The sequence below is a fragment of the Methylobacter tundripaludum genome (assembly GCF_002934365.1).
In the GTDB taxonomy this organism is placed as follows: Bacteria; Pseudomonadota; Gammaproteobacteria; order Methylococcales; family Methylomonadaceae; genus Methylobacter_A; species Methylobacter_A tundripaludum_A.
The window spans coordinates 1-57,671 of sequence record NZ_PTIY01000010.1 but is presented as its reverse complement, the minus strand read 5'-3'; the positions used below and the strand labels follow the sequence as shown (position 1 = coordinate 57,671).

The window sequence follows — 57,671 nt, the reverse complement described above, 5'->3', positions numbered from 1 at the left end:
AGGCCGAAGCCAATATCAACCAGACATTAGCCCTTTTGAGCCAAGTTCTGGGCCATTACCGCGATGATGCCTGCGCGCTTAGAAACCATGCCGAGCAAATTCGCGGCGAGATCAATAATGTCCTGGTGGCCTTGCAGTTTCAGGATCGCGTCAGCCAGATATTAACGCAAGTCGAAAACAACTTGCTGAATCTACAAAAAACCATCGAAAGAATTCAACAGCAGGGCAGTAATCGCGACGGCGATATGCTTGAAGTCGATAAAGCCGTAGAGCATATAGAAGAAAACTACAAGTCGGTCAGTTCCCGGGCTAAGCATTCGCCGGACGACTCAGACGATGATTTAACTTTTTTTTGATGCGAATCAAGAACGTATTTTTTAATTCAACACTGGGCTTTAACTTATGGCAAAAACAATTATGATCGTGGACGACTCGGCCTCAATGCGGCAGGTTGTCAGCATTGCCCTAAAAGGTGCGGGTTATGAGGTGATCGAAGCGTGCGACGGCAAAGACGCGTTAAGCAAACTGACTGGGGTGAAAATCCATCTTATCGTCAGCGATATTAATATGCCGGTTATGGACGGCATTACCTTTGTTAAAGCCGTTAAACAACTCGACCATTACAAATTCACCCCCATCATTATGCTGACTACTGAAATGGAAGACGATAAGAAACGGGCCGCCAAAGAGGCCGGTGCTAAAGCCTGGGTGACCAAACCTTTCCAACCGCCTATCCTGCTCGCAGCCATTGCCAAATTAGTGCTGCCGTAACCTTATCCGAGAGATGCCATGACTGCAAAAGCTAAGAAAAATGACGGGACAGTTCAATTGGCCATTAAGGATGACATGACTATCTACAATGCCGAATCGCTCAAGGAAACCTTGTTGGGGTATTTTCATCCGGGTACAAGGGAGTTGCAGCTTGATTTGTCGGCCGTCACTGAAATAGACAGCGCGGGTTTGCAATTGCTGTTGTTACTGAAGGCCGAAGCGCAAAAACGAGGGTTTACGCTGCGATTGTTGCGGCACAGCGAAGCGGTGATTGAGGTTTTTGAGCTGCTCAAACTCGGTATGTATTTTGGCGATCCCATTGTTATCCCCGCTAATTGGAAAAAATCATGAGCGATATGAACCCCGCCTTAGAAACCTTTTCCCAGGAAGTCGACGAATTACTGACGGCAATGGAAGAAGCCTTGTTAGGCTTGGAAGGCGCGCCCGACGACGCTGATTGCATCAACAGTATTTTTCGCGCGATGCACACCATTAAAGGGTCTTCGGGATTGTTTGGGTTCGACGATGTTGTCGCTTTCACCCATGAGGCCGAAACCGTGTTGGACCGGGTTAGAAACGGCGAGCGTTTGATTGATGCAGAACTCATCTCGGTTTTGCTGGCCTGTAAAGACCACACGGCGCAGCTGATTCAGCACGTTCTTTTCAATGAGGGCGAACCGCTGCCGGAAGCGTTGCAGCAGCAAAATCAGGCGCTGATTGTCCGGTTAACCGGAGCACCCGCCGCCGGAGGCATGCCCTCGACCCAAGAGGAAAAAGCCGATCATTTTGAAGTCGATCCCAATACGTCTAACAGCAGCGATAATTGGGTTATCAGCCTGGCTTTTAAAAAGGACGCCCTCCGAAACGGCATGGATCCGCTGTCGTTTATCCGTTATCTGCAAACGCTTGGAAAAATAATCGAAGTGATTATTACCATGCCGGCGCTTCCGCGCATTGAGGATATGGTTCCCGAGGATTGTTACCTCAATTTTAAAATAGCTTTTAACAGCAGCGCCGATAAAAAAACGATAGAAGACGTGTTCGAGTTTGCCGAGGACGATTGCGATATTCATATCTTGCCGCCGAATTCCAGGCAGGAACACTACGTGCAGTTGCTGGCGAATTTACCGGAAGATCAAGTCAAGCGCTTAGGCGAAATGCTGGTCGAGATCGGCGCCTTGACTGAAAAAGAAGTTGCAAACACGCTTCACGAGCAGCGCGAAGATGATGATGCCGAGGCGAAACCGCTCGGCGAAAGGCTGGTGGAAAAAAATATATTGCAGCAACCGGTCATAGAGCAGGCGCTTAAAAAGCAGGAAGCAGTCAAACAAAAGATTAACAAGGAGTCCAATTACATCCGGGTAGACGCCGCCAAGCTGGGTTATCTTATCAATCTGGTCGGGGAATTGGTTATTTCGGGCGCCGCGATGCGGCTGATGGTCGATAAGCACGGCTTGTCCGATGTCGACGACGTCGCCTCGACCATGAGTCATCTGGTGGAAGATATACGCGATACCGCATTGCAATTACGCATGGTGCAGATCGGCGAAACGTTTACGCGCTTCCAGAGAGTCGTGCATGACGTCAGCAAGGAATTGGGCAAGCAAATTCAATTGCAAATAACCGGCGGCGAATCCGAACTGGATAAAACCGTAGTGGAAAAAATCAACGATCCGCTGACCCACCTGGTGCGCAATTCGCTTGATCATGGCATTGAATCCCCCGAAGTGCGCGTGCGGGCGGGAAAACCCGAAAAAGGCACTATACAGTTGAACGCCTATCATGACTCGGGACGCATCGTGATCCAGATCAGTGACGACGGCAAAGGCCTGGACCCGGAAAGAATCGTCGCCAAAGCGATAGCCAAAGGGCTGATTAAGCCGGATCAAGTCCTCAGCAAGAGTGAAATTTACAGCCTTATTTTTGAACCCGGCTTGAGCACTAAAGAGGAGGCGAGCAACCTGTCCGGTCGCGGCGTCGGTATGGATGTGGTCAAGCGCAATATCGAGGCATTGCGCGGCAGTGTTTCCGTAGACAGCGAGTTGGGGCAAGGCACTTCGGTAACAATCCATTTGCCGCTAACGCTGGCGATTATCGATGGGTTTATGGTGGAAGCGCAACAGGAACGCTATATCATACCGTTGAGTATGGTCGAAGAATGCGTCGAGATGAACAGCGACGAATGGCAAATTGACGACGTTCAACATTACGTCAATCTGCGCGGGCAGGTTTTGCCGTATTTGCGTTTGGGCGATTTCTTCCACAACAATAAAAAACACACGCGCACTCAACGGGAAAGCTTGGTTGTCGTGCGTTTCGGCGAGGCCAAGGCGGGTTTTGTTGTCGATGAGTTGCATGGCGAAAATCAAACCGTAATCAAACCGCTCGGCAAGCTGTTTGAGAATCTCGACGGTATTGGCGGAGCAACTGTGCTGGGTAGTGGTGATGTGGCATTAATTCTCGACGTGCAAGGGCTTATTCATCACGCAAAAAAGCGGGCGAATCCTGCTTTGGCGTTGTTGTCGGGTGTTTAAAAAGCCAGCGCAGCAGGCTGTGGCTGAATTTTTAACAGAACGACAATCCAATTATCAATATTGGGGTTCCCAAATTGAGCTTCAATCTAAAAACAGGCCAGGTACTCTATGAATAGTAACGACTTAATAATGAAAATATGCATATACACGGGAGTCTTGCCATGCTGAAGAACCTCACTATCAAAGCCCGGCTGATTTTGGTTGTAGGACTAATGTCAGTGCTTGCTATTGCGTTAGGGGCTCTCGGTTTGAACGGGATGAAAAAAGCCAATCAAGGTTTGCTAACCGTTTATGTCGACCGTACTGTGCCTATGGGGCAGTTGGGCGAAATTAATGCAAAATTACTGGCTAATCGGCTGGCAATTACCAATACCTTGGTGTTCAAGGAAGAAAGTCAAAAAAATATCGATCTCGTCAGACAGAATATTATCGATATTAACAAGATATGGGATCAGTACATGTCAACCTATCTAACGGTGGAAGAGAAAAAACTGGCCGATAAATTTGCAATCGATCGTAAGCGATTTGTGGTTGAAGGCTTAAATCCCATCATGGAATACCTGCTTGCCGGCAATGCCGAAGCTGTGGAGAAGACCGTCAGGGAGTCAGTGCGCCCATTATTCGTACCTGTTGCAGAAGGTATCAATGCGTTGATGCAATTACAGCTGGATGTCGCCAAACAAGAATACGATCTGGCTCAAACCCGTTATGAAGAAAGCCGTTTTATTTCGATCGTTCTTCTGACAGTGGGTTTGTTATTGTCGGTATTCATCGGTTTTATGTTGATTCGAGGTATTTCACGCTCTTTATTTGCGATGCAACAGTTTTCCGAGTCTTTAGCCCAAGGCGACCTGACCGTTCGTATCGACCTTGAACAAAATGACGAAATCGGCATGTTGGCTAAATCAATGACAAGTATGCGTGACCAGCTCAGCAGCGTTGTGCAGCAAGTGCGCACCAATTCCGACGCCTTGGGCAGCGCCTCGCAGGAAATCAGCGCGACCGCCCAATCCATCAGTCAAAGCGCTACCGAACAGGCAGCGGGCGTTGAGGAGACCACGGCTTCCATCGAAGAGTTGAGCGCATCGGTTAAACAAAACGCCGATAACGCTAAATTAACCAACGGCATGGCGACAACGGCTGCGGAAGAGGCCGCCAATGGCGGGCAGGCGGTGAAACGCACCGTAGACGCGATGAAGGAAATCGCTGAAAAAATCAGCCTGATTGAGGACATCGCCTATAAAACCAATCTGTTGTCGCTCAATGCCGCGATTGAAGCAGCCTTGGCCGGCGAACACGGCAAAGGTTTTACCGTTGTCGCAGCCGAAGTCAGGAAGCTGGCGGAAAACAGCCGGATAACCGCGCAAGAAATCAATACGCTGGCCAAAAACAGCGTCAAGATTGCCGAAGACGCGGGTAACCTGTTAGCGCAAATGGTACCCAATATTCAGAAAACAGCCGATCTGGTCGAAGAAATTACCGCGTCTTCAGAAGAGCAGGCGCAAGGCATAGGCCAGATCAGCGATGCGGTCGGCCAGTTGGATAAAGCGGCGCAACAAAACGCATCGGGTTCGGAACAGCTTGCCGCCACGGCGGAAGAGTTGAGCGGCCAAGCCATGCAGCTGCAACAGGTTATGGCGTTCTTTAAAGTGGATGCGAACCAAAGTCGCACCGCTAAAGGCCAAACGAGACAATCCATCCTTCCCGGCAAACAGACGGGCGCCAACAAAAAAACCGCTCCTCATTTTACTTCGGCCGGACCTTCTCCGGTAACACCGACGCCCATGCCGGTCAGCAAGGCGGGAGGAACCAAACCTGAATTTAATGAACATGATTTTGAACGATTTTGACAGGTAGATGAACCATGAACCAGTTAATACATAAGCAAGAAAACAAAACCGAGTTAGCGGCTCAGGATCAACTACGCCAGTACCTGACTTTTCGGGCAGGCAATGAAAATCTGGCTATCAGCATTTTGGACGTCAAAGAAATTATCGAAATCAACACGATTACCGACGTGCCGATGACGCCCGAGTATATACGCGGCGTCATTAATCTGCGCGGTAACGTCGTTCCGGTCATCGATTTGTCGGCGCGCCTGGGTCGGCAAAGCAGCGAAATAACCAAACGCAGCTGTATCGTGCTGGTGCAGGTTGAATACAACGAGGATGCCCAGTTACTGGGGATGTTGGTCGACGCCGTCGATGAAATTCTGGAAATACCCGAGGCGAATATCATGCCGCCGCCCGATTTTGGCGCCGATATTCGAACCGATTTTATTCAGTCGATGGGACGGGTGGGTGACGAATTTATTATTTTGCTGAATATTAACCGCGTGCTTTCGATAAAAGAATTATCTCAGCTCAAACAAGTTGCCGAATACGAAGGCGGCAACACAAACAAAGAAACCAGCTTCACCGCACTGAACTGATAATCCACACAAGGACTCATTTTTATGAACATAAAAGACTTAAGTATAAAAACCAAGATATTAACCGGTGCGTTGCTGTTGGTATTGATTACCTGCGGATTCGGAATGCTGTCAAAGCTCTATATTGGCAAAGTGTCCGATTCGCTGTTCGGCATTACCGATAACAACGGCAAGGCGGTTGAATACGCAACCGGGGTCGAACGGATGGCGCTGTCGACCATTATGGAAGAAAAAAACTACTTGTTGCAGGAAAAGGACGAAGTTCACCAGCGCGCCGAACAGAACGTCAAGGAACTGATGGGTTTCCTGGATAAAGTGGATACCGTAGCTAAGCAATACAAGAACACTGAGCTGTTGGAGCAGTCGAAAACGGCAAGGGAAGGCACTGCGCAATACGCCGATAAATACCGGGCGGGAGTTGCCGCACTGAAAGCGAACAAACAATCCGTTGCCGAGATGGTGGAAAACGGCAATACCGTAGCGAATGCGGCCGATATCATGCTTAAAAAGCAGGTAAACAATTATAGCGAAGCGATGAAAAAAGGATTAAGCGCACAGGAGCTTGATCAGTTCGTCCAGCGTTATATCATCACGACCAATATCTATATCAAAGCGATGCAAATCATGCGCGCTGAAAAGGAAGAAGTTAATTACAAGGATCGCGTGGCCTGGAAAAAAATGGAAGTTTTATTGCCGGAGCTAATGGACTTATACGACGATCTGCAAAAAATTGTCGTGAAAGAAGACGAAATCAAATTGATTACAGACGCCCGTAACGGAACGCGGAATTACACCGAATCAGCCAAAAGCTGGATAGAAAACGACAATAAACTGAAAGCTATTTTGGCCGATATGGCAAGTCTGGGCAGTAATGTGATCAAGCAGGCGCAAGACGCCGAAGCCGCCGGTTACGCACAGTTGGGCAATGCGCGTACCGAAGCCGAGCAATTGGTCAGTGACGCCAACAAAATCATCATCGGCACGATCATTCTGGCGATAGTGTTGGGCGTTATCATTGCGTTGTTTTTGGCTTCGATGATCACCAAACCGATTATTCTGGGGGTTAAATTCGCCGAGTCCCTGTCGGAAGGGGATTTGACCGCACAGATCGATATTGACCAGAAAGACGAGATCGGCGTTCTGGCCAATGCGCTGCAAACCATGCGCGACCAGCTCAGCAGTGTTGTACAGCAAGTGCGCACCAATTCCGACGCCTTGGGCAGCGCCTCGCAGGAAATCAGCGCGACCGCCCAATCCATCAGTCAAAGCGCCACCGAGCAGGCATCGGGCGTTGAAGAGACCACTGCTTCCATCGAAGAGTTGAGTGCGTCGGTTAAACAGAATGCCGATAACGCCAAAGTGACCAACAGTATGGCGACAACGGCTGCGGAAGAGGCCGCCAATGGCGGGCAGGCGGTGAAACGTACCGTAGAGGCGATGAAAGAAATCGCCGATAAAATCGGATTGATTGAAGATATTGCTTACAAAACCAATCTATTGTCACTCAATGCCGCGATTGAAGCGGCGCGTGCCGGCGAACACGGCAAAGGCTTTACCGTCGTCGCCGCCGAAGTCAGGAAGCTGGCGGAAAACAGCCGGGTAACCGCCCAGGAAATCAACAGCTTGGCAAAAAACAGCGTCAAGATTGCCGAGGACGCAGGCATCCTGCTGGAAAAAATGGTGCCTAATATTCAGAAGACCGCCGATCTAGTCGAAGAAATTACCGCGTCTTCGGAAGAGCAGGCGCAAGGCATAGGCCAGATCAGCGATGCGGTCGGTCAGCTGGATAAAGCGGCGCAACAAAACGCATCGGGTTCGGAACAGCTTGCCGCCACGGCGGAAGAGCTGAGCGGCCAAGCCATGCAGCTGCAACAGGTTATGGCGTTCTTTAAAGTGGGCGACCGTTAATCCGGTTGCCGGTTGGCTTCGTTCCCATACTCTCGAGGATATGGACGAGTTAAGGAGTACAAACCAGGTTTGTGCTCCTTACTCAATCAATTATTTCACGCTCTCCTACGTGAGAACGCATTAACGAGGTGATTTTATTTGGGAGGTATGTTCTGAGTTTTTGCTTAGAATGTAAAAAACAAAATGTTAATCGAGTCGGGTGCGTCGTGCGAGCCAAGGGATGGCGGTTTTTTTCAACCATCGGGAAAAGCGCGCCGGCGCACCCTACAGCAACGGGAACGTTGTTCAACTTTCACAATAGAAAACACATTGTTTTTAACAGCGCTTCCTTAACTTAAGGGCATTAATGCTCAGCGAGTGGGAACAAGAAAAATAGCGACGTTCAAAATTCGTTTTGCAACATCAAAAAGTATTTAAATTATCCAACTTCCAAGAAAAAACACCCCATGAAAATTAACTTGCCGATCACCAATGTGGAGCGCGCGCTTACAGAGACTGATTCCATTGTTACCAAGACCGACTTAGAGGGGATGATTACCTACGCAAATGAAGATTTTATTCGGATTTGCGGGTTTACTAGAGAAGAGCTGATTGGCGTCCCGCACAATATAATCCGTCATCCTGACATGCCGGTAGAAGTCTTTGCCGATTTGTGGCAGTCGATGAAATCGGGCCGTCCATGGACCGGCGTGATCAAGAATCGTTGCAAAAACGGCGACTTTTACTGGGTTCAGGCCAATGTTACGCCCTACTATGAGAATGATAAGCTGGCCGGTTATATGTCGGTACGCAGCAAACCCAGCCCAAAGCAGGTTGCAGAGGCCGCCGAGGCTTACCGGAAGTTTCGCGAAGGCAAGGCGGGCAATACCCAAATACAGCATGGAAAAATCGTCAAAAAGACATTGCGGGGAAGATTTCCGTCGCTGGAAAACATCAGCATCAAAGCTCGTTTATTGATGGTTATCGCTATCATGTCAATCCTGCTGTGCATTGTCGGCGCCCTGGGGCTTTTCGGTATGAGCAAGGACAGCGAAGGATTGCTTAACGTTCATGACCATCATATGTTGCCTTTGAACCGGATTTCCCAGATACAGAAATTGATGTTGATTAACCGGCTGAGTATTTCCTCCAGTCTGTTCAACCCGGCTCCCGAATCGATTCAGAAAAATACCGCCGAAGTCGAACGCAACATCGCCGTTATCGCCAAGATTTTGGAGGCATACCTTGAAAGCCCGCTTAATGCGAGTGAAAAAAACCAGGCGAATCAATTCAAAAATGACGAAAGTCGTTTTGTGACCGAAGGTTTGCAACCGGCTATTTCAGCATTGCGCAGTAATAACGTCGCACTTGCCAGTAAGATTATCGAGGATAAGGTCGCTCCGCTTTACGAATCGGTCAATGAGGAAGCTCAGAATTTATTGCAATTACAGATAGACGATACCAAGAATGAATTCGAGGCGAGTTTGTCTCGTTATTACAGTACCCGCGACAGCGCCGGTATCTTGATCGCTTCGGGTATTTTGCTGGCGTTGTGGCTAAGTTTCTCTTTGCTGCGTTCCATCGCCAGCCCGCTGAACGCTACGATCAGGCATTTTGGACAAATAGCCCAGGGTAATTACAATCACCCGATTGAAATAGGCAGTATGGACGAGGTTGGCAAGGTGACGGCGGCGCTCAAGGCGATGCAGATCAAGCTCGGCTTTGATGTCGCGGAAGCCAAGCGCATTGCCGATGAGCATCTGCGCATTAAGATTGCATTGGATAACGTCAGTACCGGCGTAATGATTGCCGACAATGACCGTAACATCATTTATGTCAATAAAGCGGCAGCCGGTATGTTCGGCAAAGCCGAAGCAAGTATCCGCGAGCTGTTGCCGGATTTTTCCGTTGATAATCTGGTCGGCGCTAATATTGACGTCTTTCACAAGAATCCGTCGCATCAGGCACAGTTACTGGCTAATGCCGCCGGCAGTTTAAGCCCAGTCAATATTGCTTTGGGAGAGCGCTATTGGGTGGTGACCGCCAGTCCGGTCATCAACCCGCAAGGCAGGCGTATGGGGACGGTCGCGGAATGGCTGGACCGCACTGCGGAAGTCATGGTGGAAAAAGAGGTGGCCGTTATTCTGGTGGCTGCTGTGATGGGTGATTTTACCCAACGCATTGTTATGCAGGGTAAGACAGGTTTCTACCGTGAGTTGAGTGAATCGATCAACCAGTTGATGCAAACCAGCGAAAGCGGCCTTAATGAAGCGGTGCGTGTGTTCAATGCCTTGTCCCACGGAAATCTGACTGAAAAAATCATTAATTACTATTCAGGCACCTTCGGGCAACTCAAGGACGACGCCAATTCCACGGTGGACGATCTTAATGATATTCTCGGTCAAGTTAAGGAGGTCGCGGAATCGATTCATATTGCCGCAAAAGAAATCGCGCACGGCAACACATCGTTGTCTCACCGCACCGAAGTGCAGGCAACCAGCTTGGATCAAACGGCGACCAGTATGCAAAAGCTGACCTCGGCGGTACAGCAAAATACTGAAAACGCCAAGCACGCCAGTGAACTTGCCGTTAGTGCTTCAAGTACCGCGGCTAAGGGCGTTACTGTGATCGGTCAAGTTGTAAAAATGATGGAAGGCATCAATGAATCTTCGCGCAAGGTTGTCGAAATTATCTCTGTGATAGACAGCATCGCCTTTCAGACTAATATACTCGCACTCAATGCCGCAGTTGAGGCGGCCCGTGCCGGGGAGCAGGGCCGCGGCTTTGCGGTAGTGGCCGGAGAGGTGCGGAGTCTCTCACAACGCGCTGCATCCGCCGCCGGGGAGATCAAAAACCTGATTGGCGATTCGGTTGAGAAAGTTGAGGACGGCAGTAAACTGGTTTCTCAAGCCGGAAAGACTATGGAAGACATCGTTAACTCTATCCGTGGCGTTACGGCCATCATGTCCGAGATCAGCGCGGCTTCTGTCGAGCAAACTGCGGGTATCGAGCAAGTGAATATGGCCATTTGCCAGATGGACGACGTAACCCAGCAAAATGCCGCTTTGGTTGAGCAAGCCACAGCCTCGGCGGAGTCGCTGGAAGAGCAGACGCAACAGCTGACGGTTACGGTAGCGCACTTTAAAATGGAAGGCGATGCGGATTCTTATCTTGCCGAACCGGCTGAAAACGAAACTGAAGCCGACCATGTTCCTGTGGGTCACATCGTTAAACTGGATCCGCAATCGGCAGATAGCGGCGGATGGGAAGAGTTTTAGCGTTGAGGAAGATTGGGATTGTTGTTGTAATGCCGGTCAGTACCAGAATCCGCCTAAATGCCAGCGGGGTTTTCTGATCGATTTACGATAGTGGGCGGGGATGTAAAACTTCTCGTGGATTGAATATTGCAGAGTTTGCCGGGAAGGCTTCTTTAGGCTTAACAGCTGTTTTATTCTTTCTTCGGTTTCAGGATGGGTTCTGAGGATTGATGGAATCGATGCGCCATGACCGCTGCGGCCAAACAGCATATCGAAAACCGATGATTCGTAGAGTTCTAGTTTTCTTAACGCCATTGCCAGACCTTCGGGGTCGCCTGTTAATAAAACGGCGTGGCGGTCGGCGTCAAATTCCTTCATTCGGGATAATGAAAGTTGCAGCGAACTCATAATCGTAGGCGCCATAACGAGCACGCCCAATGCAGACCAGGAAATGGTAACCAGGCCCATGAAATACAGCGGTAAATTGAAAAAAATCAATAGAAAACCCGTTAAAGACAAGGCGCTGGTGACTCTGCTGATGATGTCGGCATAAGTCATTACCCGCACATCATTATGCCGGATATGACTGATTTCATGCGCCAGCACGGCAATAATCTCCCGTTCGCTCAACGAATTTAGCAGGGCGTCGCTGAGGCCGATGGCCGAGTTTTCGGACGTGCCTACGGAAAAAGCATTCATGATTTGGCTGGGCAGGTAGTAAATCGCGGGCAGCGACGGCAAATCGGCGCGGGCGGCCAGTTCCCGTATTATCTGATAAAGGCGGGGCGCATCGTTTTCCGACAGCAGCTTTCCCTTATACATGGAAAAGATAAAAGACGGCGATATGTTCGGGCTAATAACAAGTATCATCACGCCCAGAGCTGCCGCCCATAAAATACCCGTGGCCCCGGCCAAAATAAAACCCAGCAGCGACAAAATAGCGCCCATGCAAAGAAAGAGCGCCAAGGTATGAATGAAGTTTTTTAGATTGTGGCTGACCGTCATGAGGAACCTTTTGCAGCAAGCGCTTCAATATTACGTTTGGCCAGTGCATCGATCACGGCGCTTAATGAGCCTTTCTTTTGTATTTCTTCGCTAAAACTCGAACGGTAATTAGTCACCAGGCTCACACCGTCAATCATAATGTCGTAGACTTTCCATTCGCCTTTACTCAGGAACATCCGGTAATTTACATCGACAGGCTGACGGCCGGGTTGCAGAACTTCCGTTTTGACGATGACTTTTGTGGCCTCATCCGCCATTTCAACCGGCATGTAACGTATCGACCAGTCGTTATATTCCACAAACGCCCTGGAATAGGTTCTGACTATCAGCGTTTGAAATTCATGTTTAAAACGCTCTTGCTCCCCGCTTGTTGCTGTTTTCCAGTATTTTCCCAAAACTAACGGTGCGATTTTGTCGAAATCCGTATGCGGGTCAATGACGTTGTGAACATACTGCGCAACTTGAGCAAAATTCTTGGTAAAGGATTTATCCCGCAGTTTTTGCTGTAGTTGTGTCGAAACATTTTGTATGACCTGCTGCGGGGGCTGCAAATTATCGGCCATTGCTTTGGTAGCCGGCATTAGAACGAGCAGTATCGTAAAAAATAAACCGACTGCGGCATATCGTTTAGTTGTATTTCTCATAATTAATTGATGTTACACGGTTCTTATCTGTTGCAGAAAGGTGTCGCTGACGCGACGGTTATTTGGATCGGGTTCTCGCGCCCGAAAGCGAGTTACTTTCTTTTACGTCGCCTAAAGCGCGTACTGTTGGTGCTCTCGGCAATTGCTCCGTGCATTTCTGTCTCCTGCATAATCCAGAACTCGTGGGTTATGCAGCAGAAATCGACGAAAACTGCGTGTCTTTTTGCGGTAAAAAGCGCCAATCCCGGTGGATTGCGTGTTGACGACTATAAGTCTGAATGAGGGGAGTGTCAATTAGCGATAAAATGCTTGATTCATAAAGTTTCTCCGATCATTGAACAATTGAAATAAAACCCCGCTAGTATTTGCGGATTGCCTAACGTCGTTCTGGCTTACAGGGTAGAATAGGCAAAGTGTCCGCATCTTGCCGGGTGTGGATGATTTAGTTTGAACACACAGTCCGATTGGGCGATTGCAAGTTACCTCGGCAATAAATCTGAACCGCAACCATTGAGTTAAGCGCATATGAAACACCACGATATGACCACTCCACCGGATTTGACATTGAGTACCGGCACTGGCCCGCAGCAACGGCGCATGCCTGTTTACGAAAACTACCTGCCGCCTTGCAATAATGCCTGTCCGGCCGGTGAAAACATCCAGGTTTGGCTGGATTTAGCTCAGGCCGGACGCTATCAGGAAGCCTGGAATAGCTTACTGGAAAATAACCCGATGCCCGCCGTGCATGGCCGCGTCTGTTACCATCCTTGCGAATCGGCCTGCAATCGGGTGGCGGTCGACGGAGCGGTCAGCATTCATGCGGTTGAACGCTTTCTTGGCGACATGGCCTTCGAACAGGGCTGGACGCCGCAGATCGTCGGCGAAAAATCCAATAAACGGGTGCTGGTGGTCGGGGCGGGACCCAGCGGCTTGTCGGCGGCTTATCATCTTGCCCGTTTGGGCCATGACGTTGAAATCAGGGACGCGCAACCGATAGCGGGCGGCATGATGCACTTCGGCATTCCGTCTTACCGCTTGCCGCGCGAAGTGTTGGCAGCCGAGGTCAAGCGTATCGAGGACATGGGCGTAAAGATCACGCTGAACCGGAAAATTGAAGATTTAAAAGCGGAAAAAGAAGCCGGGAATTTTGATGCGGTTTTTGTCGCCGTCGGAGCGCATATAGGACGCTCGATTGATATACCCTTATACCGCGAAAGCGACACTAGGGATGCGGTCACTTTCCTACACAACATCGGTTTGGGCAAACCGTCCAAGATCGGCAAACGGGTCGCCGTCTACGGCGGCGGCAATACCGCGATGGATGCGGCGCGGACCGCCAAGCGGTTGGGTGCGGAAACTATGGTCATTTACCGGCGCGACCGCAAAAACATGCCCGCGCATGATTTTGAAGCCTCCGAAGCGATCGAAGAAGGCGTGGCGTTTCACTGGCTACGCACCATCGTAGGCATTGACGGCAGCCGCATTCAGGTTGAAATCATGGCCCTGGACGACAAAGGCCGGCCGCAAGCCACCGGCGAGTTTGAAATCATCGAAGCCGATACGTTGATCTTGGCGCTGGGGCAAAATATCGATTCCGAGTTATTAAAAACCTTTCCTGAGATTGAAGCGCAAAGCGACGGCGTGGTTCCCGTTAACGACAACATGATGACCGCCGCAGCAGGCGTTTTTGCCGGAGGCGACATGGTACCCAGCTTGCGCACCGTGACCATTGCGACCGGACACGGCAAAAAAGCCGCCAGAAATATCGACGCTTACCTGCGCGGCACTCAATATCAGCATCCCGGCAAGAAGCACATCGTCCTGCATGAAGAACTCAATCTTTGGTACAGCACCGATGCCGACCAGTCGGAACAACCCACGATGTCGCCGCTAGTGCGGAATAAAAACTTCGACGAAGTGTTGGGCGGGCTGACCTTGGAGGAGGCGACTTACGAAGCCAGCCGCTGTTATTCCTGCGGCAACTGTTTCGAATGCGACGGCTGTTACGGCGCTTGTCCGGAAGGGGCCATTATCAAGCTCGGCAAAGGCAAATTCTACGACGTGAATTACAACCTTTGCACAGGCTGTACCGCCTGCACCTTGCAGTGCCCGACTGCTGCAATCCACATGATTGATAAATAGCGGAACACGGATGGCACGGATTTGACGGATTAGCACTGATAAAATGGGGATATTGAAAGGCGAAAGGCAAAGGGCAAAGGGCAAAGAAACCACCTTTCGCCCTTTGCCTTTTACCTTTTGCTAATTAAATCCGTCGTGCAACCTCATCCGCGTTCCATTATTGAATAGTTACAAATAAACTTTAGTTGCCAGGAAATCCACCATGACCAAACAAGTTACTATCGACGGCGGCGAAGCGGCCGCCTACGTTGCGTACAGAACCAATGAAGTCTGCGCAATTTACCCGATCACCCCGTCTTCATCGATGGCCGAGTTTTGCGACCAATGGACGACGGAACATAAAACCAATCTTTGGGGCGGCATTCCGACTATTGCCGAAATGCAAAGCGAAGGCGGCGCCGCCGGAGCTTTGCACGGCGCATTGCAAACCGGCGCTTTAGCCACAACGTTCACCGCATCCCAGGGATTGTTATTGATGATCCCCAATATGTACAAAATTGCCGGTGAGCTGACCTCGACCGTCATCCATGTCGCCGCACGTTCGTTGGCGACGCAGGGGCTGTCGATTTTCGGCGACCATCAGGACGTGATGAGCGTGCGCATGACCGGCTTTGCGCTGCTGGCTTCCTGCAATGTCCAGGAAGCCCACGATATGGCGCTGGTCGCCCAGGCCACTACCTTGAAATCGCGGATTCCGTTTTTGCATTTCTTCGACGGTTTCAGGACTTCGCACGAAATCAACAAGATCACCTTGCTCGAAGACGATCAAATCAGGGCCATGATCGACGATGTGTTGGTGTTTGCACACCGGGATCGGGCGTTAAATCCCGACAAGCCGATGATGCGGGGAACGGCGCAAAACCCGGACACTTATTTCCAATCCCGCGAAAGCTCGAATATCTATTACGAGCGCACAGTCGACGTGTTCGATGAGGTGTTAAAACAGTTCGAGCAGGTCACAGGCCGAAGCTATAAAGCCTTTGAATATTTCGGTTCCGAAAATGCCGAGCGCATTATCATCATGATGGGCTCCGGCGTTGAAACAGCCGTTACCACAGCGGAAAAACTCAATCAGAAAGGCGGGAACGTCGGCGTGCTGAACGTGCGCCTTTATCGCCCGTTCAGCGCCAAGAACTTCCTGGCGGCGCTGCCTGAATCGGTGCGGCACATTGCGGTATTGGACAGAACCAAAGAGCCAGGCAGCAGCGGCGAACCGCTGTACAAAGACGTTATCACCGAGTTAAGCCAGGCTTTCGCCCACGGCCAGCTTCTTACCATGCCGCGCGTGATCGGCGGCCGTTACGGCCTGTCCAGCAAGGAATTTACGCCATCGATGGTGGCCAGGATTTATCAGGAACTGCAAGCCGAACAGCCGAAAAACGGTTTTACGATCGGCATCATTGACGACGTGACCTTTACCAGTCTCGCGGTTACGGAACATTTGGATATAGAGTCGGACAACGTCGTGCGGGCGATGTTTTACGGGCTGGGTTCCGACGGTACTGTCGGCGCCAATAAAAACAGCATTAAAATCATCGGTAGCGAACCCCAGTATTTTGCGCAAGGGTATTTTGTTTACGATTCGAAAAAAGCCGGATCGCAAACCGTATCGCATTTGCGTTTCGGCCCCGAGCCGATCAAAGCGCCTTACCTGATTGAATCGGCCAACTTTATCGCCTGTCACGACTTCAACTTTATCGAAACCACCGATATGCTGGAGCGGGCCAAACAGGGCGCAACCTTCCTGCTAAACAGCCCGTTTGATGCCGGGCAAATTTGGGGGCAATTGCCTGCGCGCGTGCAAAAGCAATTGCTGGATAAAAATATCCAGTTTTATGTGATCGATGCGGTCAAAGTCGCAAGGCAAACCGGCATGGGCAGACGCATCAACACGGTCATGCAAACCTGTTTCTTTGCGTTGTCCGGCGTCATGCCGAAAGATGAAGCGATCAAAAAAATCAAGCAATATGCCGAGAAAACCTACGCCCGTAAAGGGCCTGAAGTCGTACAACAGAACTTTGAGGCGATAGACCAGTCCCTGGCGCATTTGGAAAAGGTAACCTTGCCTGCAACAGTCACGGCGCTTGCCGACACTGGCCTTGGAAAATTCGCCGATGCGCCGCGCTTTGTGCAGGATGTGACCGCGCAAATGATCGCAGGCAAGGGCGACTGGATTCCGATCAGTTTCCTGCCTGTCGACGGCACTTATCCGACCGGCACCACGCAATGGGAAAAACGCAATATCGCCCAGGATATTCCTATCTGGGAATCCGACCTGTGCATTCAATGCGGCAACTGCTCGGCCGTTTGCCCGCATGCGGCCATTCGCGCCAAGTTCTACACAAAAGACCTTTTGGAGCAAGCGCCGGAAGGCTTTAAAACAGCGAATGTCACTTCGCGCGGCTTCCCCGACACCCGCTACACCTTGCAGGTGTTCCCGGAAGATTGCACCGGCTGTAATTTGTGCGTAAAAGCCTGCCCGGCCGTGTCGGAAAAAGACGTAAGCATCAAAGCCATTAACATGACACCCAAAGCCGAACACCTTGAAGTCGAGAAAAGGTCCGTGGCTTTCTTTGAAAGTTTGCCTTACAACGACCGCGCCCGCGTCGATTTCTCAAATATTCGCGGTGTGCAATTTCTGGAGCCGCTGTTCGAGTTCTCAAGCGCTTGTTCAGGTTGCGGCGAAACCCCGTACTTGAAAATGATCAGCCAGTTGTTCGGCGACCGCATCCTGGCGGCCAATGCCACCGGTTGCTCGTCCATATACGGAGGCAACCTGCCCACAACACCCTGGTCGAAAAATGCGGAAGGAAAAGGCCCGGCCTGGTCCAACTCGTTGTTTGAAGATAATGCGGAATTCGGCTACGGCTACAGGCTGACGACCGATCAACATGTCGCGATGGCGCATCGGCTGCTAACCGAGTTAAAAGATGAAGTGGATGCCAAGCTGGCTGGCGAAATACTCGCAGCGCCTCAAAGCGAAGAAAGCGATATTCGCAAACAGCGCGCACGGGTAGTGCAATTACGCGAGCAATTGGAAAAGCTCGGTACTCACAAGGCCGGAGAATTGTTGTCGATTATCGATCATTTCGTGCGCCGCAGCATCTGGATTATCGGCGGTGACGGCTGGGCCTATGATATAGACTACGGCGGCATCGACCAAGTGCTGGCGACCGGATCGGACGTCAACATCCTGGTTATGGATACCGAAGTTTATTCCAATACCGGCGGCCAGGCTTCCAAGTCCACGCCTATCGGTGCTGTCGCCAAGTTTGCCTCGGGCGGTAAAGTCACGGCGAAAAAAGACCTGGCGCTGCAAGCCATAGCCTACGGCAATGTGTATGTCGCCAGAATTGCGTTGGGCGCCAGTCCGCAGCAGGCGCTACAAGCCTTCCGCGAAGCCGAAGCCTACAACGGCCCTTCGCTGATTATCGCCTACAGCCCCTGCATAGCTCACGGTATCAATCTGGAAAACGGCCTGGAACAACAGGAAATGGCCGTAAAATCAGGCTACTGGCCGCTGTACCGCTACAACCCGACCTTGCGCGGACAAGCCAAAAACCCGTTTATTCTGGACTCGCTACGCCCGACTATTCCGTTGAGAGACTATGCCTATAACGAAACCCGTTACAGCAGCTTAAGACGCAGTAATCTGGAACAAGCCGACAAGCTGATGGATTATGCGCAGAAAGTGGTTGACCAGAAATGGGCGTTGTATGAGGAAATGGCGACGCGGGATGAGCATGAGTTTTTGCCGGATACGCGGATTGCTAGGAAACTATAAAGAGGATAGGTCGGGCGACGGCTTTTCGTTGCCCGACCTTTCGAGAACTGGTAATAGAGTGGATGCCATAGATTTATGTATAAGAATGTCGGGCATAAAAAGCATGCTCAATCTACAGGATTGCGGAAAAGAAGTTATCTCAGCAGCAGGAATCAGGAGATTAATAGTGTCTAGTGTGAATTCTGTCGAACAAGATGAACTCTTTGAAAATGAGTTAAAAGGTAGAAGGCATAAAAAGAAGCAAGATAGCTTATTTTCGCCCGTTTATGAGCACCCAAATGGAACTCTCTACGAAGGCGATTCAATCGAGTGGCTGAAAAGTCTTGAGTCAGAATCAATAGACCTTATTTTTGCTGATCCTCCATATAACATTAACAAGGCAGACTGGGACAAGTTTGAAACGCAAGAAAAATATATCGATTGGTCAATGCAGTGGATATCTGAGGCGCATAGAGTTCTAAAAAAAGAAGGAACTCTGTATGTGTGTGGCTTTTCGGAAATACTAGCTGACATTAAACATCCGTCAATGAAATACTTTAAGGCCTGCCGATGGCTTATATGGCATTACAAAAATAAAGCCAACTTAGGTAATGATTGGGGGCGCTCACATGAGAGCATCCTTCATCTTAGAAAATCAAAAAAGCAAATTTTTAATGTGGATGACGTAAGAGTTCCTTATGGCGGACACACTTTAAAATACCCATCCCATCCCCAGGCTGAAACAAGCCAATATGGAAATGGAGGCAAGCGGAAGGACGTTTGGACTCCGCATCCTAGAGGCGCAAAACCGAGAGATGTTATCGAAGTTCCAACTACTTGCAACGGAATGGGTGAAACAACCAAACATCCCACACAAAAGCCAGAAGAGTTGGTGCGTAAGTTTATTTTGGCTTCTTCAAATGAGGGAGATCTTGTAATTGATCCCTTTTCCGGTTCAGGTACAACCGTAGTAGTTGCAGAACAACTAGGCAGGCGTTGGGCTGGTTGTGAGATTGAGAGCGAATATAATGAGTGGGCGATGGACAGGCTTGATAGCGTAATATACAGAACTAAAGATGATTGGATTGATTTTGATCGAGAAAACGATAAAAGAAGGAATTCTATTAGATGAAATTAAGTGAATTGGTAGGCCAAGCACTAAACAAAGATAATTTTTTGACAGTTGATGATTACTTGGAATTTCCTAAGCATTATCTTGAGTTCATCAAGAACAACTTGCAGGCCGTAATTGTTTCAAAAAACGAAAATCACTATCAGTTTTTTCAGTACAAAAAAGATGGAACATTCAATGTGACTCGACCGATTAACTCGAATCTTTTTTATTCGTTAGAAGATTTTGAAATTTTGTCAAAAAAATTTAACGAGTTAATTGATAGCATAAAAGAAAAAGGATTCGATACCGTCGAGAATAGAGAGTTAATTAATCGGATAATATATTCTGCTCAGCAGTCAATTGGAGCTTGTCTTGATGCTCTTCCGGCAAATCAGTCAAACACCGCTCGGAAGATAAACGGCGACTTATTTGAAAGATTTATTCGTCTAATTATTGAGCGATGCGGTCTTGAAGTAACCGAAGGTACGATTCGGGTTCCAGTAAAAGTGGAAGGTCAAGAAGCATTTAAAATGAACTACCAGCATGACTTGAATTTGATAAAAAATGGCGAAGTTATGGCTATTGGGTCAGTAAAGACATCCAGCAAAGATCGCCTTGATAAAGTTTTTATTGACAAGTTCTTGTACAACCGTCTCACCGAGAAGTCCACACCGCATTTTGCAATTTTTTTAAATGATGTTCAAAGAAAGGGGCAAGAAGGAAAGTATGGTATTAGCGCCACTTTTCTTCCTGGTCACTTCAAAGGTTACACCGTAAAGTTGAACCCTTTGGATGGTGTCTACTATTGTGATATTCGCCCAAATATGGTTTCTGAACCTATCTTAAAAGATCATATAAAAACATTTGATCATTTTGTATTTTCAGATATGTGGGACTTCGTGAAGTAAACGCTATAAGGTGGATTCGCTCGCTCGCTCGCACGCGTCGCCTGGGCACGAAGTAAAATTCTATCGAAGATTAGGTTCTGTTGACGTTTCACTAATCCGGTGGAATCGATCATTTTGAGTAGAATGAACCGGATAAATCTAAGTGATGAAGAATGGCTGCGAATATTGGCAAACTTAAAGATATATCCTTACAGGCGACAGGGAGCTGAATGCAAGCAAGCCGATACCCTTGCTTGAAAACGTTAAAGTCTCTGCCGTTTTAGCGGACAAGGCTTACGACATAAACATTGCGCGATTAAAGGCGTTTCATGAAGCCGGGCGAGAGCGTTAGATCGTCAAAACGTCTACGCCTTATCGTCAAACAGCTTTTTTCCGGTCAGTTGATGAGGATGCGCGGGTTGCGGTTTTTGAGCTCCGTCTAGCGCGTCCATGTGCCCCGTTTTTAATCCCGATTCTTCAAGCTGGTTTTTCAAATAATCAAGGTTGTGTTTGATGAGCTCAGTCGTTTGAATGGCCGGGCTCTTAAAGAAGGTATTGATAACATCGTTTTGGTAGGAAACCAGGCAATGAATCGTACCCAATCCCGGTGGTGTAATCGTGATGTTGACCGACCAGTCGTGGCTGCCGGATTGTTGGTTGTTTTCCTTGTCCCGCTGCACTTCAATCCTGACCGATTCCGCCTGCTGCCTGTCAATAAAAGGAATGTCGATAATCCATAGCTGCTTCGGGTTGTCGTCCTTGGGCAGGGAGGTCAATTGGTCCAGCACTATCTTGGCGACGGTGTTTTCGGTTTTATGTTGCAGGTTTTTGAGCAGGTCAAGATCGACTTGATTTGATAGCTGCTCGCCTTGATGCACAATTTCCTGCTTTAAGGCTTGGATAAATTTAAGCAAGTTGCCTTTGAAGTCATCGGTAATGAGTCCGGCAGTGCTTTTCGGCGTCTCTATCGGGGGGCTTGCCGGGTTTGGCTTTAACGGCGCAGATTCGGCTTCCGCAATAGGCTTTGAAGCAGGAACTCCAGGGCTGTTAAGCAAGGGCTCTTTTTGCGTCAGGTTCTGCAATATTTCCGCGGCGATACGTTGCAGCGACTGGGGGACGCTGGCATTTTTTATCAGTTGGGGGAGCTCATTAAGTAATTCGGCCTGAGTCATTGAGGACGGCAATTTGGCTTCAAGAAACAGCCCTGAATTGACTATCGATTGCTTGAGGCCCTGGCTGGTGATCAGCTGCTCTTTAGGCGGCAGGTTCTGGATTATTTTTGCGGCAATATCCTTCAGAGCTTGAGGCACGCTGTCGTTTTTCATCAGTTGCGGCAAATCTTTTATCAACTGATTTAACATGATCGGTGAAGCTTCATGCCGCGGCAGAAACTGTTTTACAAATTCGGTTATTTTGGCTTCGGGAATGTTGGCGGAGGCAGGAACAATCTTAAATGTGGGCGTGGGGCCTGTTTTAACGATTTCCAGATTAAGGCTTTGTCCTGGTTTTAGATCCGGCGGCGCATTGGTCAATTGCGCTCGATCAATAGTGATAAGGCCGGTTTGTTTGTTGCCTGCATCCGCAGTCGATGAAACCTGCAATTGGATTTTATTTCCGGCGATACTGATTATTTTCGCGTCCAGCGGCTGTGTCGGCAGAAATGAGGCGGGAGCGCCGCCTTGTTTTTCATCGGCAACCGGCCTGCCGATTGAGGCGCTTCCGGCATTAGCGACAGTCGTCCGCGTCGCGCTTGCGGTATTTCCGCCATCAGTCGCAGCCGGCCGCATCGGTTCCTTACCGATTGCAGCACTTCCACCATCCCTGGCGTTCGGTCGCATCGGTTCCCTACCGCTTGCGACACTTCCACCATCCCTGGCGGTCGCAATTAACCTCAAACGCAATTCGGCGGCTTGGGTTTTTAGTTCGGGTAATGAATCGAGCACTTTAAATTCTACGACAGGGGCGACCTGGGTAACCTGGATTTTTAAATCCTGCCCGGGTTTTGGCGTAATCGGCTGGTTGCTTTGCACGGTGACATTCTTGTCGCCGAGGCTTAAGGTAATGGCGTTTTTTGCCGCTTGTATGTCCGCGGCGATTACCTTTACGTCGAGCTGTTGTCCAACCTTCAGGTTTAACGGGTTTTCCGCCAACCTGCTGGAAGCTAACAGGCTTTGGGTGTTGATCGGCGAGTTAATGTCCATTGCAGGATAGATTCGATTTCATTTTTGGCGGTATCCACTCTATTCATGCCGTCATTCGCATTTAAATGGGCAGGTCGTTGATTTATCGATACTGGCCGATTATTGTCATTACGAAACTAATTGTCGGCATGGATCTACATATCTTTAAAATCGCCGGGAAATCTTCGCCGGCGAATAATTTGCAATTTCTTTACGGCAGCTGCAAATGCAGGATCGGGATAAGTCAATATGGGTTCGATGCCGAAGTCTGTTTTAACCAAACTTACGGGGCGGTATTGCTGAGCTTGTTATTGGTTTTGCCCAGGTTGCGTTTCTTTAATATTCAAACAAGCCCGCAAAGTTTAGTTTAAAATCTACCGTTTAGTCGAACCGTATTGCATCTATCTTAGCGATGAAAACAACGCCATCTGAAGTTTTAACAACCTTATCCACCATCCGCGATTATATCCGCTGGGCCGCCAGCCGGTTTACTGAGGCCGGGGTGTGTTTCGGCCACGGCACTGAAACCGCGCTGGATGAAGCGGCGGCGCTGGTTTTACATACCGTCCGCCAACCCTATAACTTGGCCGACGCCTATCTGCAAAGCGTTTTAACGCTGACTGAGCGCCAGGCTGTGATCGATATGGTCGACAGGCGCATTAACGAGCGCATACCGGCCGCCTATCTGACGCATGAAGCCATTTTTGCAGGCCTGTCGTTTTATGTCGACCAGCGGGTGCTGGTGCCGAGATCGCCTATCGCCGAATTGATTGAACAGCGTTTTGCGCCTTGGGTCGATGAAGAACAGGTCGAACGTATCCTGGATTTATGTACCGGCAGCGCCTGCATCGCGATAGCCTGCGCTTATGCCTTTCCCGCCGCCGACGTCGATGCGGTGGATTTATCGGCGGATGCGCTGGCGGTCGCAAAAATCAATGTCGCCAAGCATGATCTGGATGATGCGGTAAGCCTTTACCAGTCGGACTTGTTTAAAGAACTGCCCGATGTCCGCTATGACATCATCGTCAGCAATCCGCCTTATGTGAGCCATGAAGAATGGGAACAATTGCCCGCAGAGTTTCGCGCCGAGCCCGATATGGGGTTTAAGGGCGGATACACGGGATTGGACATCGTCTTGCGTATTTTGGTCGACGCCGACCGTTATCTGGCGGAGCAGGGGATTTTGATCGTGGAAGTGGGCAGCAGCGCCGAAACATTGCAGAACGCATTTCCCGATGTGCCTTTTTACTGGCTGGACTTTGAACGCGGCGGCGACGGCGTGTTTTTGCTGACGGCCGAGCAAGTCAGTCAATATAACGAATTATTTTTAGCGGCTTTATAACTATGTCTGGAAACACAATAGGAAAATTATTCACCGTCACCTCGTTCGGCGAAAGCCACGGCCCCGCGATAGGCTGTATCGTCGATGGCTGCCCTCCGGGCATGGCCTTGACCGAAGCCGATTTGCAGGAAGACCTGGATCGCAGGAAACCCGGCACCTCACGTCACACCACCCAACGCCGCGAAGCCGATGAAGTCAGGATTTTGTCCGGCGTGTTTGAAGGCAAAACCACCGGCACGCCTATCGGATTGCTGATTGAAAACACCGATCAGCGCTCCAAAGATTATTCGAAAATCGCCGATACCTTCAGGCCCGGCCATGCCGACTACAGCTACCAGCACAAATACGGAATCAGGGATTACCGGGGCGGCGGACGCTCGTCGGCTCGCGAAACCGCCATGCGGGTTGCGGCGGGCGGCATCGCCAAAAAATACCTGAAAGAACAGGCAGGCATAGACATACGCGGTTATTTGTCGCAGCTGGGGCCGATAAAAATCGAAAAAGTCGATTGGTCTATTATCGACAGCAATCCGTTTTTCTGCCCCGATGCGGATAAAGTCGCGGACATGGAAGCCTATATGGATGCGTTGCGCAAAGAAGGCGAGTCCATCGGCGCAAGAATTGAAGTCGTGGCAACCAACGTGCCGCCGGGTTTGGGCGAGCCTATTTTCGACCGGCTCGATGCGGATTTAGCCCATGCCTTGATGAGCATCAATGCGGTCAAAGGCGTGGAAATCGGTGACGGTTTTGCCTGCATCGACAGCAAAGGCACCCAGTTTCGCGATGAAATCACCCCGGACGGCTTTTTAAGCAATCATGCCGGCGGCATTTTGGGCGGCATTTCCAGCGGCCAGAATGTAACGGCCAGTATCGCTTTGAAGCCGACCTCCAGCTTGCGGCTGCCGGGCAGAAGCATCAACCTGCAAGGCGAGGCGATTGAAGTGGTTACCGAAGGCCGCCACGATCCTTGCGTCGGCATACGGGCAACGCCGATTGCCGAGGCGATGATGGCGATAGTGATTATGGATCATCTGTTGCGGCATCGGGCGCAAAACTTGAACGTTCAATCGGGACTGCCTGTTTTAAGATAAGAGACAGTTACCCTCATTTCCACATGCGACGTTACTACTATTTAGTAAAGGATTAAACTGGTTAAGCTGGTTCCCAAGCTCCCGCTTGGGAAGCTAGAGCTTCCTGCACTGAATTCCCAAGCTGGAGCTTGGGAACTAGCGCTTACTAAAATCCAACTTAATGGCACTGACGCGTGCGTGGGATCGACTGAAGATGAGCAATTCAATGTCAATTCCATACTGGCGCCTGTCAGGCTTTTACTTCTTTTATTTCGCCACGGTAGGGACTTTTCTCCCTTACTGGAGCCTCTATTTAAAAGAAAGCGGCTTTAATCCGGTTCAAATCGGCGAGCTTTTTGCGCTGCTGGGCGGCACAAGAATTATCGCTCCGATGTTATGCGGCTGGATTGCCGATCATACCGGGAAAAATTTACGCATTATCCGCATAAGCTCTTTTTTAACCGCTTTACTGTTCGCCGGTTTTTTGATTATTGACGGTTATTCCTGGTTCGCCTGGGTAACGGTCGCCTTCGGCATTTTTTGGAACTCCACGTTGCCGCAATTCGAGGCGGTAACCTTATACCATTTAAAAGACCAAGCGCATCGCTACAGCCGGATAAGGCTGTGGGGATCTATCGGTTTTATTGTTTCGGTGCTGGGCGTAGGCCGGTTATTGGATGTCCTGCCGTCCGACATAATCCCGGCAGCGGTTACTTCATGGATGGCGATGATCTGGCTGGTCAGCTTGATGACGCCGCCGGCTCAGGCGACCCATCACGAGACTGCCGCTATCGGCATCCTGCAAATCATAAAAAGACCGGAAGTGCTGGCGTTTCTGCTGGCGAGTATGTTGTTACAGTTCGCCCATGCGCCGTATTACGTTTTTTATTCGATTTACCTGAAACACTACCAGTACTCGGCAAGCCTGACCGGATTTCTTTGGGCGCTGGGTGTTTTTGCCGAGATTGTTTTATTTATTTACATGCGCCGGGTGTTGAAGCGGTTTTCCCTGCGGGCGATTTTATTGGCCAGCAGCCTGCTGTCGATAATGCGCTGGTTGATAATTGGCTGGTGCATCGATTATTTTTGGCTGTTGATTGTTGCCCAGCTATTGCACGCGGCGACCTTTGCCGGTGTTCATGTCGCCGCTATTCATTTGGTTCATCAGTATTTTGGTGACCGGCATCAGGGTAAAGGCCAAGCGCTCTACGCCAGTTTGGGGTTTGGTCTGGGCGGGATGCTGGGCAGTTACTACAGCGGCTATTATTGGGAGTCGTTGGGGGCTCAGTCCGTCTATTCAATGGCGGCGGTTTTTTGTAGCATTGCTTTTGTGATCGTCTATATCTGGGTTGGGCGGGAAAGTTCTCAAGATAAGACGGTCTTGGGTTAAAATAGCGCCGGGTTAGTTCAACCCGACTTGTAATTTTTTGGGAAATAATGTGTTTGAAATCATAAAAAGCGGCGGCTGGATGATGCTGCCGATCGTACTGTGTTCCATTGGCGCCATGGGTATTATCGCGGAACGTTTTTGGTCTTTGCGTAGAAAGAAAATTATACCGCCCGAGCTGGTTGCGCAGGTATGGCGATTGTCGCGCGAAAAAAAGCTGGATGACGCCACTTTGCGGCAATTGAGAAACAGCTCTCCGCTCGGCTGTATTTTGGCCGCAGGCCTCGCCAACAGCCATCACGGCAGGAAATTCATGAAGGAATGTATTGAAGAAACCGGGCGTAGGGTCGTGCATGACCTGGAGCGTTTTCTCAATACCTTGGGTACTATCGCAGCCGTCAGCCCTTTGCTGGGTTTATTAGGCACCGTGTTCGGCATGATCGATATTTTCGCCTCGCTGTTGCAGCATGGCGCCGGCAATCCCGCCGTTTTGGCCGGGGGTATCTCGGTGGCGTTGATTACGACGGCGTCGGGATTGACCGTGGCCATCCCCAGTCTGGTTTTTCATCGCTATTTTGAAAGGCTGGTCGACGAATATGTCGTCACCATGGAAGAGGAAGCGTTAAAACTGGTCGATATGTTGCACGAAGACCGGACGTCCTGATGAAGTTCCAGCGTAAAAAAAGGGAGAATGTCGATATTACGTTGATCTCAATGATCGACGTGCTGTTTGTGCTGTTGCTGTTCTTCATGGTCTCTACAACCTTTAGCCAACATACGGAAGTCAATATCAAGCTTCCCGAGGCGGAAGGATCTGCGGCTGAGGAACATCCCAAAACAGTTTCCCTGATGATCGATGCAAACGGTATTTACTCGTTGGTCGGCGATGACGGGCAGGCTCATCAATTAGCTGATCAAACCAGGGCCGGATTAAAACAGGAGCTGGGCAAACTTGCGGTAAATTCAAAGGATGTCCCTTTTATTATTAATGCCGATGACAAAACGCCGAACAAGGCGGTCATGACGGCGCTGGATATTGCCGGTCAGGTCGGCTTCAGCCGTATCACTTTTGCCACCCTGCATCCGGCCGAATAACCATGAAAAAAACCTTATCCCGATGGCTGGTGGACATCTGGTACAAAGACCCGTTTATCGGCGTGTGGCTTATGCCGCTGGGTTTTCTGTTCAGCGATTTCGTTAAATTCAGGAAGTTTTTGTACCGTATCGGCGTGTTAAAAAAACACAGCCTTCCGGTTCCGGTTATCGTGATAGGCAACATTACCGTCGGCGGCACCGGCAAAACGCCGTTGATTATCTGGCTGGCCGAGTTGCTTAAAAGCCAGGGTTTTAAGCCCGGCATTATCAGCCGAGGCTACGGCGGGCATGCTGAAGTCTGGCCCCAGTGGGTCGATGCAAACAGCACGGCGGAACAGGTCGGAGACGAGGCTTTGCTGATCGCCAAGCAAACCGGCTGCCCGATGACCGTAAGTCCGTTGCGGGCGGATGCCGCCAGACTGCTGCTTGAAAAATCAGATTGCAATGTCATTTTATCCGACGACGGCCTGCAACATTACGCGCTGAACCGGGATATTGAGATCGCCGTGATCGACGGGGAAAGGCGTTTCGGCAACGGTTATTGCCTGCCGGCCGGGCCGCTTCGTGAACCGATAGAAAGATTGCAAAGCGTCGATTTTAGAGTCGTGAATGGAGAGAAAGCGGAAGACAACGAGTTTTCGATGCAAATCACCGGCAATACGGCCGTCAACCTCGCTACCGGGCAGCAAAAACCGTTGCAGGAATTTAACGTTACCGGTTGCCATGCCTTGGCGGGCATCGGCAACCCCGACCGGTTCTTCAAGCTGCTGGAGTCAGCAGGTTTGACCTGTAAAACCCACAGCTTCCCGGATCATTATAAATTCCAGGTTAGCGACATCTTGTTTTCAGATTCGGAGCCGGTATTGATGACCGAGAAGGACGCGGTAAAGTGCATGGCGTTCGCAGGCGACCGGCATTGGTTTGTCCCGGTAAAAGCCGTTCCTGAAACGGGTTTTGCTGAGGGGTTATTGGCTTTGTTGCAAGAAAAAGTCAAAGCTGACCAAAAATAAATTCCTCTAAAAATTAAGAAGGTGATTCTATGATTACATTAGACCAACAGCTAGAGCACCAGCTTGAACATATCGCAGTAGAGCAGGGTATAAGCGTTTCTCAATTGATCGAAGACTTTATTATGGATTACCAATCCGAAAGGGAAGCAGTGGCTCGCGCCGAACAATCTTATGCTGAATACAAGCGTACAGGTCAAACCGTGTCTTTAGATCAACTAATAAAAGACAATGACTTGGAAGATTGAATTTACTGTTCAAGCTGCAAGACAGTTTAACAAGTTGGTTAAACGGTACAGCAAAGAATCAGCACCTTCCTTACTTCTCGCTTGGCTAAATTGGATGATCCAAGGCAACTGGGAAAACGACTACAAGGTCCGTTGTCCGAATTCTGGTCATACAGAGTCGGCGATTACCGTTTATTGACAGTATTTGAGCGTGATCGTTTTATAATCGTTCTTAACGACATTGCTCATCGAAAGCATATTTACAAATAGCTTTAAGCTACCTGTCAAAATGTTCGGAATGGAGTTGTAAACTCTGCATAAACAGAGCCGTAGGCTGGGTAGAGCACCAAAAGTAGGCGCTTTATGCAACGCGAAACCCAGATTTATGACCGCCGATGCTGGGTTTCATTGCATTCAACCCAGCCTACGGAACTATTCTGGGGTTTCTTAATAACTTCGGATGTCTCTGCTGCCATAGTCATAACGTTTAAGGTTGCCGAATTTTCGGATGCGATGGCATCTTCCACCCTCTCAACGAAGAGAGTAAAAGCCTTATTATCGTCTAGCCCCGCATATCGTCCTACCCGCGAGAGGAAGAGGAATTTTTCATGTCCAAGCAACTGTTCAGTAGAGCGGTAATTTTTCCATTGTTCACGATAATGGAAAACACTTTCAAGTGAGACAAAGACCACAACAAGAAGGCTAATTAGCGTAACTACAAGCTTAACTACATCAATGCCCCACAACTCCCAGCCAGGTTGGACATTAATAAGAACTGGAACGATACCACCGCCAACTACTGAGCAGGCACGCATTCGAAGATAGAGTGCTTTAGTTGCGACAGCTTTCCTGTCATACCATGCCTGATATTGCTCTACACGTTCTTTGATGTAGTTCGTGGGTAGAAGTTGTTCTGGCGTATTTTCCATATTTTCAATACAAAATGATGTGGTCTAACAAGTGATTAGATAGTTTCTGTATATCTTCCCTTATCGGATAATATAGAGTTTCTTTTTATCTTGAAGACAGTCAGTAGTGCTGTACTAACCAGCCACTCAAATAATTACAGCAAAAGGCAGATTCAGGTCGTTAATGGACGGTCGGTTTTAACTAAAAAAATCAACACATTCTCGGCGGGGCTTGGGTTATTTCACTCTCTCAATATGAATCATAGTCGCCCGTAAAGAAGCCAGCACATCGATAAACAAACAAACCATTGAGCTGAAAATAAACAACACGCTGAGCACGACAAATACAACCAAGACTTCAGTGCTGATTTGATCGGTAAACCGCGAAGAGATTGAGCCCAGCATAAACACGCCGCTGCTTATCGCGCTGCATAACAGCAGGGCGAAACTCCACTTGAGCACCTGACACCGGTACACCATCGAGTTGAGTTCTTTCTCCAGTTTTTCCGCGGTTGAACTGGTTTTCAGTTCCTCGTAGATGTCTCTGAGTCGGCCGATGGCATGGGTGTAACGGGCGTTCAAGGTCAATACAAAGATGCCGATGCTGGAAAACAAAACCAGGGAGCTGGTTACCAGTTCGACAATGCCATCCAACCTCGACAGCATTAACCCTCCTGGCCGTCAATTCTGGCAGTGGTTAATATCGGTCCGTAAACAAAGACGAATAAGGAGAAGGCCGCCAGCCAGGAAAGCGTCGAGATATAGATTAAAGTTTCGTACCAGCCCGGCATCGCTATCGGCAACAAAACCCGGAATAATGCGGCGATATTGATCAATACAAACGCGACGGCTATCGCATTGGAAGCCTTCATCGCACGGCCGGTATGGCCTAGCGATACCCGCGCCATCATGCCCAGCGTTAATACGCCGATACCGCCCAGCGTAAAAGCATGCAACGCCAACGACGGCGACACCAACGAATAAGCCGATAACACGGTCAACAAAAAGCCGAGGATCACCCAGCCGTAACCGGCATAAAGCACCCATAACAGCGGTACATAGATGACGCGCGGCACATACCAGCCGGACAGTCTGGCGATATTAACGATAACGGCGGCAACTGCCGCCAAGGCCAGCAAGGTTCCTGAAATACCGAACAGTTGCAGGGCGAATACGATAACGGCTGAAGCTACCGATACGTTATCCAGCAACGGGTTTCTGATAATCAGCGTTCCCGGTATGCCGCGTTCGGTAAAGAATGGAAACACCCGTCCGGCAATGATCAAAATTAAAATAATAATAGTCGCAACCGCCAGCTGGATGCCGGTTGCAGCGGAGTTAGGCTGCAAGCCCAGCATTTCAAGGTGGATCATGCCGTTACTTAGCGCCAACAGCAGCAACAGCCCGATGAAGAACAGATTGCGGTACTGCTTTGCCTCAATGATCGGTTTGCTGACTTGATAAGCCAAGACAGGCAGAAATGAAAAATCCACCAGTGCAATCAAGGCGTCAGGCAACAGGCCCGCATAAAACGGCAGGATGCGCCCGTAAAGCCATAACAGGCACAAGTTTGCCAACGGGTCGCCGGTCAAGGTTTGCTTGCCGGTCCAGTTTTTGACTGCGGTCAATAAAAATCCTGCGATGACGGCAACCGCGTAACCCAGCAGCATTTCGTGGGCATGCCAGTAGTTGTTGGAGAAGTAATGTTCCGATGTTAACGTGCCGTTGAATATGGCGTTCCAGAAGACAATCAGAATCAGCGCCGCAAGGCCTGCCAAGGCGAAAAAGGCTCTAAATCCCAGCGCAAAAAGCGGATAATCAAAAATAGGTTGTGATTTCATGGTGTGTTTTCCAGCGGCTCTGCTCAGTGTTCGAGAATTTGTCTAATTATACTCATTTCTCTGTTGAAAGAGCCTTTTGTGTTTCCAAGATGATTTTTTTTACTTTACTCAACACTTGCTGTTGTTGCTCTGAAGGCAGTTTGGCGAAGTCCTGTTCAAATTCGTCCAGGGTATAGGCCGGGGCGCTTGATAAAGCAAGGCCGCAATCGGCAACGACCCGATTAACAGGTTCGGCGGCATGTTCCAAGGGTATGGCGGCGGACAGAACCTTGCGGATCATGGTGTTGACGCGAATAAAAACCGATTGCCCGGTCAGCAAGTCGTCGATGATGCGTTTGGCATGCTCTTCCGCATAGCCTCTGCGTTTCGAGTCCTTGAAGGTTTTCATCTGTAGTTTAACGGGGGGATTTTTGTCGATTTGGTATTCAAAATCAAAAGCGCTGCCTTGCGAGGCGATCAAGCTGTCGGCATCAATAACCACTTGCAGGGCATTGTCCTTGCAGATGATTTCCAGTCTGATGTTGTCATAAAGACCGCGAGGCGGCAGAGGCGACAGCGCAAAGCTATAGTTTCGATTGGTCAATCGGTCGCTTTCCTGGTGATAGCTCCAGGTATCGGCGGCAACGACAGTAAAGGGACAAAGAAACAGCAGTGCCAGAAGGAGTCGCCGGGCGGCTTTGTTAAATAACGCCGTCGACGGAATGGAGTAGGGTAATGCAAAAATATAGCGGCGTGTCATTTTGGATGTCCCCGTATCTAACGGTTATAAAAGTTAAAGCTTATTCGATCAATTTGAAAAAGCTTTTTGGGGCGCCGCATATCGGGCAATCCCAGCTATCGGGAATGTCCGCCCAACGGGTTCCCGGTGCAATGCCGCTATCCGGGTCGCCTTTTTCTTCATCGTAGATGTGTTCACATTCCAAGCAGTGGTATTTTTTAAAGTTCGACATGTTTCACCTCGTTATGGGTAGTCTACGCGTGTTGGAAGCCGGGCGCACGCTTAGCCTTTACCGCGAGTACGGGTTCTGGGGTTGGTGCTGGTAGGCGATTTGTCTTTGGATATTTCCAGCGTCTCAAAGCGTTTTTCAATAAATTGAATGATTAAGTCGGCGATGTCCTTGCCGCTGGCGTTTTCAATGCCTTGCAGTCCGGGAGACGAGTTAACCTCCATAATGACAGGGCCATGATTGGAGCGCAGCATATCGACGCCGCACACATTCAGTCCCATGATTTTTGCCGCTCGCACCGCAGTAGAGCGTTCCTCGGGCGTTAAACGCACTAAAGTGGCGGAACCGCCGCGATGTAGATTGGAACGAAACTCCCCCTCTGTGGCTTGGCGTTTCATCGCGGCAACGACCTTATCGCCGACTACAAAGCAGCGAATGTCGCTGCCGCAGGCTTCCTTGATAAATTCCTGCACCATGATATTGGCTTTGAGTCCCATGAACGCCTGAATAACGCTTTCCGCGGCATTATGGGTTTCGGCCAGAACCACGCCGATGCCTTGGGTACCTTCCAACAGTTTAATGACCAGCGGAGCGCCGCCGACCTGGGCGATTAAGTCTTCAATGTCGTCAGGATTATTGGCAAAGCCGGTTACCGGCAGACCGATGCCTTTTCTGGCAAGCAGCTGGGTTGACCTTAATTTATCGCGGGATCGTGATATGGCTACCGACTCGTTCAAAGGCAATACATTCATCATCTCAAATTGCCGCAATACCGCAGTCCCGTAGAAAGTGACTGAAGCGCCGATCCGGGGAATAACGGCGTCGAATCCCGTTAAATCTTCGCCGCGGTAATGAATGGATGGGTTGTGCGAAGTAATGTTCATGTAACAACGCAATACATCCAGAACCCGTACCTCATGGCCCCGTGCTTCTGCGGCCTGAACCAACCGTGAAGTCGAATACAGTTTGGGGTTGCGGGATAAAATAGCAATTTTCATAAAGACTTAAATTCTCGATTTAACACGGTAAGATAAACGTATATTTTGACATGAAATAAGGCCGGACGCTTTAGAAATACTGGGACCGGTGATGGTATACAAGTAGCTGGAATGTTTTTACCGCGAAGAGCATGAAGGCTTGATGAACAAACCGCCTCGATTTTTTTAATGCCTGAAGTCGGCGAGAAGGTTGTTTTTAATCAAAAAATCAAGCCGATTCCGGCCTTAAGTGCTGAATCTTGTTTTGAGAGCCAGCGCCGCGCCATGCAGGGCTTTGGCAAGGGTAGGGTGGGCGTGTATGGTTCTGGCCAGGTCTTCGCTACTGGCGGAAAACTCCATGGCCAGCACGGCTTCGGCAATCATTTCGGAAGCTTGCGTGCCGATGATGTGAATGCCGAGCAGAGCGTCGGTTTCTGCGTGTGCGATAATCTTAACCATGCCTTCCGTTTGGCCTAAAGCTTGGGCGCGAGCGGTGGCTTTTAAGGGGTAGATGCCGATTTTGATCGGCTCGCCCATCGCTCTTAAAGCTTGTTCGGTCTGGCCGACCCAGGCAATTTCGGGTTCGGTAAAAACAACGCTGGGCAAAAGATCATAGTTGATAGGATTATGGAGACCGGCGATTTGTTCGGCAACAAATAGGCCTTCCTCTATGCCTTTGTGGGCAATCATCGGACCCAGCAAGGTCAGGTCGCCGATCGCGTAAACGCCGGGCAGGTTGCTGCGGCAGTTTTCATCGACATAGACATAGCCGTTTTCATCCAGCAGTAAATCGGCTTCGGCGGCGGCCAGATTTTCGGTGTTGGGTTTCCGGCCGGATGCAACAATCAGTTTATCGACGCGCAGCGCGTGAGTGCCTTCACTATCCTGATATTCTACCGTGACTTTTTTGTTGCCTTTTTTTGCGGAAATAACCCGTGCGCCCAAACGCAGTTCCAGCCCCTGTTCGGTGTAAATACGGTAAGCCTCGCGCGCGATTTGCTGATCGGTCATGCTTAAAAATGTTTCCTGCGCTTCCAACAGGATGGTTTCGGCGCCGAGCCTGCTCCAGATGCCGGCTAATTCAAGGCCGATAACGCCCGCGCCGATTATGGCCAGTCTCTTGGGGACTGCGTCGAGATTTAAAGCCATGCCGGAATCAATAATAAATGCATTGTCGATTTGTGCGCCGGGCAAATCGACCGGGGAGGAGCCTGTAGCCAGAATAATATGCTTGGCTCCGATTATTGATGAAGGCGATCGATCCGCCGGCGTAATTTCCACCCGTCGTTCATTAAGCAATTTGGCTTTCGCTTGAATGCAGGTAATTTTGTGCTGGGCAAACAAGTCGGCAATTTGTCGGCTGAGTGTTTCGATAATATTGTTTTTGCGCTGCATCATCAGCGTAATATCCGCAGTAACGGCATCGGCCTGGATACCGTGTTGCTTCAGATTGTGGTTGAGCGAGTGATAAATTTTCGCCGATTCCAATAAGGCTAAAGATGCAACACAACCGGCGTTGAGGTAGGTGCCGCCCAAGCTGCTACGGCCCTTTTCATTATGCCAGTTGTCAATACAGGCGGTTTTCAGGCCGAGCTGGGCGCAGCGGATGGCGCTGGAATAGCCTGCCGGCCCTGCGCCGATAACGATCACATCAAACGGCTGCATTTGTTTTTTTTGCATGGTCTTATATGTTAAGTAATAAGTGGGCGGGCGCTTCCAGGCATTCTTTGATAGTGACTAAAAATTGCACGGCTTCGCGGCCGTCAACCAGACGATGATCATACGATAAAGCCAGGTACATGATCGGCCTGATAACAATCTGCCCGTTTTCAACCACAGCGCGCTCTTTGATCGCATGCATACCCAGGATGGCGCATTGCGGCGGATTGAGTATCGGCGTGGACAGCATGGAGCCGAAAATGCCGCCGTTGGTGATCGTGAAGGTGCCGCCTTTCAAGTCGTCGTAGGTCAGGGTGCCGGATCGGGTCTTTGCGCCGAAATCGACGATGCTTTGCTCAATGCCGGCAAAATCGAGTTGATCCGCATCGCGCAGCACCGGTACGATCAGGCCGCGCTCGGTGCTGACCGCAATGCCGATGTCGTAGTAGCCGTGATAGATAATGTCGTTGTCGTCAATGGAGGCGTTGATCGCCGGAAAGCGCTTTAAGGCTTCTATCGAAGCCTTAACAAAGAACGACATAAAGCCCAGTTTGACATGGTGCTTTTTTTCAAAGCGTTCTTTGTATTGGTTGCGTAGATCAATCACGTTTTGCATGTTGACTTCATTAAAGGTGGTCAACATCGCGGCATTTTGCTGGGCCTGTAACAGGCGTTCGGCCACTTTGGCCCTTAGCCGGGTCATCGGAACACGCTGCTCCGGTCTCAGATTTGAGCCCCCCCGGCGTTCCGTCGTCTCCTTAGACGTCGGTTGACTGATGGCGGTAGGAGCTTCCACCTTTGTTGAAGACGGGGGGATTTCGGCTTTGGCCGCAGGCACTATGAGCTGGGCTTCCTGCAGGTTTTTTTTATGCAGATAATCCAGGACATCGGTTTTAGTCAGGCGGCCGTCTTTTCCAGAGCCTTTAATGGCCGATGGATCCAACGCATTTTCAGCGATTAACCGGCGTACCGAAGGGCTTAGCGGTATGTCGGATTCTTCTTGCTCGGATTCTGCGCCGGCCGCCGTTGCCGGGCTTGCTTCTATAGCTTGGGGTTCCAGTAAGGCGAGCACGTCGCCGCCGACCACAATGGAGCCGTCTTCCTTGAGTATTTTGCCTAGGATGCCGGATTCCGGCGCCGGGACTTCAAGCACCACTTTATCCGTTTCAAGGTCGACGAGATTTTCGTTCTTGATAACGGTGTCGCCGGGCTGCTTATGCCAAGCGATCAGCGTTGCGTCGGAAACGGATTCGGGTAGGTTGGGGACTAAGACTTCAATGCTCATGTTATTTTCCTGAAGGTTTGCCGTAAAGAGCCGATTGAACGACGGCTTTTTGTTGTTCTATATGGACGCGAAAATTGCCGACAGCGGGCGCTGCCGAGGCCTCGCGACCGGCATAAGTCGTGCTGATTTTGGGGCCCAGATTGTCGCTAAAGTGATGTTTGGACTGATACCAGGCGCCTTGGTTTTGGGGTTCTTCCTGGCACCAGATGAATTCCTTGAGTTGCGGGTATTTGCTAACTTCCGCTCTAAATAACTCGTCGGGAAAAGGATAGAGCTGCTCAATGCGCGCAATAGCGACATGTTTGAGATCGTCCTGGCGCCGTGCTTCCAACAGATCGTAATAGACTTTGCCGGCGCACATAACCAGACGGGTCACTTTTTTCGGATTGATGTCGTCCTGCTCGCCGATGACGGATAGGAACTGGCCGGCGGTTAAATCTTCCAACGTGGAAACCGCCAGCTTATGCCGCAGCAGGCTCTTCGGACTCATCACGATCAACGGTTTGCGATAGGGGCGCAGCATCTGGCGACGCAACAAGTGGAATATTTGCGCGGGCGTGGTCGGACTGCAAACCTGCATATTATGTTCGGCGCACAATTGCAGATAGCGTTCCAGGCGGGCGGAGGAGTGTTCCGGCCCCTGGCCTTCAAAACCGTGCGGCAGCAGCATCACCAGGTTGCACATGCGGCCCCATTTGGTTTCGCCGGAACTGATAAACTGGTCGATAACGACTTGCGCGCCATTGGCGAAATCGCCGAATTGCGCTTCCCAGATGACCAAGGTGTCCGGCATCGTCGTGCTGTAGCCGTATTCGAAACCTAGCACGCCCGCTTCGGATAGCAGGGAGTCGAATATCTGAGCATTGCCCTGATCTTTGTCCAGATGTTTAAGCGGCGTATAGGTTTTATTCTGCAATTGATTATGTAACACAGCATGGCGATGCACAAAGGTGCCGCGCCCGACATCCTGCCCGGTCAGTCGAACGTCGTATTTCTCCATCAGCAAGGTCGCATAGGCCATGTTTTCGGCAAAGCCCCAGTCCAGCGGCATCGCTCCCGCCGCCATTTTACGGCGGTTATCCATGACTTTGGCGACCCTGGGATGTAACTCAAAGCCGGTCGGCAAACGCTGCATTCTGTCGTTGCAAAAGCGTAGGCGATCCATGGAAACAGCCGTTTTACAGGCTGATTTCCAGTCGCTGCCCAGGAATTTATTCCATTGATTGGTGTAAGGGTAGGGGCCGTCGGTTAGCACAGGCCTGGACACCACTTCGCCGGCTTCGAGCAGTTTTTGGTAGTTTTGCTCGAGCTCTGTCGCTTGCTCATCGGTGATAAGCCCGGCTTTAATCAGCTTCTCGGCATAAAGCTTCCGCGTCGTTTTCAGTTTGCGGATTTTTTTATACATCAACGGCTGGGTGGCCGAGGGTTCGTCGGCTTCATTATGCCCAAGTCGGCGATAGCAAATAAGGTCGATGACGACATCCTTGTTAAAGGTCATCCGGTAATCCAGCGCCAGTTTGGTGACAAATATAACCGCGTCGGGATCGTCGCCGTTGACATGAAAAACCGGGGCCTGGATCATGCTGGCCACATCGGTGCAATAAAGCGTGGAGCGTGCATCCTTCGGGTTGCTGGTGGTAAAGCCGATTTGATTGTTGATGACGATATGCACGGTTCCGCCGGTGGAAAAAGCGCGGGTTTGCGACATATTCAGGGTTTCCATGATAATGCCTTGACCGGAAAAGGCTGCATCGCCGTGGATTAATATCGGGATGACCGTGTTGATGCCGTTTTCCCCCGCCCTGTCCTGACGGGCCTTGACCGAACCTTCGACTACCGGATTGATGATCTCCAGATGCGATGGGTTGAACGCCAATGTGATATGGGTCGGCCCCCCCGGCGTGCTGAGGTCGGATGAAAATCCCATGTGGTATTTGACATCGCCGGTACTGACGCCCGGCGAAAGCGGCGAAGTGCCGGCAAATTCATTAAACAGGCTGGCGGGGCTTTTGCCCAGAATGTTGACCAGCACATTCAGCCGGCCCCGATGCGCCATGCCGATTACGATTTCATTAACGCCTTTTGCGCCGAATCCTTGAATTAATTCGTCCAGAATCGGAATTAGTGATTCGCCGCCTTCCAGAGAAAAACGCTTTTGACCGACGAATCGGTTGTGCAAATGGCTTTCTATGCCTTCGGCGGCGGTCAGTAATTTGAGCAGCCAAAGTTTTTTTTCAGGTCCCAAGTCCAGGTTGGTTTTGGAACTTTCCAAACGGTTTATGATCCAGCGCCTGATCTGGGTATCGGCGATGTGCATGTATTCGGAGCCGATACTGCCGCAGTAAATCTCTTGCAGGTTGGCGATAATGTTGCGCAAAGGCAGCCGGTCGACGCCGTAAAGCGCGCCGGTGTCGAACAGCGTGTCCATGTCGGGCTCGGAAAGACCGTAATAAGCAGGATCCATATCGGCGGGCGGGGGCAAGGTCCTTCCCAACGGATTATTGTTGGCAATCTGGTGTCCGCGGACCCGGTAATGATTGATGAGCCGGGCAACAGCCGATTGTTTTTTGACGCTTTCTTCGGTAAAACCTTGTAACTTTGCCAGTCTGCCTTGAGATTTAAGCGCAAGTTGCGCAAAGCGCTCTACGACAGGGCTGTGAGGCGTTTCAAAATCGGCGCCGTTGTGAATTTCGTTGAATTTTTTTTGCCAGCTGGCTTCGACAGAATCCGGGTCTTCCAGGAATCGTTCATACAGATTCTCAACAAAGTCGGCGTTGCTGCCATAGAGAGAAGAGGAGTCTTGAAAAAGTTTAAGCAGCTTACTCATTATGAATGTCCAATTTATTCTGCAAGGATTTTGTCTTGTCTGAACGCTTAAGTAGTATATTACCAACATTTAACCCATGTACTGACTAAAATATGCTGCGCTTAGTCAGGAAATACAGCCAAGATGTTTTCTTCCAAAGTATAGCCGGAATAATTTTATGATAGACAAAAGAAATATTGTAATTAAAGTTAAATACCCGGTATCTGGAAAAGCGCCGGAGAATCCGACGCCCAAGATGGTAACAGAGTGGAATGTTAAAAGGATTCTGCTTGCCGGCGGCGTGCTGGTTCTGATCTTATCGTCGTTGTTTTATGTTATTAATAACGATACGCAAGAGACAAATTCAGATAATACTGCGGCGATAGTTTCCGCGGCAGAAAAACAGGTGACGCCGGAGGATGATAATAGGGAAGCGGATATAAAGAGCCGGGATATACCCAGCCAGTCAGGCGCAAAAGCTAACCCTTCAGTTAAGCCGGAAAAAGAGCTTATTAAGAAAAGCAAGCAAACTACCGGTATTGCTGCTAAGGAAGTTATAAAAAAACAATCCAGTAATAAATTTAATAAAGAACAATGGAATTCAGGCGATAATCATAATGTGTCGAGAGCGTGGCTAACCTATAAGATTGATAATAAAGCTCCGGGAGCCGAGGTAGTTAAGGTTTTGGACGTTAGCCGTGAAAAACCGGTATGGGTTGATTATTTTATTGAATTAAGGGCGATGAATGGTAAACGTGTTTATCATGAGTGGCTTAAAAACGGTGTGGTTGTTTCCAGGAAAGCATCGGTTATATCAGGAGATAGCTCGCGCACATCAAGTCGAAAGTTATTATCCGATTCCGAGCAAGGTAACTGGGCCGTGAGGCTGGTCGATGAAAAAGGCCGGTTATTAAATGAAAAGAAATTTAAAGTCGAATAACTTTTAATCGGTATATTGATTGTTAGATAATTGAATATATTTATAATCGGTTATATGATATATAATATATGTTTTTTATTTAAGGGCAAAAAAATGACTGAATATCAAGATCTTTCTGAACATGAGCTGCAAGCTGTTATTGAAAACGCAGAAAAAGCCTTAAAAAATAAACAGGCTAATAAGCGTAAAGAAGTCATAGCGCAGATTAAAGAATTGGCGGCCTCTATCGACCTTATTGTAGAAATTCACGAGCCTGAGAAGAGACCTGTTCGCAAGGGCGCAAAAGTCGCCATTAAATATCGTCATCCCGACGATCATAGCAAAACATGGACCGGACGCGGCGTGGCGCCAAGATGGATGCAGGAGTTGCTGAACGCCGGGCGTCAGCGCTCTGAATTTGAAGTATAGTGTATTAAGCAATATGCATGCAGGAACGCTGACTGCCCGATGGGGGCTTCATCGTTCCCGCGCCGCTCACCCGCATTTACCCGTCGTCGCGTCGGTTTTCACCGGTACATTCCTCCTTGTTGGAGCAAGTTGCAATTGCTCTACCCGCCACTTTTTCCGACTGTAAAAACATCTGTTTAAAAATACGGAAAATAGTCTGTTATATGATATAGTCATCTCAAATGAGAATGATTGCTGATAACTTTGGGCAGTTGTTTCTTAGAACACTTTAATTTTGGTGGTTAATTTATGACAACAAGCTTAAAAAGCCTGGCTGTGGGCGATTCTGGAAAGGTAGTGGGCTTTGAGCAATCGGGTAAGGCTTATCGTAAACGGCTGTTGGCTATGGGCTTGACGCCGGGAACCGAGTTCAGCATTACCCGGTTTGCGCCGATGGGAGATCCAGTCGAAATTAAATTGCGCGGATTTTCATTAACCCTGCGTAAGGATGAAGCGGCAATATTATTGATAGAGAAACTCTGATGAAAACTGATTTTACGGTTGGTGTTGTCGGTAATCCGAATTGCGGCAAAACCACACTATTCAATGCGCTTACCGGCGCCAGACAGCATGTCGGTAATTGGCCCGGCGTTACGGTCGAGAAAAAAACCGGCGAATACAGCTACGATCATAAACTGATCGAATTAGTCGATCTGCCCGGCACCTATTCGTTGGAAGCCGCCGACGATCAGGTTTCCCTGGATGAAAAAGTCGCCCGCGATTATGTCGCCTCCCAGCAGGCCGATTTAATCATCAACATTGTCGACGCCTCCAATTTGGAACGAAACCTGTATTTGACCTCGCAACTGATCGAGATGCGGGTGCCGATGATTTTAGTCCTTAATATGATGGACGCGGTTAAGCAACGCGGCATTAAAATTGACATTGGCTTTCTCGAGCAGTTTCTGGGTTGTCCGGTTATTCCGATTACCGCCTCAACCAAGGACGGCATCGGCATATTGAAGGCCGCAATCAATAACGCCGCTATCGCCAAGCCGATACCTTCGATAAAAATCAGCTATATCTCCGCGCTGGAGCAGGCCATCGATGAAATTTCGCCTTTGCTGATTGAGGCGGCGCAACAGCATCATTGCGACCTGCGTTGGTTGTCCGTGCGTTTGCTGGAGAACGATACGCTGGCTCAGCAGATGGCCGGGACAGCATTGTTGCCGACAGTCGCCGAATTACAGCGCCGGGTGGAATCCGAGACCGATGATGAAATAGACATTCTCGCCGCCGACGCCCGTTACGGATTCGTCAATGAACTGACCGGTGGCGCAGTTTGTAAACTGAACGAAGTCAGTCGCCACACCACGGAAAAAATCGACAACATCGTTTTGAACCGCTTTTTGGGCATCCCGGTTTTCCTGTTCGTCATGTATGCGATGTTCATGTTTACGATCAACATCGGCAGCGCTTTTGTCGATTTTTTCGATCAAGCCGTAGGCGCTTTGTTGGTTGACGGTTTAAGTCTAGCGCTCGCTGATCTGAACTGGCCGCAATGGCTGATTGTTTTAATCACCAAGGGCGTAGGCGGTGGTATCCAGGTGGTCGCCACCTTTATCCCTATCGTCGGTTTTCTATTTATGTTTTTATCGGCGCTGGAAGACTCGGGTTATATGGCTCGGGCGGCTTTCGTGATGGACAGGTTCATGCGCATGATCGGCTTGCCCGGCAAATCCTTCGTGCCGATGATCGTCGGTTTCGGCTGCAATGTCCCTGCGATTATGGCGACGCGGACGCTGGAAAACCAGCGCGACAGGATATTGACCAACCTGATGAACCCGTTCATGTCCTGTGGCGCCAGATTGCCGGTTTACGCCTTATTCGCCGCCGCATTTTTTCCGATCGGCGGCCAGAATCTGGTTTTCGGTTTGTATCTATTAGGCATAGCAGTCGCGGTACTGACCGGATTAATCATGCGCCATACCCTGTTTAAAGGGGAGTCTGCTCCCTTTATTATGGAATTGCCCGCCTACCACATGCCGACATTACGCGGCGTCTTTATCAGAACCTGGGACCGGCTCAAGTCGTTTTTGTTCAACGCCGGCAAAGTCATCGTACCGATGGTGCTGGTGCTGAATTTTCTTAATGCGCTGGGTACAGACGGTACATTCGGGCAGGAAAACAGCAATAAATCGGTATTAAGCGAGATAGGGCGCAGCCTGACACCCGCGTTTAAGCCGATGGGCATAGAAAAAGACAACTGGCCTGCAACGGTAGGGATTTTTACCGGCGTTCTCGCTAAAGAAGCCGTGGTCGGAACCTTGGATGCCTTGTACAGCCAGCTCGGAACGGATGATTCAGGCGCTGGCGATAAAGCGCCGTTCAATCTTGAACAGGCTTTAATAGACGCCTGTTTAACCGTGCCGAAAAAACTGCAAGACGTTGCGGACAACCTGCTGGATCCATTGGGCCTGAATATCGGCACCGTCAACGACATAGCGGCGGCTGCCGGCGAACAGGAAGTCAATGCCGGTACATTCGCCGCGATGCAGCAAAGCTTTGACGGTAAAGCCGGGGCTTTCGCCTATCTATTGTTTATCTTATTGTATGCGCCGTGTGTAGCGGCAACCGCTGCAATTTACCGGGAAACCAACCGGAACTGGACTTTATTCGTGGTGTTCTGGACCACCGGCATTGCCTACATGACCGCAACTATTTTTTATCAAACGATAACCTATAGCCGGCACCCCGACTATTCATTGGTATGGATAGCCGGATTAATCATTGCATTTTCAGCCGTATTGCTAGGCCTGTGGCTGCTCGGTAAAAATTCCGACGCAACCGGCATAAAACAAAGCCGGGAGTCTTTAAGTGATCCTGTCTGATTTGAGAGACTATTTAAGGGAGCAGCGCCGAGTTGCGCTGGCGGATATAGTCACTCACTTCAACATGGACGCCGATGCCTTGCGGGGCATGCTGGACAAATGGATCAGCAAAGGCAAAGTGCGCAAATTGCCGTTGACGTCCTCTTGCGGCACCAGTTGTTGTCAGTGCGATGCTGCTTTGACAGAGATTTATGAATGGGTTGATGAATAAATTCGTAACTTTTCATTAATAACCGGGAAACCCCAAAAAACGGTTTAAAAATTATCACTCTATATTCGCTACTTACGCTATTGAACTTAAACCCAAGTTAAAGTTATCGAAATATGCGCATTCTCTGTATTCTTGCACTTATAATTATCTCAATTATTGAGATAGGCCCCATTCCCATCACCCCGATTGTCTTGCTTTACGTTGTACTGTTTCGCCCGGCATGGTTTTATGAATGGGTAATCAAGATATACGACAGAGACTAAAACCGGCTGCAAGAAAAAGTGACGCGATTTTTTGGGGCTTGCGCGGCCAATATAGGAATGTAAGTTTTGTATCGGGTAAATAAAATTGAATGAGAAAACAAACGTAAAATATAAAACTGCTTAAGGAATTAGCGATAACCTTGATTTTTGTTGGCGTTGTACTGTTTATTGGACATGAGCTTGACCGATCGTACTTCAACCCTCTACTAAGAAGAAGCCGGATTAGTTTTTGGGTGGTTGAAAAAAACCGTATGAAAAGGTTTTTTTCAACCTTTAGCTTCTTTATTCCAAGCCCATTTAGAAAATGGGCTTGATTTTGTTCATGTTATTAGACGGGCAGTTTGTGGCATGGAAATGGCTTAATAGTCTGTAAGTTTTGTTAAAAACCACTCGTATTATTTAACTTACATACATTAGGAATAGAATTGCCATGATATTTGAAATTGTACTTACAAGTGTTTTTTGTATCGCTGTCTTTTATGCTCATATTTTCATCAAAAAAATAATGGCTGACTAATAGCTCATCACTTATCTGTAAACTTATCATTTAAAATTGGAGCTGAACAATGTTAAAAATCGGTATTACCATCCTTGCGTTGCTATTTTTAGCCGCGCCTGTTTTTGCCGAAGAAGAGCCCACGATGCATCAAGTCTATTTGGCGGCTGAGGCAGGAAAGTTTACTGAGGCTCAGGCTATGATGGATAAAGTGTTGCTTGCCCATCCCAACAGCGCCAAGGCGCACTTCGTAGAAGCCGAATTGCTGGCAAAACAAGGTTTGCTCGGCAATGCCGGCGTCGAGCTGGCTACCGCCGAACGCTTACAGCCCGGATTGCCCTTTGCGAAGCCGGACGCAGTGAAGAATCTTAAGAGCCGTATTTCTTCCGCACCAAGCGGAGTGGCGCAGCCAAACATTGCCCGTCAAAATTTGCCGTCTGCCGTTAAAGATTGGACGCCGTGGGTTCTGTTGATCTTAGGTATCGGTTTAGTTGTGCTGTTAATCGGCTATATGAGCCGGCGAAATTCCAACGTAATACCGGCTGATAGTTATGGCGGTCATGCCGCCAACTCAACCATGCCTGCCGCCGTGAATGGAGCCTCTCCGGCAATGGGGCAAGCCGCTGCCGGAGGGATGGGCTCCGGTATTATCGGAAATCTGGCAACGGGGGCGGCCTTGGGCGCCGGGGTCGTGGCAGGCGAAGCGCTGATGCACCACTTTATCGATGGCGACAAGAATAATGTTATCCCCGAACAACCGCACCACGATGCCTCCTCCTCATGGAGTGCAGCCAGCAACGTCAGCGAGAATGACGATATGGGCGGCGCTGATTTCGGTATCGCGGATGCATCTTCATGGGATGACAGCGGGATTGGCGACGGTGGAGACGACTGGACCTAGCGTTGTATGAGACCCAAAGAGAAGTACTCGATTAACAGAGCCAAATAATGACATCGTATCCCGCCATAGTTGCAACCATTGCGATATTACTTGTTGCTTGCACTGAAAAGGCGGCAGACAGCAACCAGGCAAAAACAGTCGCGCCTCCTGTGATTAATATCACGGAAGACAGGATCGCCCAATTGCAAAGAGAAGCGCAGGCGGGAGACTCTGATGCGCAATATAACCTCGCTTATCTGTATGAAAATGGGCTGGGCGTACCCAAGAACGAAGTCAAGGCGCTTGATTTATATCAGCAAGCCGCAGATCATGGGCATTCTGCGGCTCAAAATAATCTCGATGCGATGAGTTCAGTCAAGTAAATGAAACCCTGTAAATATGCTTAACCAAATCAAACTGTTTTTTGAACAACATCTTGCGCTATCAGCACCGGAAAGCACTTCGGAAGACAAACTGCAACTTGCGACTATCGTCTTATTCCTGGAAATGATGCACATGGACGATAAAATCGAGCTAAAAGAGCAAGCCGTTATTTTATCCCTGATTCAGCGGAATTTTTCTTTAACCGCTGAGCAGGCAACCGCTTTAATAGAATTAGCCGAGCAACAAAGAAAACAGGCGACCGATTATTTCCAGTTTACCTCCTTAATCAACAAGGAATGCAGCCAGGAACAAAAAATTCGTTTAATTGAGTCGCTTTGGAAAATTGCTTTTGTTGACGGCGTGTTGGATATGAACGAAGAGTATCTGGTGCGAAAAATTGCAGACCTTTTGCATGTACCCCATACCGCTTTTATTATGGCCAAGAATCGGGTAAACGAGGAACCTGTCTTGTGATTAAGGATGAATACCAAAAACAGTATGAAGCAGCATAATTCAAACAACATCTCTCATCATATTTTGCCGAATTCCGCGACGATGGTGGGTGTCTGCATCATGGTCATCAGTATCGTCAAGAGCATGGCTCCGGGGCTGACGAACTACCTGATCGATAAAGCCGTTGCTATCGACAGCTTATTGTTCATGATCAGTGCGTTACTGTCATTTTTATCGATTCGGCTAGAGCGCTCCACTGTGGGCTTGGAGCGGTGGGCGGAAATTATCTTTTTACTGGGATTGGTGTCGATGACGCTTATTACAGTGATTTTTTCTTTTGAAATTATTTAATCTAAAAATCAGCCTATACGGCGCCGGTTATCGGACAGCGTATCGACGGCTGAATTATTGAACCGAACCAAGACATCTTTTACAGTGATTTTTTATATTAAATGAAACCGATTTTTTATCGTCCTGCCCAGTTGCGCGGCTTGGCCTTCCTGGGTTTGCTGCTGCTGGCTCTCGCCATACTCGGCGGTATGATCTGGCGGAATGTACATCACTTTGAAACGGTTTTTTCTTATGTCAACTATTCCCACCGCATCCAGAATGTATCGGTAGGCCTACAGCAATCACTGATTGAATATCTGACCGAAACGGTGTCGGATTCGCATCCCGAAGCACTGACCAAAACGCTGGGCGAGATGGATGCTTTAATGATGGATAAGCGTTATTTGTCAGAGGAGACCAGAGCCAGTCTGGAAACAGTCCGGGCTATGTTGGCCGATTTGTCCGCACTCAAAAAAGACGAACAACATCATCATCTGTTAGCGGCCCTTAAATTGATGGATAAAACGCTGGATAACGAGACCTTGCAGCGTGATGAGTTACTGGAAAATATCAGTCTGGATACCCAGGCCGAACTGTACGTGGCCTTGGCTATATTCACCGCGATTTTGGTTGTGGCGCTATTGTTTTTACGCTACAGGATCCTGCATCCGCTCAACGATTTGAGAGAATTGTTGCAACATTTGACTGAAGAGAATTTCACTCCGATTACCACCGATCATCTTGATCCTCTGCTGTTACCGGTGTTTGTCAGCTATAACGATATGGTCAAATATTTGGCCGAATTGGAGGATGCCAACCGCTTACACGCTCAATCATTGCAACATGAAGTCAGGCTGGCCACCCAAGCCTTACTGGAGCAGCAATACAGTCTGGCGAGAGCCGACAGGCTGGCCGCAATCGGCGAAGTCGCCGCGGAATTGGCCCACGAGATACGCAATCCGTTGGCGGGGATTCAAATGGCAATCCGCAATTTGCGTCGTGAGATTGATGACAGGGATCAACTGGAAAGGCTGGACTTGATCAATGCCGAACTGAAACGGATGGCGATATTGCTTAACGATATGCTCGGGCAAAGCCGTCATTCGCCGGAATTGGCTACCGCTTTTGATGTCAGGACCCTAATCCGGGATTTGGTCGCGTTGACCCGCTACCAGATTGCCGAGAACATCCATCTGGACATAGAGATTCCCTGTGCATTGCCGGTACACCTGCCCGAGAGCGGGTTGAGGCAGGCTTTGTTGAACCTGATACTGAATGCGGCCGATGCGCTTGAAGGCAACTCGGGGACTGTTTGCATCAAGGCCCGTACCTCCAGGCAAGGACTGCATATCGACGTGCAGGATGACGGCGTCGGTTTTTCCAAGGACATGCTGGAGCACGGCATCAGGCCATTCCGCACCAGCCGTCAACGCGGCACCGGGTTGGGGCTGGCGATGGTGCAGCGCTTTGTCAAAGACGTCGGCGGTACAATCAGCCTTAGCAACCAGCCGACTCATGGTGCATGCGTATCCATATTCCTGCCCAACGAATGCCTAATCAGAGATTAAATCATGATAGAAACCCTGCTTATCATTGAAGATGAAAAGCTGCTAGGTTCCGAGCTGTCGCGCCATTATCGGCAGTCCGGCTGGGAAGTGGTGCTCGCGGCCAATCTGGGAGAGGCCAGGGAATTATTGCTGGATAAAAAGCTGGAGCCGTTGCTGATTCTTTCCGACATGAATTTGCCGGATGGCAATGCGCTGGATTTTATGGAAAAAATTAAAACAGAGATAGGCAATACCGAATGGTTGTTCTTAACCGGTTACGGCAATGTGCCGGATTCGGTCAGGGCATTGCGTCTGGGGGCTTACGACTTCCTGGAAAAGCCCTGCGATCTGGATCGGCTTGACCTGATCGTCGCCAGCGCCGCACGTAGTGCGTCGATCCAGCGGCGGGTTGTCGATCAAACCAAGAACCGGCATCGGCGCTATACACCGAATGCTTATGTCGGCCATAGCCGGCAGGCGCAGGGTGTGCGGCAATTATTATCCAAGCTGACGCAAGTACCGTTCAGCGCGCTGATTATCGGGGGCGAGAGCGGCACCGGCAAAGGTTTGGCTGCGCGAATACTGCATTACGGCGGTTCCCGCGCCCAGCAGCCGATGATTGAAGTGAACTGTGCGGCGTTGCCTAGGGAGCTGCTGGAGTCGGAATTATTCGGTCATGAACCCGGCGCATTTACCGGAGCCGCAGGACGGCATCGCGGCCTACTGGAACAGGCCGACGGCGGCACGCTGTTCATGGACGAAATCGGCGAAATGCCGCTGGATTTGCAGGCCAAATTGCTCAAAGTGATTGAAGATCACAAAGTCCGGCGCTTGGGCGGGGAAAAGGAAATTCAGGTCGATGTGCAGATAGTCGCCGCCAGCAACCGCGATCTGGAAAAAATGGCCCGGGACGGCAGTTTTCGCGCCGATTTATACCACCGTTTAAGCGTGTTCAAACTGATCTTGCCGCCGTTGCGCGAAGCGGTAGAAGACCTTGACGAACTGGTGCCGCTATTTGTCGCCGAATACAACGCCAAAGCCGGACGCCAGGTTAAAGACATTCCCGATGCGGTGTGGGACAAATTAAAAGCGCATTGCTGGCCGGGAAACGTCAGGGAGTTGCGTAACGTCATCGAGCGCTGCGTATTGTTTTCCGATGGGCCGACCTTTCCCGGACAATGGCTGCAATTGCCCGGCCAGCCCTCCGTGGAGGCTTTGCAAACCGAACAAGGTATTTGGTTGCCTTTGGATGGCAGCATGGCGCTGGATGATATGGATTGCTTTATTATCAAGACCGCTCTGGAGAGGGCGGACAACAACCTGACCGCCGCAGCCAGAGCTCTCGGAGCCACCAGGGAAACGCTACGCTATCGGGTGCGGAAATATAACCTGAAAATTGCGGATTGATTTTGGTGATGGGTTGGGGGGCTATGCATTGCTACCAATACAACCGATACAACAAAAATACCGCAAACCAGCGCTGCGGTATCTGCAACCCAATTAAAACGTCCCTCGACAAAAGATTGATGCCATTCATCGGAATGTCCGCATAAACTGCAAAAAGCAACTTCAAGCAAAGCAGGTATAATGAACCGATTGAGCAGACAGTTTAAAACTGCGCCAAGCCAATATTCCGATTATAAAAAATGAAAAACATATTTGAATTTGCCGAGGCATTTTTTCAGCTGACCGATGTCGATGATAAATTGGCGCTGACGCATCAAGCATGGCACACTTACACCACGGGCGACTTAACGTTCAGCTCGGATCAGCCGGTTTTACCGATAGATCAGGTAATATTTCCCGAGCGGCCGGAGTTGTTGGCGCCGCGGCAGATGCCCCGGCGGAAACTGACCACGCCCGACGGTGTTGCGGCTTTTTTTCATGCCATTGCCCATGTTGAATTCGTCGCCATTTACCTGGCCTGGAATATTTTGTACCGTTTTCGCGGTATGCCCGAGCAATTCTACCGGGACTGGCTGCGAGTGGCGGATGAAGAAGCCCAGCATTTTGCCTTAATCAGGGCGCATTTGCGGGCCATGCAGCTTGATTACGGCGATTTACCGGCGCACAGCGGTTTATGGGACCATGCCAAAGACACGGCCGATGATTTACCGGGCAGATTGGCGATGGTCCCCCGCTGCATGGAAGCGCGGGGGCTGGATGTGACGCCCGCGCTGATTGAAAAATTCAGGGCGCGGGGTGACGATGCCAGCGTGGCAATTTTAACGCGGATTTTGACCGACGAAGTAGGGCATGTGGAATTGGGTTCTTACTGGTTTAAGTTTGTTTGCCAGCAACGCGGTTTTGATGCCGAAGCCAAATACCGGGAGTTGATCGATCAATACTATGTGGGCGGAAAACCTAAAGGCCCTTTTAACAGGGAGCTGCGCAAAATGGCCGGTTTTTCGGATGCCGAGCTGGATTGGCTGGAATGTTAACGGCGTCAACTTTCAGATAGGAAATCGGAAAATACGATGACTGATACCTCAACAAATCAGGATACACCGCCTACGCTGGACATCGTTGACCAGGGCAGAGGGCAATCTTGTGTCAAATTATCAGGCAGTTGGAATCTTCGCGGGTTGCTGACGGCCCCCGATCTGGGCCGGAAAATTAGTTCATACGCGGCCAATAAAAATATTCAATGGGATATGACTCCTGTCGATGTGCTCGACAGCGCCAGCGCGTTGATTCTCTGGAAAGCATGGGGGAAAAAGTTGCCGCTTGCATTGCAGTTGAAGCCTGAACATCAGCGTTTATTTGATCTCTGGCAAGCTCAGCCTCCCCCTGAATCCGAACCGGGTGGATACAGTTCAAGCCTTGCTATTAAATACGTGTCTCAACTGCTCGCCAACTTTTGGGGGCAGTTGCTGCAACTGGTGACTTTATTGGGTCAACTGTTTTTGGATATGGGCTATTTGTTGCTGCACCCGGGCGACATTCCCTGGTCGGAAATTTCCATTACGATTTATGAATCCGGGGTCCGCGCTTTGGGCATCACGGCGCTGGTCGGATTTTTGATCGGCATCGTGCTGAGTTATTTGTCGGCGTTGCAATTGAAGATTTTCGGCGCGGAGATTTATATCATCGATATTCTGGGCTTGAGCGTCATCCGTGAGTTAGGGCCTTTGTTGGCGGCCATTCTGGTTGCGGGCCGCTCCGGTTCGTCCATGACCGCGCAAATCGGTATCATGCGGGTGACCGAGGAGCTTGATGCGCTATCGGCGATGGGCATATCCCATTCCTTGCGCCTGATTCTGCCCAATGTGATGGCTTTGACTATCGTCCTGCCCCTGATAGGCATATGGACCAGCGCGTTGGCGTTAATCGGCGGCATGGTTTCGGCGCAAAATACATTGGACATCAGTTACCTGCAGTTTTTCCTTAAATTGCCTGATGTGGTGCCGTTGATAAACGTTTTGATCGGCCTGCTGAAAAGCGCCGTTTTCGGTTTGATGATTGCGCTGATTGCCTGCCACTTTGGTTTTAGGATCAAGCCGAATACCGAAAGTCTTGGCAATGAAACGACTAACTCAGTGGTGGCGGCCATTACCGTGGTGATTATGGTTGATGCGGTATTCGCCATTCTGTTTATGAATGTGGGGATGCCATGAGTGATCCCTACGCAATACGGCTGGAGCATGTCTGGACCCGTTTTGGCGATCCCGGCAAGGGTACCGACAAGATTGTTCATCGGGATATTAATCTTTGTCTGGAACACGGCGAAATTTTAGGACTGGTTGGCGCATCCGGCTGCGGCAAGACGACGCTGCTGCGCGAAATTATCGGTTTGCAAATACCCAGCCAGGGCGAGGTGTTCGTGATGGGGCAGTCTTTGAAAAATGTTGATTCTAATCACGACCAGCGCTTGCGTAACAATTGCGGCGTGCTGTTTCAGAAAGGCGCGTTATTTAGCGTTTTAAATGTGTTTGATAATATCGCCTTTCCGCTCAGGGAGCTGGGTTTTGATGACGAAGAGTTGATTGCGCGCATTGTGTTCATGAAGCTGGCGATGGTGGGTTTGGCGGGTAGTGACGCTTGGTTAAAGCCGGCCGCTTTGTCGGGCGGCATGATCAAGCGGGTGGCGCTCGCCCGTACTATGGTTCTGGAGCCCGGGCTGTTATTGCTCGATGAACCGACCTCTGGCCTTGATCCCATTTCCAGCGAGGATTTTGTCAAGCTGTTGTCCGATATGCATAAGGCTCTTCATTTTACCGTAGTCATGGTGACTCACGATTTGGATATATTGAGGGATTTGTGTACCAAGGTTGCGGTACTGGCGGATAATAAGCTGGTTGCTTTTGGACCGTTGGCCTCTGTTTTGGACTGCGAGCATCCTTTTGTCGAGGAATTCTTTCACAATAGGCGCGCTGAACGGGTATTTAAATATAAGGAAACTGCTCATGGGTAGAGAAAACCACGCACTGATTACCGGTCTGTTCTTGATTGCTTTGGTGACGGCAACGACGGCGATTATTTACTGGATCGGCACTATGAATAAGGAACGCAATCTCTACGTTGTTTCAACGCGAGCATCTGTGTCCGGGCTGAATCCCGAATCTACGGTTTTTTATCGCGGCATAGCGGTAGGGAAAGTGCGTAAGGTCAAGTTCGATCCTTTAGATTCCGGCATCATTCTTGTTCCGATTGAAGTCGATAAGAATATCGTGCTCAGTAAAGGCGTTTTCGCGACCTTGCGCTTAAAAGGCGTGACCGGCTTAACCCAGATTCAGCTGGAAGATTCGGGTACCATTTCCGAACGGTTATTGCCGGGGGACGATCCCTTGTCCCGTATCCCGTTAATGCCGTCGATAACCGATAAACTGATGAATTCAGGGGAAGATCTTTTGCATAAAGCCGATCATTTAATGCAGCGGCTTAGTTCTTTATTAAACGATAAAAACGAAAAGAATATCGGTGATCTTTTAAGCAACCTGACAACATTGACGGACAAGCTGTCCGAGTTGCAAAAAAGTGTTGATAAGGCGCTCATCGGTGTACCCGCATTGACGACGGATGCCCGAAAAACCCTGACGAACATCGACGGCTTGACGCATGATTTGCAGGGCTTAACCCGTGAAGTGCAAAATCTCAGCATAAAAGCGGGCAGTCTTGTCGATAGCGGGAAAGCTACCGGCGATGCACTGGGGCAGTCGACGCTACCGAAAGTTAACAAGCTGTTGACTGAGTTGCAGTCGACAACGCAACAGGTAAAAAGAGTCGCCACGATGCTGGAAAATAATCCACAGGAATTGTTGCTGGGGCCAAGTCAACGAGATGCAGGGCCGGGCGAACCGGGCTATAAGGAGCAGCAATGAGATACTTATTAATCGGCTATCTAGTATTTTTCACTGTAGCATGCAGCGATGCAGCCAAGCCGCCTGAATTGCATGATTTCGGCTTGCCTGTGTCAACCCCGACGCATCAGGGTAGGGCGTCGGTTAACATCAATGCGCCGACTTGGCTTTGGGATAACCGTATCCGTTATCGCTTGCTTTTTGCCGAGGCTTCTCAAGTCAGGTATTACGGTTTGGATCGCTGGATTGCTTCGCCACCTGAATTGTTTGAACAGTTTTTGATTTTCAGCGGCAAGGCAAAAGATTACGCGTTGATAATTCGGCTTCAGGATTTTGAACAACAATTTGAAGCGCCTGAGCGGGCTAAAGTGGTGCTGCGTTTCTCCGTGGAAGCTTATGCCGCCAATAATAAAAAAATCGGCGTTCAGGAGTTTTACCTGCAACAGTTTACTAAAACGCCAGATGCTGCCGGTGCAATCAGCGGCTTTACTGATTTGACGCACCAGGCTGCGGAAAAGATCCAAGGTTGGCTGGCAGGGTTGCCGAATCGTCAGGATTAGTTATTTAGTAGGATTGTTTAGTTTTTTGCAGGCAAAAAAAACCTCCCAGTGCCGTGAGGGCAAAGGGAGGAGAGGTGTACAGACACTGGATAGTTCTGAACTTTCACACTACGAGGAGGTATATGAAACTTTTCGAGATAGGCTGTTCAGCCCCGATCTCATGACAATATTGTTGGAAATAGCAACGCTGCAATAAAATATGTCGGACGATTCGTTAATTGGCTAGTCCGATGAGAAAAATGCAATTTATTATCTGATGGCTAAAGATTATACAGATGCAGTTATATGCTTACAATGCAGCGTTAAATTAATAGATTGTTTTCATTTTGTTGATAGTTATTAAGGGATCTATCCTCTTAAGTAATCGATTGTCTTTTCGTAAGCAACCTGAGCTATAGCAAAGTTAACTCATAAACTTGTTTAATATCCGATAGTTGTTGCGTTTAAGTCTGTCAAAGGCATCGATTAAACGGTATAATCGCGCAAAACATTCATCCAGTTAAAGAGAACCTAGTGGATATCAAAGAATACATGAAAGGCCTGGGGCAAAAAGCCAGGAAAGCAGGTCGGGAAATAAGCCGCACCGAGTCAGGTAAAAAAAATCTGGCCTTGCTGAAAATTGCCGCAGCCATTGAAAACAGTCATGAGCTGTTGATTGCGGAAAATCGCAAGGATTTGGATGCGGGCAAGAAAAACGTCCTGGATGCGGCCTCGCTGGACAGGCTGGAATTAAAGCCATCCGGTATTCAAGCGATGGTTGAAGGGTTAAGACAGGTCGCCGCATTACCCGATCCGGTCGGCGAAATCACTGATTTAAGTTACCGGCCCAGCGGCATACAGGTCGGCCAAATGCGCGTGCCTTTGGGCGTGATCGGTATTATTTATGAATCCCGCCCCAATGTGACGGTCGATGCGGCGGCTCTGTGCCTTAAATCCGGCAACGCCTGTATCTTAAGGGGCGGCTCGGAGTCCATCCATTCCAATCAGGCGATTGCGGCCTGTATTTCCCAAGGCCTGCAAGCGGCGGGTTTGCCAGTGGAAGCCGTGCAAATCGTCGCGACGGCGGATCGCGCGGCGGTCGGCGAACTGATCACGATGAACCAATACGTTGACGTGATCGTACCACGCGGCGGCAAAAGCCTGATCGAACGCATTTCCAAGGACGCAACAATTCCAGTCATCAAGCATCTGGACGGCATTTGCCATGTTTATATCGACGACACAGCCGACATAGACAAAGCGGTCAGGATTGCGGTCAACGCCAAAACCCATCGCTACGGTGTTTGCAATGCAATGGAAACTTTGTTGGTTGCCGAGAGCATTGCCGCAAAAGTATTGCCGCTGTTGGCCGAAAAATACAGCGAAAAAGGCGTCGAATTACGCGGTTGCCTTAAAACCTGTTCTTTAGTTCCAAACTGCATCAGAGCGACTGAGGAAGACTGGGACACAGAGTATCTGGCCCCGATTCTATCGATCAGGATAGTCGACGGCATCGATCAGGCGATGGATCATATCAATCAGCATAGCTCAGGGCATACCGAAGCGATTGTGACCGAAGATTACACCTTGGCCCGCCGCTTCTTGCGGGAAGTGGATTCCAGCTCGGTGATGGTGAATGCCTCGACCCGCTTTGCCGACGGCTTTGAATACGGACTGGGCGCCGAAATCGGCATCAGCACCGACAAGCTGCATGCACGCGGCCCGGTAGGCTTAAAAGGACTGACCTCATTAAAATACATCGTTCTGGGTGACGGCCATATCCGGCAATAAATGATCGGCATCTTCGGCGGCACCTTCGACCCGGTACACTACGGGCATTTGCGTTCGGCGCTGGAAGTCAAAGACATCTTCGGGTTGGATGAAGTCCGGTTGATCCCCTGCGCTAATCCGCCGCACCGCGAGCAACCCACCGTAACCGCCGAGATGCGCTTGCAGATGCTGGAGCTGGCGATAAAAACCCAGCCGGGCTTAAAGATCGATACCCGGGAATTGGACAGGTATGATTTGCATCAAGTGCCGTCGTATATGGTCGATACGCTGGCGTCTTTAAGACAGGAATTCCCAACCGAATCCTTATTGTTGTTTATCGGCAGTGATGCGTTTAAACACTTAACCGGCTGGCATCAATGGCAGCGGTTATTCGACTATGCGCATATTGTCGTGATGACCCGGCCGGGTTTTGAAAGACAGCAGCTCGATGATTTTTTTAAAGCCCGGCTGGCCGGAGTAAATGAGTTGGCTCAGGCTGCCGCAGGAAAATTATGCTTCCAGCAAGTCACCCAGCTGGATATTTCGGCGACGGCGATCAGGGACATAATTGCAAGAAAACAGAATCCGGGTTTTTTATTGCCCGATGCTGTCATAGAATACATCAAGCAACACAAGCTTTACGAGACACGTTGATCTCATTATTTACACTAGGAATTTGAATGCAAGCAGAAGATATATTGAAAATTGTCCAGGATGTTTTGGATGAACGCAAAGGACAAAACATAACGACACTTGATGTGCGGGGCAAAACCAGCTTTACCGATTATATGGTGGTAGTAACCGGTACTTCGGATCGTCACCTGAAGTCGTTATGCGAGTATGTATCGGAAAAGTTAAAGGAAAACGGAGTAAGGCCCTTGGGTGTTGAAGGCGATTTAGGCTCGGACTGGGTGCTGCTGGATTTGGGCGATGTAATTGTCCATGCGATGACCGCTCAGGCGCGTGAGTTTTATCAGCTTGAGAAATTGTGGTCGGTTGAGGGTTCTAAAGAAGGCGAGCAGCAAGTCTCGTAGTTTTGTAGATACCGACGCTAGTTCCCAAGCTCCAGCTTGGGAATTCTGTTCTGGAAGCTCCAGCTTCCCGTGTCGCGAAGCTGGGGGCTTGGGAGCCAGCACAACTTAGACTCTGTCGCGCCAATAATCCGGTCGTCGACGATGCGGAGCAACAACTAAGACTTCAACATCAGCACCAACCAGCCGGTAGAGAATATTGTACGGAAAACCTGGAAGCCGGTAACGCCGAATATCGGGTGGGAACTCAACCTTATAGCGGAGTGGGGCCGCGCAAACCTTGGTCATTGCTGCATCGAAGGCTGCAAGATAACGCACACCAAGGCCCGGCTGCCGGGATTCGTAATAGGTTACGTGTTCGAGGTGTTCAACTCGCGCCCTCGGGTTGAAGAAGTAACTCACTTAAGAAGAGCCTGAGCCTCTCGACGCACTACGTCGGCTGGAATGCGCTGAACTAACCCTTGGTCTAACTCGGAGGCACGATGTGCGGCCTCTTGAAACCAAAGTTGCTCAATCTCCGTGTCTGACAGGTCATCAAGGCTGGACAGTAATTGCTCAGCTAATTGAGCGCGCTCCTGGGGCGGAAGGGACAACGCTTCATGACGGATTGTTTCGATGTTCATTTGATCACCACTTATTTAAAAATAGCGCTAACGCAAAGTTAAGTTTAATTATTATAACATTACGGTGCAATACGCTGTGCTATTGCACCCTACATATGCGCCTTACCGCGTTACAAAACATCCGCCTTACAGCGTTGTTACGAGCAATTTTATTGCGGTAAAATGACATTGATTGCCGCATCCTTTTTGTCAGTCCAGCAACTGCTGATATTTTTCTGTTTACACCTCTGATATGCATTTTCTCCAAGAAGCTCTCGGGTTTTATCTAAGTTCGATTGCTGAACTGTCGTTCCCCATTTGTAATTAGTCACTCCTGAAAAACCCTCTATCCAATTGAAATATTTAATTAATATCTACTTTTAAGTCCATCTTTTCGACCGGAAATGCTAAAATATGCCCCTGTTTTCCGGTCGAAAGGGTGAAAAATGTTGATTACTTCCAGTACAGGTCATCAGACCAA

General features: G+C 49.6%; 55 protein-coding genes (1 of these 55 running past the window's edge). 39 read left to right on the top strand and 16 right to left on the bottom strand.

From position 1 onward, the window contains the following. The 8 genes from B0F88_RS12745 to B0F88_RS12710 form a co-directional block, all read left to right on the top strand. On the top strand, positions 1-356 hold the 3' end of the coding sequence (locus B0F88_RS12745) for a hypothetical protein (RefSeq protein WP_104424311.1). It extends 553 nt beyond the left edge of the window; the window shows 356 of its 909 coding nt (coding positions 554-909); its start codon lies off the left edge, out of view; it ends in the stop codon at positions 354-356. Positions 357-402: 46 nt separating this feature from the next. After that, positions 403-771 (top strand): response regulator, encoded by a 369-nt coding sequence (locus B0F88_RS12740; RefSeq protein ID WP_104424310.1) that lies wholly within the window; start codon positions 403-405, stop codon positions 769-771. An 18-nt stretch (positions 772-789) separates the two neighbouring features. Then, positions 790-1,122 (top strand): STAS domain-containing protein, encoded by a 333-nt coding sequence (locus B0F88_RS12735; RefSeq protein ID WP_104424309.1) that lies wholly within the window; start codon positions 790-792, stop codon positions 1,120-1,122. Continuing rightward, entirely contained in the window at positions 1,119-3,305 is a 2,187-nt protein-coding gene (locus tag B0F88_RS12730) for a chemotaxis protein CheA (protein ID WP_104424308.1), read from the top strand. Before B0F88_RS12735 ends, B0F88_RS12730 begins: the two co-directional genes overlap by 4 nt. A 161-nt stretch (positions 3,306-3,466) precedes the next feature. Continuing rightward, on the top strand, positions 3,467-5,155 hold the full coding sequence (locus tag B0F88_RS12725) for a methyl-accepting chemotaxis protein (protein ID WP_104424307.1): 1,689 nt from the start codon (positions 3,467-3,469) through the stop codon (positions 5,153-5,155). A gap of 14 nt (positions 5,156-5,169) precedes the next feature. Then, positions 5,170-5,736, top strand: coding sequence for a chemotaxis protein CheW (locus tag B0F88_RS12720; RefSeq protein WP_104424306.1), 567 nt, complete (start codon positions 5,170-5,172; stop codon positions 5,734-5,736). Between the two features lie 24 nt (positions 5,737-5,760). Further along, positions 5,761-7,644: a methyl-accepting chemotaxis protein gene (locus tag B0F88_RS12715; RefSeq protein WP_258076658.1), complete on the top strand. Its 1,884-nt coding sequence runs from the start codon at positions 5,761-5,763 to the stop codon at positions 7,642-7,644. A 446-nt stretch (positions 7,645-8,090) separates the two neighbouring features. Continuing rightward, positions 8,091-10,901, top strand: a complete 2,811-nt coding sequence (locus tag B0F88_RS12710; RefSeq protein WP_104424305.1) for a methyl-accepting chemotaxis protein — start codon at positions 8,091-8,093, stop codon at positions 10,899-10,901. Between the two features lie 36 nt (positions 10,902-10,937). On the opposite strand, the gene B0F88_RS12705 is transcribed toward B0F88_RS12710, so the two are convergent. Further along, positions 10,938-11,885, bottom strand: a complete 948-nt coding sequence (locus tag B0F88_RS12705) for a zinc metalloprotease HtpX (RefSeq protein ID WP_104424304.1) — start codon at positions 11,883-11,885, stop codon at positions 10,938-10,940. Further along, on the bottom strand, positions 11,882-12,529 hold the full coding sequence (locus B0F88_RS12700) for an MlaC/ttg2D family ABC transporter substrate-binding protein (protein ID WP_104424303.1): 648 nt from the start codon (positions 12,527-12,529) through the stop codon (positions 11,882-11,884). Before B0F88_RS12700 ends, B0F88_RS12705 begins: the two co-directional genes overlap by 4 nt. 540 nt (positions 12,530-13,069) lie before the next feature. Here B0F88_RS12700 and B0F88_RS12695 point away from each other — a divergent pair. From B0F88_RS12695 to B0F88_RS12680, 4 genes are all read left to right on the top strand, one after another. Beyond that, the gene (locus B0F88_RS12695; protein WP_104424421.1) at positions 13,070-14,671 is read left to right on the top strand and encodes an NAD(P)-binding protein; all 1,602 of its coding nucleotides are present in this window, start codon (positions 13,070-13,072) and stop codon (positions 14,669-14,671) included. 202 nt (positions 14,672-14,873) lie between these two features. Beyond that, positions 14,874-18,455: a pyruvate:ferredoxin (flavodoxin) oxidoreductase gene (gene nifJ / locus B0F88_RS12690; protein ID WP_104424302.1), complete on the top strand. Its 3,582-nt coding sequence runs from the start codon at positions 14,874-14,876 to the stop codon at positions 18,453-18,455. A 58-nt stretch (positions 18,456-18,513) separates the two neighbouring features. Beyond that, the gene (locus B0F88_RS12685) at positions 18,514-19,566 is read left to right on the top strand and encodes a DNA-methyltransferase (protein ID WP_219820847.1); all 1,053 of its coding nucleotides are present in this window, start codon (positions 18,514-18,516) and stop codon (positions 19,564-19,566) included. Continuing rightward, positions 19,563-20,456, top strand: a complete 894-nt coding sequence (locus B0F88_RS12680) for a hypothetical protein (RefSeq protein WP_104424301.1) — start codon at positions 19,563-19,565, stop codon at positions 20,454-20,456. Before B0F88_RS12685 ends, B0F88_RS12680 begins: the two co-directional genes overlap by 4 nt. Before the next feature lie 344 nt (positions 20,457-20,800). Here the strand turns inward: B0F88_RS12680 and B0F88_RS12675 are convergent, their stop codons facing one another. Then, a complete protein-coding gene (locus B0F88_RS12675) occupies positions 20,801-22,636 on the bottom strand; it encodes a flagellar hook-length control protein FliK (protein ID WP_104424300.1) in 1,836 nt (611 codons plus the stop codon). Between the two features lie 391 nt (positions 22,637-23,027). On the opposite strand from B0F88_RS12675, the gene prmB reads away from it, so the two are divergent. The 8 genes from prmB to B0F88_RS19925 all read left to right on the top strand — a co-directional run bounded on the left by prmB (position 23,028) and on the right by B0F88_RS19925 (position 29,013). Continuing rightward, complete coding sequence (gene prmB, locus B0F88_RS12665; protein ID WP_104424298.1) at positions 23,028-23,957, top strand: 50S ribosomal protein L3 N(5)-glutamine methyltransferase; 930 nt, start codon at positions 23,028-23,030, stop codon at positions 23,955-23,957. A 2-nt stretch (positions 23,958-23,959) separates the two neighbouring features. Beyond that, positions 23,960-25,048, top strand: coding sequence for a chorismate synthase (gene aroC, locus B0F88_RS12660; RefSeq protein WP_104424297.1), 1,089 nt, complete (start codon positions 23,960-23,962; stop codon positions 25,046-25,048). A 205-nt stretch (positions 25,049-25,253) separates the two neighbouring features. Further along, positions 25,254-26,417: an MFS transporter gene (locus B0F88_RS12655; RefSeq protein ID WP_181049901.1), complete on the top strand. Its 1,164-nt coding sequence runs from the start codon at positions 25,254-25,256 to the stop codon at positions 26,415-26,417. A 49-nt stretch (positions 26,418-26,466) separates the two neighbouring features. Next, positions 26,467-27,078, top strand: a complete 612-nt coding sequence (locus tag B0F88_RS12650; protein ID WP_104424295.1) for a MotA/TolQ/ExbB proton channel family protein — start codon at positions 26,467-26,469, stop codon at positions 27,076-27,078. Further along, positions 27,078-27,509, top strand: coding sequence for an ExbD/TolR family protein (locus B0F88_RS12645; RefSeq protein ID WP_104424294.1), 432 nt, complete (start codon positions 27,078-27,080; stop codon positions 27,507-27,509). The genes B0F88_RS12650 and B0F88_RS12645 overlap by 1 nt, the downstream gene beginning before the upstream one ends. A 2-nt stretch (positions 27,510-27,511) precedes the next feature. Next, a complete protein-coding gene (gene lpxK, locus B0F88_RS12640) occupies positions 27,512-28,519 on the top strand; it encodes a tetraacyldisaccharide 4'-kinase (protein ID WP_104424293.1) in 1,008 nt (335 codons plus the stop codon). Positions 28,520-28,548: 29 nt separating this feature from the next. Continuing rightward, positions 28,549-28,764 carry a ribbon-helix-helix protein, CopG family gene (locus B0F88_RS12635; protein ID WP_104424292.1) on the top strand — a complete coding sequence of 72 codons (216 nt, stop codon included), beginning with the start codon at positions 28,549-28,551 and terminating at the stop codon, positions 28,762-28,764. A 57-nt stretch (positions 28,765-28,821) separates the two neighbouring features. Continuing rightward, entirely contained in the window at positions 28,822-29,013 is a 192-nt protein-coding gene (locus tag B0F88_RS19925; RefSeq protein ID WP_104424291.1) for a type II toxin-antitoxin system RelE family toxin, read from the top strand. Positions 29,014-29,126: 113 nt separating this feature from the next. On the opposite strand, the gene B0F88_RS12625 is transcribed toward B0F88_RS19925, so the two are convergent. The 9 genes from B0F88_RS12625 to B0F88_RS12585 all read right to left on the bottom strand — a co-directional run bounded on the left by B0F88_RS12625 (position 29,127) and on the right by B0F88_RS12585 (position 39,187). After that, positions 29,127-29,672: a DUF4231 domain-containing protein gene (locus B0F88_RS12625; protein ID WP_104424290.1), complete on the bottom strand. Its 546-nt coding sequence runs from the start codon at positions 29,670-29,672 to the stop codon at positions 29,127-29,129. A 216-nt stretch (positions 29,673-29,888) separates the two neighbouring features. Then, the gene (locus B0F88_RS12620) at positions 29,889-30,317 is read right to left on the bottom strand and encodes a DUF2721 domain-containing protein (RefSeq protein ID WP_104424289.1); all 429 of its coding nucleotides are present in this window, start codon (positions 30,315-30,317) and stop codon (positions 29,889-29,891) included. Beyond that, positions 30,317-31,492, bottom strand: a complete 1,176-nt coding sequence (locus B0F88_RS12615; RefSeq protein ID WP_104424288.1) for an NnrS family protein — start codon at positions 31,490-31,492, stop codon at positions 30,317-30,319. Before B0F88_RS12615 ends, B0F88_RS12620 begins: the two co-directional genes overlap by 1 nt. Before the next feature lie 52 nt (positions 31,493-31,544). Further along, the gene (locus B0F88_RS12610) at positions 31,545-32,231 is read right to left on the bottom strand and encodes a hypothetical protein (RefSeq protein ID WP_104424287.1); all 687 of its coding nucleotides are present in this window, start codon (positions 32,229-32,231) and stop codon (positions 31,545-31,547) included. A 40-nt stretch (positions 32,232-32,271) separates the two neighbouring features. Further along, positions 32,272-32,442: a rubredoxin gene (locus B0F88_RS12605; protein WP_104424286.1), complete on the bottom strand. Its 171-nt coding sequence runs from the start codon at positions 32,440-32,442 to the stop codon at positions 32,272-32,274. A 50-nt stretch (positions 32,443-32,492) separates the two neighbouring features. After that, the gene (rimK, locus tag B0F88_RS12600; protein WP_104424285.1) at positions 32,493-33,437 is read right to left on the bottom strand and encodes a 30S ribosomal protein S6--L-glutamate ligase; all 945 of its coding nucleotides are present in this window, start codon (positions 33,435-33,437) and stop codon (positions 32,493-32,495) included. Positions 33,438-33,662: 225 nt separating this feature from the next. Then, on the bottom strand, positions 33,663-35,096 hold the full coding sequence (lpdA, locus tag B0F88_RS12595) for a dihydrolipoyl dehydrogenase (RefSeq protein WP_104424284.1): 1,434 nt from the start codon (positions 35,094-35,096) through the stop codon (positions 33,663-33,665). Positions 35,097-35,100: 4 nt separating this feature from the next. After that, entirely contained in the window at positions 35,101-36,360 is a 1,260-nt protein-coding gene (gene odhB, locus B0F88_RS12590; protein WP_104424283.1) for a 2-oxoglutarate dehydrogenase complex dihydrolipoyllysine-residue succinyltransferase, read from the bottom strand. 1 nt (position 36,361) lies between these two features. Beyond that, positions 36,362-39,187 (bottom strand): 2-oxoglutarate dehydrogenase E1 component, encoded by a 2,826-nt coding sequence (locus B0F88_RS12585; RefSeq protein ID WP_104424282.1) that lies wholly within the window; start codon positions 39,185-39,187, stop codon positions 36,362-36,364. Between the two features lie 157 nt (positions 39,188-39,344). Here B0F88_RS12585 and B0F88_RS12580 point away from each other — a divergent pair, with 157 nt between their 5' ends. The 11 genes from B0F88_RS12580 (at position 39,345) to B0F88_RS12530 (ending at position 49,355) form a co-directional block, all read left to right on the top strand. After that, a complete protein-coding gene (locus B0F88_RS12580; protein ID WP_104424281.1) occupies positions 39,345-40,106 on the top strand; it encodes a DUF2914 domain-containing protein in 762 nt (253 codons plus the stop codon). Positions 40,107-40,199: 93 nt separating this feature from the next. Further along, entirely contained in the window at positions 40,200-40,514 is a 315-nt protein-coding gene (locus B0F88_RS12575; RefSeq protein ID WP_104424419.1) for an H-NS histone family protein, read from the top strand. Between the two features lie 288 nt (positions 40,515-40,802). Then, positions 40,803-41,036, top strand: coding sequence for a FeoA family protein (locus B0F88_RS12570; RefSeq protein WP_104424280.1), 234 nt, complete (start codon positions 40,803-40,805; stop codon positions 41,034-41,036). Continuing rightward, positions 41,036-43,384: a Fe(2+) transporter permease subunit FeoB gene (gene feoB, locus B0F88_RS12565; protein ID WP_104424279.1), complete on the top strand. Its 2,349-nt coding sequence runs from the start codon at positions 41,036-41,038 to the stop codon at positions 43,382-43,384. Before B0F88_RS12570 ends, feoB begins: the two co-directional genes overlap by 1 nt. Then, the gene (locus B0F88_RS12560; protein ID WP_104424278.1) at positions 43,371-43,595 is read left to right on the top strand and encodes a FeoC-like transcriptional regulator; all 225 of its coding nucleotides are present in this window, start codon (positions 43,371-43,373) and stop codon (positions 43,593-43,595) included. The genes feoB and B0F88_RS12560 overlap by 14 nt, the downstream gene beginning before the upstream one ends. 829 nt (positions 43,596-44,424) lie before the next feature. Next, positions 44,425-45,255 carry a tetratricopeptide repeat protein gene (locus B0F88_RS12555; RefSeq protein ID WP_219820844.1) on the top strand — a complete coding sequence of 277 codons (831 nt, stop codon included), beginning with the start codon at positions 44,425-44,427 and terminating at the stop codon, positions 45,253-45,255. A 47-nt stretch (positions 45,256-45,302) separates the two neighbouring features. Next, on the top strand, positions 45,303-45,617 hold the full coding sequence (locus B0F88_RS12550) for a tetratricopeptide repeat protein (protein ID WP_104424277.1): 315 nt from the start codon (positions 45,303-45,305) through the stop codon (positions 45,615-45,617). Between the two features lie 16 nt (positions 45,618-45,633). Then, entirely contained in the window at positions 45,634-46,092 is a 459-nt protein-coding gene (locus tag B0F88_RS12545) for a tellurite resistance TerB family protein (RefSeq protein ID WP_104424276.1), read from the top strand. Between the two features lie 6 nt (positions 46,093-46,098). Continuing rightward, complete coding sequence (locus B0F88_RS12540) at positions 46,099-46,422, top strand: hypothetical protein (RefSeq protein ID WP_258076657.1); 324 nt, start codon at positions 46,099-46,101, stop codon at positions 46,420-46,422. 101 nt (positions 46,423-46,523) lie between these two features. Further along, the gene (locus tag B0F88_RS12535; protein ID WP_104424275.1) at positions 46,524-47,969 is read left to right on the top strand and encodes a sensor histidine kinase; all 1,446 of its coding nucleotides are present in this window, start codon (positions 46,524-46,526) and stop codon (positions 47,967-47,969) included. A gap of 3 nt (positions 47,970-47,972) precedes the next feature. Next, positions 47,973-49,355 carry a sigma-54-dependent transcriptional regulator gene (locus B0F88_RS12530; protein ID WP_104424274.1) on the top strand — a complete coding sequence of 461 codons (1,383 nt, stop codon included), beginning with the start codon at positions 47,973-47,975 and terminating at the stop codon, positions 49,353-49,355. Here B0F88_RS12530 and B0F88_RS19400 read toward each other — a convergent pair. Beyond that, positions 49,316-49,525 carry a VanZ family protein gene (locus tag B0F88_RS19400; protein WP_258076656.1) on the bottom strand — a complete coding sequence of 70 codons (210 nt, stop codon included), beginning with the start codon at positions 49,523-49,525 and terminating at the stop codon, positions 49,316-49,318. The genes B0F88_RS12530 and B0F88_RS19400 overlap by 40 nt on opposite strands. A gap of 69 nt (positions 49,526-49,594) precedes the next feature. Here B0F88_RS19400 and B0F88_RS12520 point away from each other — a divergent pair, with 69 nt between their 5' ends. The 8 genes from B0F88_RS12520 to rsfS all read left to right on the top strand — a co-directional run bounded on the left by B0F88_RS12520 (position 49,595) and on the right by rsfS (position 56,591). After that, positions 49,595-50,389, top strand: coding sequence for a ferritin-like domain-containing protein (locus B0F88_RS12520; RefSeq protein WP_104424273.1), 795 nt, complete (start codon positions 49,595-49,597; stop codon positions 50,387-50,389). A gap of 36 nt (positions 50,390-50,425) precedes the next feature. Further along, on the top strand, positions 50,426-51,565 hold the full coding sequence (locus tag B0F88_RS12515) for an MlaE family ABC transporter permease (protein ID WP_104424272.1): 1,140 nt from the start codon (positions 50,426-50,428) through the stop codon (positions 51,563-51,565). Beyond that, the gene (locus tag B0F88_RS12510; protein WP_104424271.1) at positions 51,562-52,362 is read left to right on the top strand and encodes an ABC transporter ATP-binding protein; all 801 of its coding nucleotides are present in this window, start codon (positions 51,562-51,564) and stop codon (positions 52,360-52,362) included. The genes B0F88_RS12515 and B0F88_RS12510 overlap by 4 nt, the downstream gene beginning before the upstream one ends. Beyond that, complete coding sequence (locus tag B0F88_RS12505; RefSeq protein WP_104424270.1) at positions 52,355-53,269, top strand: MlaD family protein; 915 nt, start codon at positions 52,355-52,357, stop codon at positions 53,267-53,269. Before B0F88_RS12510 ends, B0F88_RS12505 begins: the two co-directional genes overlap by 8 nt. After that, positions 53,266-53,808 (top strand): ABC-type transport auxiliary lipoprotein family protein, encoded by a 543-nt coding sequence (locus tag B0F88_RS12500; RefSeq protein WP_104424269.1) that lies wholly within the window; start codon positions 53,266-53,268, stop codon positions 53,806-53,808. Before B0F88_RS12505 ends, B0F88_RS12500 begins: the two co-directional genes overlap by 4 nt. Positions 53,809-54,339: 531 nt before the next feature. Then, complete coding sequence (locus B0F88_RS12495) at positions 54,340-55,578, top strand: glutamate-5-semialdehyde dehydrogenase (RefSeq protein ID WP_219820856.1); 1,239 nt, start codon at positions 54,340-54,342, stop codon at positions 55,576-55,578. Continuing rightward, positions 55,579-56,211: a nicotinate-nucleotide adenylyltransferase gene (nadD, locus tag B0F88_RS12490; protein WP_104424267.1), complete on the top strand. Its 633-nt coding sequence runs from the start codon at positions 55,579-55,581 to the stop codon at positions 56,209-56,211. A gap of 26 nt (positions 56,212-56,237) precedes the next feature. After that, positions 56,238-56,591 (top strand): ribosome silencing factor, encoded by a 354-nt coding sequence (rsfS, locus tag B0F88_RS12485; protein ID WP_104424266.1) that lies wholly within the window; start codon positions 56,238-56,240, stop codon positions 56,589-56,591. Between the two features lie 105 nt (positions 56,592-56,696). On the opposite strand, the gene B0F88_RS19920 is transcribed toward rsfS, so the two are convergent. The 3 genes from B0F88_RS19920 to B0F88_RS19915 all read right to left on the bottom strand — a co-directional run bounded on the left by B0F88_RS19920 (position 56,697) and on the right by B0F88_RS19915 (position 57,522). After that, on the bottom strand, positions 56,697-56,990 hold the full coding sequence (locus tag B0F88_RS19920; protein WP_104424265.1) for a type II toxin-antitoxin system RelE/ParE family toxin: 294 nt from the start codon (positions 56,988-56,990) through the stop codon (positions 56,697-56,699). After that, complete coding sequence (locus tag B0F88_RS12475) at positions 56,987-57,211, bottom strand: addiction module protein (protein ID WP_104424264.1); 225 nt, start codon at positions 57,209-57,211, stop codon at positions 56,987-56,989. Before B0F88_RS12475 ends, B0F88_RS19920 begins: the two co-directional genes overlap by 4 nt. 149 nt (positions 57,212-57,360) lie before the next feature. Then, positions 57,361-57,522 carry a DUF6037 family protein gene (locus B0F88_RS19915; RefSeq protein ID WP_219820842.1) on the bottom strand — a complete coding sequence of 54 codons (162 nt, stop codon included), beginning with the start codon at positions 57,520-57,522 and terminating at the stop codon, positions 57,361-57,363. Positions 57,523-57,671: the final 149 nt, after the last annotated feature.

Excerpts from the sequence above, each read along its gene's own strand:
- B0F88_RS12740 (WP_104424310.1), top strand. The coding sequence starts at position 403 with ATGGCAAAAACAATTATGATCGTGGACGACTCGGCCTCAATGCGGCAG.
- B0F88_RS12735 (WP_104424309.1), top strand. The coding sequence starts at position 790 with ATGACTGCAAAAGCTAAGAAAAATGACGGGACAGTTCAATTGGCCATT.
- B0F88_RS12730 (WP_104424308.1), top strand. The coding sequence starts at position 1,119 with ATGAGCGATATGAACCCCGCCTTAGAAACCTTTTCCCAGGAAGTCGAC.
- B0F88_RS12725 (WP_104424307.1), top strand. The coding sequence starts at position 3,467 with ATGCTGAAGAACCTCACTATCAAAGCCCGGCTGATTTTGGTTGTAGGA.
- B0F88_RS12720 (WP_104424306.1), top strand. The coding sequence starts at position 5,170 with ATGAACCAGTTAATACATAAGCAAGAAAACAAAACCGAGTTAGCGGCT.
- B0F88_RS12715 (WP_258076658.1), top strand. The coding sequence starts at position 5,761 with ATGAACATAAAAGACTTAAGTATAAAAACCAAGATATTAACCGGTGCG.
- B0F88_RS12710 (WP_104424305.1), top strand. The coding sequence starts at position 8,091 with ATGAAAATTAACTTGCCGATCACCAATGTGGAGCGCGCGCTTACAGAG.
- B0F88_RS12705 (WP_104424304.1), bottom strand. The coding sequence starts at position 11,885 with ATGACGGTCAGCCACAATCTAAAAAACTTCATTCATACCTTGGCGCTC.
- B0F88_RS12700 (WP_104424303.1), bottom strand. The coding sequence starts at position 12,529 with ATGAGAAATACAACTAAACGATATGCCGCAGTCGGTTTATTTTTTACG.
- B0F88_RS12695 (WP_104424421.1), top strand. The coding sequence starts at position 13,070 with ATGACCACTCCACCGGATTTGACATTGAGTACCGGCACTGGCCCGCAG.
- nifJ (WP_104424302.1), top strand. The coding sequence starts at position 14,874 with ATGACCAAACAAGTTACTATCGACGGCGGCGAAGCGGCCGCCTACGTT.
- B0F88_RS12680 (WP_104424301.1), top strand. The coding sequence starts at position 19,563 with ATGAAATTAAGTGAATTGGTAGGCCAAGCACTAAACAAAGATAATTTT.
- B0F88_RS12675 (WP_104424300.1), bottom strand. The coding sequence starts at position 22,636 with ATGGACATTAACTCGCCGATCAACACCCAAAGCCTGTTAGCTTCCAGC.
- prmB (WP_104424298.1), top strand. The coding sequence starts at position 23,028 with ATGAAAACAACGCCATCTGAAGTTTTAACAACCTTATCCACCATCCGC.
- aroC (WP_104424297.1), top strand. The coding sequence starts at position 23,960 with ATGTCTGGAAACACAATAGGAAAATTATTCACCGTCACCTCGTTCGGC.
- B0F88_RS12655 (WP_181049901.1), top strand. The coding sequence starts at position 25,254 with ATGTCAATTCCATACTGGCGCCTGTCAGGCTTTTACTTCTTTTATTTC.
- B0F88_RS12645 (WP_104424294.1), top strand. The coding sequence starts at position 27,078 with ATGAAGTTCCAGCGTAAAAAAAGGGAGAATGTCGATATTACGTTGATC.
- lpxK (WP_104424293.1), top strand. The coding sequence starts at position 27,512 with ATGAAAAAAACCTTATCCCGATGGCTGGTGGACATCTGGTACAAAGAC.
- B0F88_RS12635 (WP_104424292.1), top strand. The coding sequence starts at position 28,549 with ATGATTACATTAGACCAACAGCTAGAGCACCAGCTTGAACATATCGCA.
- B0F88_RS12625 (WP_104424290.1), bottom strand. The coding sequence starts at position 29,672 with ATGGAAAATACGCCAGAACAACTTCTACCCACGAACTACATCAAAGAA.
- B0F88_RS12620 (WP_104424289.1), bottom strand. The coding sequence starts at position 30,317 with ATGCTGTCGAGGTTGGATGGCATTGTCGAACTGGTAACCAGCTCCCTG.
- B0F88_RS12615 (WP_104424288.1), bottom strand. The coding sequence starts at position 31,492 with ATGAAATCACAACCTATTTTTGATTATCCGCTTTTTGCGCTGGGATTT.
- B0F88_RS12610 (WP_104424287.1), bottom strand. The coding sequence starts at position 32,231 with ATGACACGCCGCTATATTTTTGCATTACCCTACTCCATTCCGTCGACG.
- B0F88_RS12605 (WP_104424286.1), bottom strand. The coding sequence starts at position 32,442 with ATGTCGAACTTTAAAAAATACCACTGCTTGGAATGTGAACACATCTAC.
- rimK (WP_104424285.1), bottom strand. The coding sequence starts at position 33,437 with ATGAAAATTGCTATTTTATCCCGCAACCCCAAACTGTATTCGACTTCA.
- lpdA (WP_104424284.1), bottom strand. The coding sequence starts at position 35,096 with ATGCAAAAAAAACAAATGCAGCCGTTTGATGTGATCGTTATCGGCGCA.
- odhB (WP_104424283.1), bottom strand. The coding sequence starts at position 36,360 with ATGAGCATTGAAGTCTTAGTCCCCAACCTACCCGAATCCGTTTCCGAC.
- B0F88_RS12585 (WP_104424282.1), bottom strand. The coding sequence starts at position 39,187 with ATGAGTAAGCTGCTTAAACTTTTTCAAGACTCCTCTTCTCTCTATGGC.
- B0F88_RS12580 (WP_104424281.1), top strand. The coding sequence starts at position 39,345 with ATGATAGACAAAAGAAATATTGTAATTAAAGTTAAATACCCGGTATCT.
- B0F88_RS12575 (WP_104424419.1), top strand. The coding sequence starts at position 40,200 with ATGACTGAATATCAAGATCTTTCTGAACATGAGCTGCAAGCTGTTATT.
- B0F88_RS12570 (WP_104424280.1), top strand. The coding sequence starts at position 40,803 with ATGACAACAAGCTTAAAAAGCCTGGCTGTGGGCGATTCTGGAAAGGTA.
- feoB (WP_104424279.1), top strand. The coding sequence starts at position 41,036 with ATGAAAACTGATTTTACGGTTGGTGTTGTCGGTAATCCGAATTGCGGC.
- B0F88_RS12555 (WP_219820844.1), top strand. The coding sequence starts at position 44,425 with ATGTTAAAAATCGGTATTACCATCCTTGCGTTGCTATTTTTAGCCGCG.
- B0F88_RS12550 (WP_104424277.1), top strand. The coding sequence starts at position 45,303 with ATGACATCGTATCCCGCCATAGTTGCAACCATTGCGATATTACTTGTT.
- B0F88_RS12545 (WP_104424276.1), top strand. The coding sequence starts at position 45,634 with ATGCTTAACCAAATCAAACTGTTTTTTGAACAACATCTTGCGCTATCA.
- B0F88_RS12540 (WP_258076657.1), top strand. The coding sequence starts at position 46,099 with ATGAATACCAAAAACAGTATGAAGCAGCATAATTCAAACAACATCTCT.
- B0F88_RS12535 (WP_104424275.1), top strand. The coding sequence starts at position 46,524 with ATGAAACCGATTTTTTATCGTCCTGCCCAGTTGCGCGGCTTGGCCTTC.
- B0F88_RS12530 (WP_104424274.1), top strand. The coding sequence starts at position 47,973 with ATGATAGAAACCCTGCTTATCATTGAAGATGAAAAGCTGCTAGGTTCC.
- B0F88_RS12520 (WP_104424273.1), top strand. The coding sequence starts at position 49,595 with ATGAAAAACATATTTGAATTTGCCGAGGCATTTTTTCAGCTGACCGAT.
- B0F88_RS12515 (WP_104424272.1), top strand. The coding sequence starts at position 50,426 with ATGACTGATACCTCAACAAATCAGGATACACCGCCTACGCTGGACATC.
- B0F88_RS12510 (WP_104424271.1), top strand. The coding sequence starts at position 51,562 with ATGAGTGATCCCTACGCAATACGGCTGGAGCATGTCTGGACCCGTTTT.
- B0F88_RS12505 (WP_104424270.1), top strand. The coding sequence starts at position 52,355 with ATGGGTAGAGAAAACCACGCACTGATTACCGGTCTGTTCTTGATTGCT.
- B0F88_RS12500 (WP_104424269.1), top strand. The coding sequence starts at position 53,266 with ATGAGATACTTATTAATCGGCTATCTAGTATTTTTCACTGTAGCATGC.
- B0F88_RS12495 (WP_219820856.1), top strand. The coding sequence starts at position 54,340 with ATGAAAGGCCTGGGGCAAAAAGCCAGGAAAGCAGGTCGGGAAATAAGC.
- nadD (WP_104424267.1), top strand. The coding sequence starts at position 55,579 with ATGATCGGCATCTTCGGCGGCACCTTCGACCCGGTACACTACGGGCAT.
- rsfS (WP_104424266.1), top strand. The coding sequence starts at position 56,238 with ATGCAAGCAGAAGATATATTGAAAATTGTCCAGGATGTTTTGGATGAA.
- B0F88_RS12475 (WP_104424264.1), bottom strand. The coding sequence starts at position 57,211 with ATGAACATCGAAACAATCCGTCATGAAGCGTTGTCCCTTCCGCCCCAG.